At 62.5% G+C, this 54,532-nt stretch carries 57 protein-coding genes and 2 pseudogenes (1 of these 59 cut by a window edge); 26 read left to right on the forward strand and 33 right to left on the reverse strand.

Annotation, left to right across the window (positions count from 1 at the left end; all coding sequences use genetic code 11):
- The 3 genes from JYP46_RS19815 to JYP46_RS19825 form a co-directional block, all read left to right on the forward strand.
- A partial coding sequence (locus JYP46_RS19815; RefSeq protein WP_206549102.1) for a tryptophan synthase subunit alpha occupies positions 1–202 on the forward strand: 202 nt, incomplete at its 5' end.
- Positions 203–244: 42 nt separating this feature from the next.
- Positions 245–1,195, forward strand: a complete 951-nt coding sequence (gene accD, locus JYP46_RS19820; RefSeq protein WP_206546516.1) for an acetyl-CoA carboxylase, carboxyltransferase subunit beta — start codon at positions 245–247, stop codon at positions 1,193–1,195.
- Positions 1,196–1,248: 53 nt separating this feature from the next.
- A complete protein-coding gene (locus JYP46_RS19825) occupies positions 1,249–2,592 on the forward strand; it encodes a bifunctional folylpolyglutamate synthase/dihydrofolate synthase (protein ID WP_206549103.1) in 1,344 nt (447 codons plus the stop codon).
- A gap of 850 nt (positions 2,593–3,442) precedes the next feature.
- Here JYP46_RS19825 and JYP46_RS19830 read toward each other — a convergent pair.
- On the reverse strand, positions 3,443–4,210 hold the full coding sequence (locus JYP46_RS19830; RefSeq protein ID WP_113153697.1) for a sulfite exporter TauE/SafE family protein: 768 nt from the start codon (positions 4,208–4,210) through the stop codon (positions 3,443–3,445).
- An 85-nt stretch (positions 4,211–4,295) separates the two neighbouring features.
- Positions 4,296–5,270, reverse strand: coding sequence for a complex I NDUFA9 subunit family protein (locus JYP46_RS19835; protein WP_113153698.1), 975 nt, complete (start codon positions 5,268–5,270; stop codon positions 4,296–4,298).
- A gap of 244 nt (positions 5,271–5,514) precedes the next feature.
- Here JYP46_RS19835 and gyrB point away from each other — a divergent pair, with 244 nt between their 5' ends.
- From gyrB to JYP46_RS19850, 3 genes are all read left to right on the forward strand, one after another.
- Complete coding sequence (gene gyrB / locus JYP46_RS19840) at positions 5,515–7,962, forward strand: DNA topoisomerase (ATP-hydrolyzing) subunit B (RefSeq protein ID WP_113153699.1); 2,448 nt, start codon at positions 5,515–5,517, stop codon at positions 7,960–7,962.
- 169 nt (positions 7,963–8,131) lie between these two features.
- Positions 8,132–8,626 (forward strand): hypothetical protein, encoded by a 495-nt coding sequence (locus tag JYP46_RS19845; protein ID WP_206549104.1) that lies wholly within the window; start codon positions 8,132–8,134, stop codon positions 8,624–8,626.
- A 217-nt stretch (positions 8,627–8,843) separates the two neighbouring features.
- Positions 8,844–9,203: a hypothetical protein gene (locus tag JYP46_RS19850; protein WP_206549105.1), complete on the forward strand. Its 360-nt coding sequence runs from the start codon at positions 8,844–8,846 to the stop codon at positions 9,201–9,203.
- 188 nt (positions 9,204–9,391) lie between these two features.
- Here JYP46_RS19850 and lepA read toward each other — a convergent pair whose 3' ends face one another.
- Positions 9,392–11,200, reverse strand: coding sequence for a translation elongation factor 4 (lepA, locus tag JYP46_RS19855; RefSeq protein ID WP_113153702.1), 1,809 nt, complete (start codon positions 11,198–11,200; stop codon positions 9,392–9,394).
- A 140-nt stretch (positions 11,201–11,340) separates the two neighbouring features.
- Between lepA and JYP46_RS19860 the strand changes: the two genes are divergently transcribed.
- On the forward strand, positions 11,341–11,805 hold the full coding sequence (locus tag JYP46_RS19860; protein ID WP_206546522.1) for a MarR family winged helix-turn-helix transcriptional regulator: 465 nt from the start codon (positions 11,341–11,343) through the stop codon (positions 11,803–11,805).
- Positions 11,806–11,814: 9 nt separating this feature from the next.
- On the opposite strand, the gene JYP46_RS19865 is transcribed toward JYP46_RS19860, so the two are convergent.
- The 3 genes from JYP46_RS19865 to JYP46_RS19875 all read right to left on the reverse strand — a co-directional run bounded on the left by JYP46_RS19865 (position 11,815) and on the right by JYP46_RS19875 (position 14,761).
- Positions 11,815–12,609, reverse strand: a complete 795-nt coding sequence (locus JYP46_RS19865; protein ID WP_206549106.1) for a DUF2189 domain-containing protein — start codon at positions 12,607–12,609, stop codon at positions 11,815–11,817.
- 131 nt (positions 12,610–12,740) lie between these two features.
- Positions 12,741–13,949, reverse strand: coding sequence for a cation:proton antiporter (locus JYP46_RS19870; protein WP_206549107.1), 1,209 nt, complete (start codon positions 13,947–13,949; stop codon positions 12,741–12,743).
- Positions 13,949–14,761: a YiiX/YebB-like N1pC/P60 family cysteine hydrolase gene (locus JYP46_RS19875; protein WP_113153706.1), complete on the reverse strand. Its 813-nt coding sequence runs from the start codon at positions 14,759–14,761 to the stop codon at positions 13,949–13,951. The genes JYP46_RS19870 and JYP46_RS19875 overlap by 1 nt, the downstream gene beginning before the upstream one ends.
- A gap of 533 nt (positions 14,762–15,294) precedes the next feature.
- Between JYP46_RS19875 and JYP46_RS19880 the strand changes: the two genes are divergently transcribed.
- From JYP46_RS19880 to mbfA, 5 genes are all read left to right on the forward strand, one after another.
- Positions 15,295–15,999, forward strand: a complete 705-nt coding sequence (locus tag JYP46_RS19880; protein ID WP_206549108.1) for a CerR family C-terminal domain-containing protein — start codon at positions 15,295–15,297, stop codon at positions 15,997–15,999.
- Positions 15,996–16,949, forward strand: a complete 954-nt coding sequence (locus tag JYP46_RS19885; protein WP_206549109.1) for an HlyD family secretion protein — start codon at positions 15,996–15,998, stop codon at positions 16,947–16,949. Before JYP46_RS19880 ends, JYP46_RS19885 begins: the two co-directional genes overlap by 4 nt.
- Complete coding sequence (locus tag JYP46_RS19890; protein WP_206546527.1) at positions 16,946–17,863, forward strand: ABC transporter ATP-binding protein; 918 nt, start codon at positions 16,946–16,948, stop codon at positions 17,861–17,863. Before JYP46_RS19885 ends, JYP46_RS19890 begins: the two co-directional genes overlap by 4 nt.
- Complete coding sequence (locus JYP46_RS19895) at positions 17,860–18,993, forward strand: ABC transporter permease (protein ID WP_206546528.1); 1,134 nt, start codon at positions 17,860–17,862, stop codon at positions 18,991–18,993. Before JYP46_RS19890 ends, JYP46_RS19895 begins: the two co-directional genes overlap by 4 nt.
- A gap of 166 nt (positions 18,994–19,159) precedes the next feature.
- A complete protein-coding gene (gene mbfA / locus JYP46_RS19900; protein WP_113153711.1) occupies positions 19,160–20,143 on the forward strand; it encodes an iron exporter MbfA in 984 nt (327 codons plus the stop codon).
- A gap of 5 nt (positions 20,144–20,148) precedes the next feature.
- Here mbfA and JYP46_RS19905 read toward each other — a convergent pair whose 3' ends face one another.
- From JYP46_RS19905 to JYP46_RS19915, 3 genes are all read right to left on the reverse strand, one after another.
- Positions 20,149–20,511: an antibiotic biosynthesis monooxygenase family protein gene (locus JYP46_RS19905; RefSeq protein WP_206549110.1), complete on the reverse strand. Its 363-nt coding sequence runs from the start codon at positions 20,509–20,511 to the stop codon at positions 20,149–20,151.
- Complete coding sequence (locus JYP46_RS19910) at positions 20,508–20,840, reverse strand: NIPSNAP family protein (protein WP_113153712.1); 333 nt, start codon at positions 20,838–20,840, stop codon at positions 20,508–20,510. Before JYP46_RS19910 ends, JYP46_RS19905 begins: the two co-directional genes overlap by 4 nt.
- Positions 20,841–20,903: 63 nt before the next feature.
- A complete protein-coding gene (locus JYP46_RS19915; RefSeq protein WP_244974892.1) occupies positions 20,904–21,131 on the reverse strand; it encodes a DUF1127 domain-containing protein in 228 nt (75 codons plus the stop codon).
- A gap of 71 nt (positions 21,132–21,202) precedes the next feature.
- Between JYP46_RS19915 and JYP46_RS19920 the strand changes: the two genes are divergently transcribed.
- From JYP46_RS19920 to JYP46_RS22250, 3 genes are all read left to right on the forward strand, one after another.
- The gene (locus tag JYP46_RS19920) at positions 21,203–21,886 is read left to right on the forward strand and encodes an ArsR/SmtB family transcription factor (RefSeq protein ID WP_206549111.1); all 684 of its coding nucleotides are present in this window, start codon (positions 21,203–21,205) and stop codon (positions 21,884–21,886) included.
- Positions 21,887–21,985: 99 nt separating this feature from the next.
- Entirely contained in the window at positions 21,986–23,032 is a 1,047-nt protein-coding gene (locus tag JYP46_RS19925) for a M42 family metallopeptidase (RefSeq protein ID WP_206546587.1), read from the forward strand.
- Positions 23,033–23,241: 209 nt separating this feature from the next.
- A complete protein-coding gene (locus tag JYP46_RS22250) occupies positions 23,242–23,376 on the forward strand; it encodes a hypothetical protein (RefSeq protein WP_261397498.1) in 135 nt (44 codons plus the stop codon).
- Positions 23,377–23,385: 9 nt separating this feature from the next.
- Here JYP46_RS22250 and JYP46_RS19930 read toward each other — a convergent pair whose 3' ends face one another.
- From JYP46_RS19930 to dut, 4 genes are all read right to left on the reverse strand, one after another.
- Positions 23,386–23,745 (reverse strand): DUF1850 domain-containing protein, encoded by a 360-nt coding sequence (locus JYP46_RS19930; protein ID WP_206549112.1) that lies wholly within the window; start codon positions 23,743–23,745, stop codon positions 23,386–23,388.
- Positions 23,742–25,859 (reverse strand): TRAP transporter permease, encoded by a 2,118-nt coding sequence (locus JYP46_RS19935; protein WP_206549113.1) that lies wholly within the window; start codon positions 25,857–25,859, stop codon positions 23,742–23,744. The genes JYP46_RS19930 and JYP46_RS19935 overlap by 4 nt, the downstream gene beginning before the upstream one ends.
- 194 nt (positions 25,860–26,053) lie before the next feature.
- A complete protein-coding gene (locus JYP46_RS19940; protein ID WP_113156109.1) occupies positions 26,054–27,010 on the reverse strand; it encodes a TAXI family TRAP transporter solute-binding subunit in 957 nt (318 codons plus the stop codon).
- A 235-nt stretch (positions 27,011–27,245) separates the two neighbouring features.
- A complete protein-coding gene (dut, locus tag JYP46_RS19945; protein ID WP_113153716.1) occupies positions 27,246–27,731 on the reverse strand; it encodes a dUTP diphosphatase in 486 nt (161 codons plus the stop codon).
- Positions 27,732–27,934: 203 nt separating this feature from the next.
- On the opposite strand from dut, the gene JYP46_RS19950 reads away from it, so the two are divergent.
- The 7 genes and pseudogenes from JYP46_RS19950 (at position 27,935) to JYP46_RS19980 (ending at position 32,791) form a co-directional block, all read left to right on the forward strand.
- Positions 27,935–29,524, forward strand: coding sequence for a peptide chain release factor 3 (locus JYP46_RS19950; protein ID WP_206546535.1), 1,590 nt, complete (start codon positions 27,935–27,937; stop codon positions 29,522–29,524).
- Positions 29,525–29,711: 187 nt separating this feature from the next.
- Entirely contained in the window at positions 29,712–30,371 is a 660-nt protein-coding gene (locus JYP46_RS19955; protein ID WP_113153718.1) for a peroxiredoxin, read from the forward strand.
- A gap of 171 nt (positions 30,372–30,542) precedes the next feature.
- The gene (locus JYP46_RS19960) at positions 30,543–30,893 is read left to right on the forward strand and encodes an MliC family protein (protein WP_206549114.1); all 351 of its coding nucleotides are present in this window, start codon (positions 30,543–30,545) and stop codon (positions 30,891–30,893) included.
- 69 nt (positions 30,894–30,962) lie between these two features.
- The gene (locus tag JYP46_RS19965; RefSeq protein WP_113153720.1) at positions 30,963–31,319 is read left to right on the forward strand and encodes an ArsR/SmtB family transcription factor; all 357 of its coding nucleotides are present in this window, start codon (positions 30,963–30,965) and stop codon (positions 31,317–31,319) included.
- 38 nt (positions 31,320–31,357) lie between these two features.
- Positions 31,358–31,906, forward strand: coding sequence for an SRPBCC family protein (locus tag JYP46_RS19970; RefSeq protein ID WP_206549115.1), 549 nt, complete (start codon positions 31,358–31,360; stop codon positions 31,904–31,906).
- A 102-nt stretch (positions 31,907–32,008) separates the two neighbouring features.
- Positions 32,009–32,389, forward strand: a pseudogene (locus tag JYP46_RS19975) (SRPBCC family protein); the annotation flags it as partial.
- A gap of 6 nt (positions 32,390–32,395) precedes the next feature.
- Positions 32,396–32,791: a VOC family protein gene (locus tag JYP46_RS19980; protein WP_206546588.1), complete on the forward strand. Its 396-nt coding sequence runs from the start codon at positions 32,396–32,398 to the stop codon at positions 32,789–32,791.
- Positions 32,792–32,827: 36 nt separating this feature from the next.
- On the opposite strand, the gene JYP46_RS19985 is transcribed toward JYP46_RS19980, so the two are convergent.
- The 8 genes and pseudogenes from JYP46_RS19985 to ubiE form a co-directional block, all read right to left on the reverse strand.
- Complete coding sequence (locus tag JYP46_RS19985) at positions 32,828–33,745, reverse strand: pirin family protein (RefSeq protein ID WP_113153723.1); 918 nt, start codon at positions 33,743–33,745, stop codon at positions 32,828–32,830.
- Positions 33,746–33,990: 245 nt separating this feature from the next.
- On the reverse strand, positions 33,991–34,515 hold the full coding sequence (locus JYP46_RS19990) for a GNAT family N-acetyltransferase (RefSeq protein WP_206549116.1): 525 nt from the start codon (positions 34,513–34,515) through the stop codon (positions 33,991–33,993).
- The gene (gene coaBC, locus JYP46_RS19995; protein WP_206549117.1) at positions 34,512–35,756 is read right to left on the reverse strand and encodes a bifunctional phosphopantothenoylcysteine decarboxylase/phosphopantothenate--cysteine ligase CoaBC; all 1,245 of its coding nucleotides are present in this window, start codon (positions 35,754–35,756) and stop codon (positions 34,512–34,514) included. Before coaBC ends, JYP46_RS19990 begins: the two co-directional genes overlap by 4 nt.
- A gap of 14 nt (positions 35,757–35,770) precedes the next feature.
- Complete coding sequence (locus JYP46_RS20000; RefSeq protein WP_113153728.1) at positions 35,771–36,196, reverse strand: type II toxin-antitoxin system VapC family toxin; 426 nt, start codon at positions 36,194–36,196, stop codon at positions 35,771–35,773.
- Entirely contained in the window at positions 36,180–36,356 is a 177-nt protein-coding gene (locus tag JYP46_RS20005; RefSeq protein ID WP_222474305.1) for a hypothetical protein, read from the reverse strand. Before JYP46_RS20005 ends, JYP46_RS20000 begins: the two co-directional genes overlap by 17 nt.
- A gap of 15 nt (positions 36,357–36,371) precedes the next feature.
- Positions 36,372–36,437, reverse strand: a pseudogene (locus JYP46_RS22325) (FitA-like ribbon-helix-helix domain-containing protein); the annotation flags it as partial.
- 423 nt (positions 36,438–36,860) lie between these two features.
- The gene (gene ubiB, locus JYP46_RS20010) at positions 36,861–38,435 is read right to left on the reverse strand and encodes a 2-polyprenylphenol 6-hydroxylase (RefSeq protein ID WP_206549118.1); all 1,575 of its coding nucleotides are present in this window, start codon (positions 38,433–38,435) and stop codon (positions 36,861–36,863) included.
- Positions 38,436–38,445: 10 nt separating this feature from the next.
- Complete coding sequence (ubiE, locus tag JYP46_RS20015) at positions 38,446–39,222, reverse strand: bifunctional demethylmenaquinone methyltransferase/2-methoxy-6-polyprenyl-1,4-benzoquinol methylase UbiE (protein WP_113156110.1); 777 nt, start codon at positions 39,220–39,222, stop codon at positions 38,446–38,448.
- Between the two features lie 108 nt (positions 39,223–39,330).
- On the opposite strand from ubiE, the gene JYP46_RS20020 reads away from it, so the two are divergent.
- The 3 genes from JYP46_RS20020 (at position 39,331) to JYP46_RS20030 (ending at position 41,675) form a co-directional block, all read left to right on the forward strand.
- Positions 39,331–40,311, forward strand: coding sequence for an adenosine deaminase (locus tag JYP46_RS20020; protein WP_206549119.1), 981 nt, complete (start codon positions 39,331–39,333; stop codon positions 40,309–40,311).
- 70 nt (positions 40,312–40,381) lie between these two features.
- Complete coding sequence (gene upp, locus JYP46_RS20025; protein WP_206549120.1) at positions 40,382–41,011, forward strand: uracil phosphoribosyltransferase; 630 nt, start codon at positions 40,382–40,384, stop codon at positions 41,009–41,011.
- A 97-nt stretch (positions 41,012–41,108) separates the two neighbouring features.
- On the forward strand, positions 41,109–41,675 hold the full coding sequence (locus JYP46_RS20030; RefSeq protein ID WP_206546542.1) for a TIGR02281 family clan AA aspartic protease: 567 nt from the start codon (positions 41,109–41,111) through the stop codon (positions 41,673–41,675).
- Between the two features lie 8 nt (positions 41,676–41,683).
- Here JYP46_RS20030 and deoA read toward each other — a convergent pair whose 3' ends face one another.
- From deoA to JYP46_RS20065, 7 genes are read right to left on the reverse strand one after another with little or no spacing between them, the layout of a single operon-like run.
- Entirely contained in the window at positions 41,684–43,003 is a 1,320-nt protein-coding gene (gene deoA, locus JYP46_RS20035) for a thymidine phosphorylase (RefSeq protein WP_206549121.1), read from the reverse strand.
- Between the two features lie 8 nt (positions 43,004–43,011).
- Positions 43,012–43,818 carry a purine-nucleoside phosphorylase gene (locus JYP46_RS20040; protein WP_206546544.1) on the reverse strand — a complete coding sequence of 269 codons (807 nt, stop codon included), beginning with the start codon at positions 43,816–43,818 and terminating at the stop codon, positions 43,012–43,014.
- Positions 43,815–44,210 carry a cytidine deaminase gene (locus JYP46_RS20045; protein ID WP_206546545.1) on the reverse strand — a complete coding sequence of 132 codons (396 nt, stop codon included), beginning with the start codon at positions 44,208–44,210 and terminating at the stop codon, positions 43,815–43,817. Before JYP46_RS20045 ends, JYP46_RS20040 begins: the two co-directional genes overlap by 4 nt.
- Positions 44,210–45,181 carry an ABC transporter permease gene (locus tag JYP46_RS20050; RefSeq protein WP_113153737.1) on the reverse strand — a complete coding sequence of 324 codons (972 nt, stop codon included), beginning with the start codon at positions 45,179–45,181 and terminating at the stop codon, positions 44,210–44,212. The genes JYP46_RS20045 and JYP46_RS20050 overlap by 1 nt, the downstream gene beginning before the upstream one ends.
- A gap of 1 nt (position 45,182) precedes the next feature.
- Positions 45,183–46,322: an ABC transporter permease gene (locus JYP46_RS20055; RefSeq protein WP_206546546.1), complete on the reverse strand. Its 1,140-nt coding sequence runs from the start codon at positions 46,320–46,322 to the stop codon at positions 45,183–45,185.
- Complete coding sequence (locus JYP46_RS20060; protein WP_206549122.1) at positions 46,319–47,254, reverse strand: GIY-YIG nuclease family protein; 936 nt, start codon at positions 47,252–47,254, stop codon at positions 46,319–46,321. Before JYP46_RS20060 ends, JYP46_RS20055 begins: the two co-directional genes overlap by 4 nt.
- Positions 47,251–48,783 (reverse strand): ABC transporter ATP-binding protein, encoded by a 1,533-nt coding sequence (locus tag JYP46_RS20065; RefSeq protein ID WP_206546547.1) that lies wholly within the window; start codon positions 48,781–48,783, stop codon positions 47,251–47,253. The genes JYP46_RS20060 and JYP46_RS20065 overlap by 4 nt, the downstream gene beginning before the upstream one ends.
- A gap of 182 nt (positions 48,784–48,965) precedes the next feature.
- Here JYP46_RS20065 and JYP46_RS20070 point away from each other — a divergent pair, with 182 nt between their 5' ends.
- Positions 48,966–49,169: a SlyX family protein gene (locus JYP46_RS20070; protein WP_113153740.1), complete on the forward strand. Its 204-nt coding sequence runs from the start codon at positions 48,966–48,968 to the stop codon at positions 49,167–49,169.
- 46 nt (positions 49,170–49,215) lie between these two features.
- Here JYP46_RS20070 and JYP46_RS20075 read toward each other — a convergent pair whose 3' ends face one another.
- From JYP46_RS20075 to JYP46_RS20095, 5 genes are all read right to left on the reverse strand, one after another.
- Positions 49,216–49,827: a TetR/AcrR family transcriptional regulator gene (locus tag JYP46_RS20075; protein ID WP_206549123.1), complete on the reverse strand. Its 612-nt coding sequence runs from the start codon at positions 49,825–49,827 to the stop codon at positions 49,216–49,218.
- Positions 49,828–49,898: 71 nt separating this feature from the next.
- Positions 49,899–50,447, reverse strand: a complete 549-nt coding sequence (locus JYP46_RS20080; RefSeq protein WP_162742217.1) for a carboxymuconolactone decarboxylase family protein — start codon at positions 50,445–50,447, stop codon at positions 49,899–49,901.
- Positions 50,448–51,767: 1,320 nt separating this feature from the next.
- On the reverse strand, positions 51,768–53,471 hold the full coding sequence (gene rpsA, locus JYP46_RS20085; RefSeq protein WP_206549124.1) for a 30S ribosomal protein S1: 1,704 nt from the start codon (positions 53,469–53,471) through the stop codon (positions 51,768–51,770).
- 148 nt (positions 53,472–53,619) lie between these two features.
- Positions 53,620–54,270 (reverse strand): (d)CMP kinase, encoded by a 651-nt coding sequence (locus JYP46_RS20090; protein ID WP_224873408.1) that lies wholly within the window; start codon positions 54,268–54,270, stop codon positions 53,620–53,622.
- Positions 54,271–54,275: 5 nt separating this feature from the next.
- Positions 54,276–54,532: the 3' end of an SDR family oxidoreductase gene (locus JYP46_RS20095; protein ID WP_206549125.1), read on the reverse strand. It continues 448 nt past the right edge of the window; 257 of the gene's 705 nt are visible here — the last part of the coding sequence; its start codon lies off the right edge, out of view — the gene reads right to left on this strand; it ends in the stop codon at positions 54,276–54,278.

Here is a 54,532-nt window from a genome sequence, read left to right on the forward strand (position 1 = left end):
CGGGGTGAAGACGGCGCGCCAGGCGCGGGCGATTGGCGAGGTCGCGGACGGTGTTGTCGTCGGCAGCGCCATCGTTGCGACCATCGCACAGTGTTACGACGCCGATGGCAACAGGATCGCAGACCCCGCCGAGGCCGTTGCGACCCTCGTCAAAGGGCTTGCGGACGGCGTGCGGGAAGCGCGCCTTGCTGTTGCCCGATAGACGGCGCATCCTCAGTATCCAGAAGAAAAGAAGGCAAATGGAATGAACTGGATCACCAGCTATGTGAGGCCGAAGATCAACTCGATGCTCGGTCGTCGGGAAATGCCGGAGAACCTCTGGATCAAGGATCCCGAGAGTGGCGAAATGGTCTTCCACAAGGATCTGGAAGACAATCTCTGGGTCATTCCCTCCTCCGGTCATCACATGAAGATTTCCGCTCGCGAGCGGTTGAAGTCCTTCTTTGACGATGGCGAATACGCGGTTCTGGAAAATCCGAAGGTCGTGATCGACCCGCTGAAATTCCGCGATGAGCGCCGCTACACCGACCGCCTGCGTGACGCCAAGGCCAAGACCAGCATGGAAGACGCCGTGCTGAGCGGTGTTGGCCGCGTGGAAGGTCTGGAGCTGGTGGCAACCGTTCAGGACTTCGCCTTCATGGGCGGCTCGCTCGGCATGGCTGCCGGTGAAGCGATCGTACGCGCCTTCGAGACGGCTGTGGAGCGCAAGCTTCCGCTGGTGCTTTATGCTGCTTCGGGTGGCGCGCGCATGCAGGAAGGCATTCTTTCGCTGATGCAGCTTCCGCGCACCACGGTTGCGCTGGACCGGCTGAAGGAAGCGGGCCTGCCTTACATCGTCGTGCTGACCAACCCGACCACCGGCGGCGTGACGGCGTCCTACGCCATGCTGGGCGATGTTCACATCGCAGAGCCGGGCGCGCTGATCGGCTTTGCCGGCCCCCGCGTGATCGAGCAGACCATTCGCGAGAAGCTGCCGGAAGGCTTCCAGCGGGCTGAATATCTGCGCGACCACGGCATGGTCGACATGGTGGTTTCGCGTCTGGAAATGCGTGAGACCATTGCGCGGCTCCTTAAAATTCTCCTGAAGGAGAAGGTCGAGGCCAAGCCGGAAATCGTCGAAGAGGTGGTGGTTGAAGAGGCCGAGGCCGTTTCGGACGCTGCGCCCGAGGCAGAAGCCGAACAGCCCAAGGCCTGAGCCAGACTGGCTGTCGCCGGCCGAGACCCCATCCTTCTTCGGACAGGACTGCAATGACCACTCTTTCTGCCGAGCGGGAAATCGAGCGTCTGCTTTCGCTCCATCCCAAGGGCTTCGACCTGTCGCTCGAGCGCGTCACGCGCCTGCTCGAGCGGCTGGGCAACCCGCACCTCAACATGCCGCCCGTCATTCATGTGGCGGGCACCAATGGCAAGGGCTCGGCAACGGCCTTTTCGCGCGCCGTGCTGGAGGCGTCGGGGCGAGTGGTTCACGTCCACACCTCGCCGCATCTGGTCAACTGGCACGAGCGTTACCGGATCGGGGCAGAAGGCGGCGGCAGGCTTGTCGAAGACGCGGTTCTGGCCGATGCCGTGGCGCGTGTGGCGGAGGCCAATGGCGGCGAGGCGATCACCGTCTTTGAAATCCTTACGGCGGTGATGTTCGTGCTCTTTTCCGAGCATCCGGCGGATGTGGCCATTGTCGAAGTCGGTCTGGGCGGGCGTTTCGACGCCACCAATGTCATTCCCCGCCCTGCGGCCAGCCTCATCATGCCGATCTCGCTCGATCACGAGGCTTATCTGGGCGACCGGGTGGAGCTGATCGCGGCCGAGAAGGCCGGGATCATCAAACGCGGCTGTCCTGTCGTGGTCGGACAGCAGCCCTTCGACGCCGCGCGCGAAGTGCTCGTCGATACGGCTGAGCGGCTTACCTGTCCGCTGACCGTCTATGGCGAGGACTTCCTCGCTTTCGAAGAGAATGGCCGCATGATCTATCAGGACAATGACGGTCTGTTTGACATGTCATTGCCCCGGCTCACCGGACGGCATCAGATCGCCAACGCTGCCGCCGCCATCGCGGCGGTCAAGGCAGCGGGTTTCCCCGTCGATCTGCGCGCGGCGGAAACGGCCATGGAACGCGTTGTGTGGCCTGGCCGTTTGCAGCGGCTCGAGGCCGGCCCGCTGGCAGATCTGGCCCCCGAGGGCTCAGAAATCTGGATTGATGGCGGTCACAATCCCGGCGCGGGTGAGGCGATTGCCGAAGCGCTCGCGTCTGAAGAGGATCGCTCGCCGCGCCCGCTTTTCCTGATTGCCGGCATGATCAACACCAAGGATCAGACGGCATATTTCCGCGCTTTCGAGGGCATGGCCCGCCATGTCTACACGGTTCCGGTGGCGGCAAGTGATGCCGGCGTGCCGAATGCCGAACTGGCTGCCCGGGCGATGGAGGCGGGGCTTTCCGCCGAGCCGGTGCACTCGGTGGCCAATGCGCTGAAGCTCCTGCATGACACGCTTGATGCCGGTCGCGACGGCACCGAGCCGCCGCCACGCATTCTCATTTGCGGTTCGCTCTACCTGATCGGTGAGGTTCTGGCCGAGAACGGCACGCCGCCGCGTTAGTCCGGTTGGGAGAAGCCCGACATCCACGCCCGGCTCCCCCTCCCCTCCGCTGTTCCTTCCCTCCGCTCCTCCCTTCCGCTCCTTCGTCATCCTCGGACTTGATCCGAGGATCCATGCCGGAACGTCTGGGACGAACCGCAGCCTTTGAAGATCGCGCATCGTTTTCTGCGCCTGTTCCGGTGGCAGCGCCGTGGCATGGATCCTATGGTCAAGCCATAGGATGACGAAGTGGGGGAGGCATTTGGCCAACCCCGCTCAAGGTGACGCCGGTGGGGTTTGAGCGTGTTCCCCCTATGACCGGGCAGCGTCCCCGGTAACGGCAAAGACGATGCCCCATCCCGCTCCTTCGTCATCCTCGGACTTGATCCGAGGATCCATGCCGGAGCGTTTGGGGTGAACCGCAGCCTCTGAAGATCGCGCATCGTTTTCTGCGGCTGTGCCGGTGGCAGCGGCATGGCATGGATCCTATGGTCAAGCCATAGGATGACGAAGTGGGGGATGGGTATCTGCCCGATCTGCTTAAGGTGGCCCGAGTGGGGTTTGAGCATGTCCCCCTATGACTGCCAGCAGGTGAAACCTGTAACGGCAAAGACGATGCCCCACCCCGCTCCTTCGTCATCCTCGGACTTGATCCGAGGATCCATGCCGGAACGTCTGGGACGAACCGCAGCCTCTGAAGATTGCGGATCGTTTTCCGCGCCGGTGCCGGGGCGTCGCAATGGCATGGATCCTATGGTCAAGCCATAGGATGACGAAGTGGGAGAGGGATGACGAGGTGGGGTGGGCATCGCTCAAGCCTCACCGGAGAAAGGCACCGGGGCGCCACCCGGCCAGCCGAATGGAAAACCCCTTACACCATCCCCATCAGGCCGCGTCGGATGAGGTCCAGTGCGAGCAGGGTCAGGCCGATCCTGAACCAGCGCCGGAACGTCTCTTCCGGCATTTTCTCCAGAAGACGGCTGCCATAGAGGGTTCCAAGATAGCCCGAGGCGATCATCAGGGCGATGAAGGGCAGCCAGTGCCAGAAGGCGAATCCCGCAACGGCAAACACGACGACCTTCAGTGCGTGCTGCACGGTCATGCCGGCGGCGTGGGTGGCGACCAGCGCCTTGCGGTCATCGGGAATGATCTGCGCGAAGAAGGCGGACAGGAGTGGTCCCGTCGCGCCGACAAACATGGTTGCGAGCGCCAGAACGGCGCTGCCGAAGGCAAGGCCGGCATGGCCGAGGCGGGCCGCACCGGGGATCTTTGTCCAGGTAACCGCGATGACGAACACGCCCAGAACGAGCTTCAGCAGCGCGTCGGGCAGCTGCACGACGAAATACGCCCCGACGGCGGCGCCGATCAGGCTGCCGAGAATGAATGGTGCGGCGATGGAAAAGCGGATATGCGCGCGCTGGCGCCAGGCGCGCCCGGTGTTGGAGCCGAGCTGGACGGCTCCATGCACGGGGATGAGTGCTGCGACCGGAATGAAGAGGCCGAGCAGCGCCAGCATGGCCACCCCGCCGCCGACGCCGAAAGCGGCTGTCAGCGCCGAAGTGAAGAAGCTGGCGATGATAAGGAGAAGCGCCGGGAGCGCTCCCAGCGTGTCAGGCAGAAATGTCTCCCAGCCGCCCAACAACAGGTCCTAGATCACCGTGCGCCCATTCGGGCGCACAAAGGACAATCCATTTCCCTGATGGAGCATCGGAATGACCGATGCTCTAGAGGAACTGCTTGCGGGTGAACTGGCCTGCCGGGCGATAACGCCACAGATAGGTGGGCAGGATGGCTGCAAGCGAATGCTTCTGGATGCCGAGCCCGTCGAGCGTGCGGCCGGCGGCTTTCGCCTCCTCGGAAACGACATTGTCGGACTTCAGAAGCTTCACTTGGTCGAGCGTCAGCATCGGCTTGGGCAGAAGGCCGAGAATGCGGGCCTGAATGCGCGCCACGAACCAGGGCAGGGAAACGAACCAGCGTTTGCGGTAGGTGGCTTCCAGCATCTCTTCGAGGCATTCGCGGAACGAAAGAACTTCCGGGCCGCCCAGCTCATAGATCTGGCCACCTTCCAGGTCGCCGTCCACGGAGCGGGCATAGGCTTCGGCCACATCGCCCACATAGACAGGCTGGAACTTCGTCTCGCCACCGCCGATGAGCGGCAGGAAGGGCGAGAAACGCGCCAGATTGGCGAAGCGGTTGAAGAAGTCGTCTTCCGGACCGAACACGATGGACGGGCGAATGATCACCGCATCCTTCACGGTCTCCAGAACCGCCTGCTCGCCCAGCGCCTTAGTGCGGGCGTAGTCGGAGTCGGAATTCAGGTCGGCGCCGATGGCGGAGCCATGCGTCAGCTTCGCGCCGGCTGCACGGGCGGCTTCCGCGACGGCGCGCGCGCCGAAATTCTGCACGGCGTCGAAGGACTGACGGCCGGATTCATAGAGGATGCCGACCAGGTTGATCACATGGTCTGCCCCTTCAACGGCCCGGTCGATGGAGGCGCGGTTGCGCAGGTTTGCCTGCACGGCCTGCACCTGTCCCACATTGCCAAGCGGCTGCAGGTGGATCGCCGAATTGGGGTTGCGGCAGGCAACGCGCACACGATGCCCGCGCTTGGTCAGCGCCTGCACCAGATGACGGCCGACAAAGCCTGAGCCGCCAAAAATGGTGATGAGCTTAGGGTTCTGGCTGATCGTTGCCATTTGCCTCGGTCTCCGATTTCTCAGGGGCTACATAGTCGGTTTCGCGCCAAAGGCAAAGGGCGATGGGGCAACAAGATGAACATGTCGCGGCGCAAGCCGTCATCCCCAGCCCGAAATGGCCCGAAAACTTGGAAAAAAGCCATGAAACGCCTATATCTTGGTCAGTGAGCGCTGACTGATTCGCAGCGCGTTTTTCCCATGCCCTACAGGGGGTTCCCTCCGGGCTCCTGAGTGAAAGAATTTGATGAGCGACACGCCCGAAACTCTCCCAGGCGAACAGGCCGAATACGGCGCGGAATCCATCAAGGTATTGAAGGGGCTGGACGCTGTTCGCAAGCGCCCCGGCATGTATATCGGCGACACGGATGACGGCTCCGGCCTGCATCACATGGTCTATGAGGTGGTCGACAACGCCATCGATGAGGCGCTTGCCGGTCACGCCACGCTGGTGACCGTGACGCTCACCGCTGACGGCTTCGTCACCGTCACGGACAATGGCCGCGGCATTCCCACCGACATGCATGCGGAAGAGGGGGTCTCGGCGGCCGAGGTCATTATGACGCAGCTGCACGCGGGCGGTAAGTTCGACCAGAACTCCTACAAGGTTTCTGGCGGTCTGCACGGCGTGGGCGTGTCCGTGGTGAACGCGCTTTCCACCAAGCTGAAGCTAAAGATCCGCCGCAAGGGCCAGATCCACGAGATGAGCTTCTCGCATGGCGTTGCCGATGCGCCGCTGGCCGTTACGGGCGATGCGGGCAGTGAGACGGGCACGGAAGTGAGCTTCATGCCTTCGCCCGAGACCTTCACCATGACGGAGTTCAACTACGACACGCTGGAGCACCGCCTGCGCGAGCTCGCGTTCCTGAACTCCGGTGTGCGCATCCTGCTGACGGACAAGCGTCATGCCGACGAGAAGAGCCAGGAATTCCTGTTCGACGGCGGCATCGTGGAGTTTGTGAAATATCTCGACCGCGCCAAGAAGCCGCTGATCGAAGCCCCCATCGCCATTGGCGGTGAGAAGGACGGGATCACGGTGGAAGTGGCGATGTGGTGGAACGATTCCTACCACGAGAACGTCCTGTGCTTCACCAACAACATCCCGCAGCGCGATGGCGGCACGCATATGGCCGGCTTCCGTGGCGCGCTGACGCGCCAGGTGACCGGCTATGCGGACAGTTCCGGCCTGACCAAGAAGGAAAAGGTCTCGCTCACGGGCGATGACTGCCGTGAAGGCCTGACGGCCGTTCTCTCGGTCAAGGTGCCGGACCCGAAGTTCTCGTCACAGACCAAGGACAAGCTCGTGTCCTCGGAAGTGCGCCCCGTGGTGGAAAGCCTCGTCAACGAGGCGCTTGGCACATGGTTCGAAGAGCATCCGACGGAAGCCAAGACGCTGATCGGCAAGGTGGTGGAAGCGGCCTCTGCGCGTGAGGCAGCCCGCAAGGCGCGCGAGCTGACGCGCCGCAAGGGCGTGCTCGACATCACCTCGCTGCCGGGCAAACTGGCCGATTGCCAGGAACGCGATCCGGCGAAGTCCGAAATCTTCATCGTCGAGGGTGACTCCGCTGGCGGCTCGGCCAAATCCGGCCGGTCGCGCAAGAACCAGGCGATCCTGCCGCTGCGCGGCAAGATCCTCAATGTGGAGCGCGCCCGCTTCGACCGCATGCTGTCGTCCGACATGATCGGCACGCTGATCACGGCGCTCGGCACCGGCATCGGCAAGGACGAGTTCAACGCCGACAAGCTGCGCTATCACAAGATCATCATCATGACGGACGCCGACGTCGACGGCGCCCACATTCGCACGCTGCTCCTGACCTTCTTCTTCCGGCAGATGCCGGAGCTGATCGAGCGTGGAAACCTCTATATCGCCCAGCCGCCGCTCTACAAGGTGACGCGTGGCAAGTCCGTCCAGTACATCAAGGACGAAGCGGCGTTCGAGGAGTTCCTGATCAATTCCGGTCTTGAGGAAGCAACGCTCGAACTGTCCAATGGCGAAGTGCGTGGCGGGCAGGACCTCAAGCAGGTCATCGACGATGCACGCGGCGTGCGCCAGCTCATCAATGGCCTGCACACACGCTACAGCCGTTCCGTTGTCGAGCAGGCGGCCATTGCCGGTGCGCTCAATGCGGCGGTGCTGGCCGATCCGGGCAGGGCAGCCGAGGCCGCACAGAAGGTGGCCGAACGTCTGGACATGATCTCCGAAGACATCGAGCGCGGCTGGGAAGGCCGGGTGAACCCATCCAATGAGGGCGCTGGCGGTTATCTTTTCGAGCGCACCGTGCGCGGCGTGCGCGAAGTGGTGGTGCTGGATTCGGCGCTTGTTGCGTCGGCTGATGCGCGCGCCATTGATCGCTACACCGAGCGCCTGCAGGAGATTTACACCAAGTCTCCGATGCTGCGCCGCAAGGACAAGTCCGAAGTCATCAGCGGGCCGATGGCGTTGCTCGACGCCGTGTTCGCCACGGGGCGCAAGGGCCTCACCATGCAGCGCTACAAAGGGCTGGGCGAGATGAATGCCGAGCAGCTCTGGGAGACGACGCTCGACCCGGATGCGCGTTCGCTGCTTCAGGTGAAGGTGACGGACGCCACCGACGCGGATTCGCTCTTCTCGCGCCTGATGGGCGACGAGGTGGAGCCCCGCCGCGAGTTCATTCAGGACAATGCGCTTTCGGTGGCCAATCTCGACATCTGACCGCTTTGCGAGAAGAACGCTTTTGAAACGGCGCGGAGAGATCCGCGCCGTTTTTCTTTTGTGCTGCGAGGAAGCAGTCGCCGGCCCGGATCGCACTTGTCGACACGCGCGCTGTTTCGCGGGATGATCGGCCAGTCGGGGCCAGTCGGGGCCAGAATGGAGGCTGGCGATGCGAGCCTTTTCCTTCAGGAACATCATCATCGCGGCGCTGGCGCTGTGTGCGGTGCTGTTCGCGGTGGGCTGGTTCACGCGTGAGGACCCTGCCGACGCGCCCTACCTTAAAATCCTCGGCGGCGGGTTCATGTTCAACTATCGCGAGGCCGAAATCTTCTACGGTTTCACGGCACAGGTGGTGCGCCCGCTCGCCAGCGGGTCGATCATCGAAGCGACGTTCGAGGATCCGGCGGGTGGTGCGCCGCTGGTGGTTTCCGAGCGCGTGAGCACGATGACGGATCGCTACGCATTGCGCACCCCGCCCGTTCGCGGCGTTGAGGCGAAGAAGGCCTATCGCGTCGATATCCGGGTCTATGATCGCACGAAGACCACCCTGCTCTGGCAGGAAGAGCACAGCTATGCGAGCCAGATTGCCGATACGGTTGTTCCGGAAAAGCCGCTCACGATCGGTCCGGGCTATCACAGGAACCCGGAGCTTGAACGGCGATAGCGAAGTGGCCTTGGGTGCTGCCTGATTTTTTTTATGAACCTTTCTCCAGCGTGCAGCGACTGACGAATGCTGGAGCATCGGACCGAAAAGTGGAAACCGGTTTTCGGATAGTTCCGATGCTCCATCAAGAGCTTAGGTCGTCCTTGTGCGTCCGTATGGACGTACGGCGATCCGGGGCGCGAATGCTCCTTCTGAAAAACGCTACTGGAGAAACAAAATGTCCTATTCGTTCAATGCACGTCGCTTCACCATGGTCGCCGCATCGTTTGCCATGATCACTGCAACCGGTCTGCCGACGGCAGGCGTCGCCGGCCAGTTTGCACTGGCCCCGCAGATGGCTGGTCCCGCCATGAACTGCTCCATTCCCAATCATGTGGTCTGTACGATCAGCAGCGCCAAGGGGCTGAAGCTGGTGAAGATCACCGCCAACACGCCGCAGGGCAGCGTGAACCTGGTCAACAAGTCCTACAATGGCTGCCCCAAACAGGTGCAGGTTTCCTGGGACTCGGCCTACCAGATGGCCGGCAAGCAGATCGTGGAATGCAATGGCGGGGGCTTCCGGCTCAAGGCGCGTTGAAGCGCCACCCTCTGATCACCAACACCCGGACGATGCCGCCGGGTACGGGTGGCGGGGCAGCCCGCACAGGTGGCATCAAGCGTGAGACCCGCAGGCTTTCGCCAGCGGGTCTCATCGCATTTCTGGTGTCAGGCGTTTCCGCCTGACCCAGGTTCGTCCTTTGAGCGTCCTGATGGACGCACGGCGATCTAGTCGCTCATCTTCAGCGCCTGAATGAAGGCTTCCTGCGGAATCTCCACCTTGCCGAACTGGCGCATGCGCTTCTTGCCCTCTTTCTGCTTCTCGAGCAGCTTGCGCTTGCGGGTCACGTCGCCGCCGTAACACTTCGCCGTCACGTCCTTGCGCATGGCCGAAATGGTTTCGCGCGCGACCACCTTGCCGCCAATGGCGGCCTGGATCGGGATCTTGAACATGTGGCGGGGGATCAGCTCCTTGAGCTTCTCACACATGGCGCGGCCGCGCTTTTCGGCAGCCTGCCGGTGCACCAGCATGGAGAGCGCGTCGACCGGCTCTTCATTGACGAGAACCGACATCTTCACCAGATCGCCTTCGCGATATCCGATGATCTGGTAGTCGAAGCTGGCATAGCCCTTGGTGATGGATTTGAGCCGGTCATAGAAGTCGAACACGACTTCGTTGAGCGGCAGCTCGTAGGTCACCATGGCGCGCTTGCCGACATAGGAAAGGTCGGTCTGGATGCCGCGACGATCCTGGCAGAGTTTGAGGATCGGGCCGAGATAATCGTCCGGCGTCAGGATCGTCGCCTTGATCCACGGCTCCTCGATCGTGTCGATGCGCACAATGTCCGGCATGTCGGCGGGGTTGTGCAGCTCCACCTGGTCACCGGAGGTGAGGTTCATGCGGTAGACCACGGAAGGCGCGGTGGCGATCAGGTCGAGATTGAACTCGCGCTCAAGCCGCTCCTGAATGATCTCCAGATGCAGAAGGCCGAGGAAGCCGCAGCGGAAGCCGAAGCCGAGCGCCGCAGAGGTTTCCATCTCGAACGAGAACGAAGCGTCGTTGAGGCGCAGCTTGCCCATGGCGGCGCGCAGGTCTTCGAAGTCTGCGGCATCGACCGGGAACAGGCCGCAGAACACCACCGGCTGCGCCGGCTTGAAGCCCGGCAGGGGCGATGTGGTCTGGCGCTTGTCTTCGGTGATCGTATCACCGACGCGGGTGTCGGCCACTTCCTTGATCGAAGCCGTGATAAAGCCGATCTCGCCGGGGCCAAGTTCGTCCACCATCACCATCTTCGGGGTCATCACGCCAACCCGGTCCACCGGATATTTGGCGTCGGTGCCCATCATGCGGATGGTCTGGCCCTTCTTGAGCTTGCCGTCGATCACGCGCACCAGCACGATCACGCCGAGATAGGCGTCGTACCAGCTGTCGACCAGCAGCGCCTTGAGCGGGGCTTCCCGGTCGCCGCCTTCGGGGGCGGGGAGGCGGGTGACGATGGCTTCCAGAACATCGTCGATGCCCACGCCGGTCTTTGCCGAAATCGGGATCGCGTCGGAGGCGTCGAGGCCGATCACCTCTTCGATCTGCTCTTTCACGCGCTCGGTGTCGGCTGCGGGCAGATCCACTTTGTTGAGAACGGTGACGATCTCATGATCGTTGTCGATGGCCTGATAGACATTGGCCAGCGTCTGCGCTTCGACGCCCTGGCTGGCGTCGACCACGAGAAGCGAACCCTCGCACGCCGAAAGCGAACGCGAGACTTCATAGGCGAAGTCCACGTGGCCGGGCGTGTCGATCAGGTTCAGCACATAGTGCTCGCCGTTTCGCGCATCATATTCGAGGCGCACGGTCTGGGCCTTGATGGTGATGCCGCGTTCACGCTCGATGTCCATCGAGTCGAGGATCTGATCCTTCATCTCGCGATCGGCCAGCGAACCCGTCATCTGGATCAGCCGGTCGGCAAGGGTCGACTTGCCATGGTCGATATGCGCGACGATGGAAAAGTTGCGGATATGGGAAAGTGGCGTGTTCGTCATGTCGCAGGCTCTAGCAGGCGGCCTCATTTTCGACAAGCATATTGCGATGGCAGATTGCAGCGTATGCAGCGGCAGAGTGCGCTTTTCGGAAAATGAGGCCTCTTATTGTACCGACGGCGCGCCCACCATATATGCTCGGGATGAGCGATCCAGACAGACACAAACTCGGCCTCCTGATCCATGACGTCGCGCGATTGATGCGCCGGCGCTTTCAGGAGAAGGGCAACGAGTACGGACTTTCATCCGCTCAGTGGGGACTTCTGTTCCGGTTGATGAAAGAAGACGGCGTGCCGCAGGCGCGGCTGGCCGAGTTTCTGGAAGTGGAGCCGATCAGCGTTTCGCGCATGGTCGACCGCATGGCCGAGAATGGCTGGGTGGTGCGGCGCGCGGGCAGAATGGACCGGCGCGTGCGCATGATCCACATCACCCAGAAAGCGCGTGAAGCCTGCGACAGCATTCGGCAGATCAGCACGTCTGTCTATGACGAAGCGCTTCTTGATATGGCCGAGGACGAGCGCAGGGTTCTGGTTGGCGCGCTCAACAAGATGGCCGCCAATCTCTGCGCCACGGTGTCCGGGGGCAACGGGCAGACCGCCTGCCCGTAAGCGTGTCTCTCACTCCGCAACCAGTTTGCGGTAGAGATGCCATGTCGCGTGGCCGAGGATCGGCATGACCACGGCAAGGCCTGCGAAGAGCGGCAGCGATCCCACAAACAGTGCGCCTGCAACGAGCAGGCCCCAGAGTGCGATGGGCACCGGATTGGTGCTCGCCGCCCGCACGGATGTGATGATGGCGGCCACGGCGCCGCAATCGCGATCAAGCAGCATCGGAAACGCAATGGACGTGGTGATCAGCACCACCAGGGCGAAGATGAAGCCGATGGCATTGCCAAGCAGCAGAAGCATGAAGCCCGCATCTGTCGTGAACAGGGTTTCGAGGAAATGCGTCATCGATGTCGGCGGTTCGGGACCGAGCAGGCGCGTGTAAAGCCCCTGCGCGACGAGAAGCCACGCTATGAACATCGCAAAGAGCATCGCGCCGACCGCCACAATGGACGGGATGGCCGGTGATCTGCGCACGTCGAATGCATGCCGCCAGGATGTATCGAGCCCGGCTTCGCGCCGCCGGCTGATCTCATAGAGGCCGAGTGCCGCGAACGGGCCAAGCAGGGCAAAGCCCGAGACGAGCGGGAACAGGAGCGGCAGCGCATTTGCGCCCGACGCCCAGTAGATGAGAACCACACCGACCAGCGGATAGATGAGGCAGAGAAACGCATAGTGCGATGGCTTCTGCCAGAAGTCGTCGAGCCCGCGTCCAAGCGCGTCGATCACATCCGACGTGGTGATCTTTCGAACGGCCGGCAATGTGAGTGTCTTGTCGGTTCCGGCCATGACGTGAAAACCAGTCATTTTCTGACCTCCCGGATTGGCCGGGTTGCAGGCCGCAGCCCGGCGACAGCATGGCGGGGAGTATAGGCCCCGTGCTGCCTTACGGCGAGGCGCGGGCCGGTCACATCTTGCGGAGCGCGGGTTGAACGCGGTCAGTCGGTTTTCGGGAAGAACACCCGTTTGGCGAAGGGCGCGCTCGCGCCATGCAGCACGACCGACAGAAGGATGGCGAAAACCGCGATGTCGGTGATGGCGCTGGCGGCGTCGAAACCTGACTGGTCGACGACGAGGATGAGGTAGAGCACGGAGGCAAGCCCGCGCGGGCCGAACCATCCGACAAAGAGGCGCGCGCGCAGGGTCGTGTCGGTTCCCAGCATGGCGAGTAGCACGGGAACCATGCGGATAACGGTGAGGCTGAGGGCTGCGTAGATGAGACCGGGCAGAAGCGGTGTCTCGAAGGCCTGCGGCAGCAGCGCCGCACCGAACAGGAGGAAGGTGAGATTGGTGAGGATCGATCCTTCCGTCATGGCGAAATTGCTCATGCCGGCGACCGTGTGCGCGGGCAGGCGCCAGCCAAAGGCAAGGCCGGCCGAGAAGGCGGCGAGGAAGCCATTGCCGCCGGTCAGCTCCGCTGCGAGATAGGCAAGGCCCGCGAGCGTGACCATGATCGGGGTGCGCCCTGCCGGGTTGGAAAGGCGTCGCAGCAGCGCGAATTCGCTGGCGACCGCACCCAGATAGCCGACCGCCAGACCGACCAGCGGCCCGAACACCACCTGCTTGACGAAGAAGGTCGCATGCCCCGCCATGCCCTGGCCGCTGCCTGTGTCGGCCGCAAGGGCAAGTGCGATCAGAAGCAGCGGCAGGCACAGCCCGTCATTCAGCCCGCTCTCCACATCGAGCGCCTCGCGTTCCACTTCCGGCAATCCGTCATTGCCGAAAACGGGCTGCGCCAGTGCTGCATCGGTGGGGGTCAGAACGATGGCCAGAACCAGCGCGCCGAACAGGCCGAGCGTGGGGAACAGCGCCATGCCGGCCAGCGTGCCGGCAAGGATGGTGAGCGGAATGCCGATGAACAGAAGCCGCGCAGACAGAAGCGCGGTGGCGGGCTCCGCCATGACGCCGGAAATTCGGATATTGGCCGCATCGCGAAACAGGATGATCGCCAGCGTTGCCGTGGCGAGGAACTCGACAATGGAATTGCCGAGCGCGGCGGTGAGGTTGCTGTCTGCCTCGAAGAAGCCGTAGCCCAGCGCGGTGAAAAGCATCGGGCCGGAAAGGACCGAGGCTTCGAGCCTGCGTGAGACCAGTGAATAGGCGGTGAAGCAGAGGAACAGAAGCGCCAGCGCTGCGTGAAGCTCCATCAGCTGTTTCCGTTCTCTTCAGCCGTCTGGTCGTCCTTGCGTTCGGCCCAGTTGAGCGTCTTGTAGTCGAAGCCGAAAGTGAGCGTCGGCTTGACGATGGCAAAGTAGGGCGAAAGGTCGAAATCGCGTGGCGTGAACAGGCTGTGGTGGCGGATGTGCAGGATCTCGCGCCGTGAATAGGCCGACTCCGCCGAGGCATGCCCCTTGGCTTTCACCGTTTCCGGCAGGATCGGGTAGCGCACGCCCTGAAAGGCCTGGGCGATGAGCGAGGAGCAGATGGCGCGGGTGGGATCGCCCGAGCCGAGCGCGATCATGCGTCGCCGCCAGCGCACCGGAACGGGTGGCGTGGGCATGAAGTAGCGCAGCAGATCGAAGATGTTGCGCATGTCGTAGCGCAGCCCGAGCTTGCCGACCATGAAGTCAATGATGGCGTTCCGGTCATCCGGAGTGAGGCCGCTCGCCCGACAGATGCGGGTGTTGTAGGTCTTGTACTTTGAAAGCGGCGCCGCGATGCAGCCATCACCCAGAATGACCTCCACGAGGCGTGGCCGCTCGGAGCCGTCTTCCGGCTCGGGCAGCGCGTCGCCGACATAGAGCGCGGCATGGCTCCAGGTGGACTGGGTGAGATATTTGATCGCTGCCGAGATGCGCTGGTTACCCTCGATCAGAAGAATGTCACCGGGCTGCAGGGTGCGGTGCAGGGTTTCCGGGTCGGACGGGGTGTAGGGCTGATAGCCTGAGGATTCGCTCTGCAGTCGCCGCGCCAGAAACCGGCCGAGCCGGTCGAGCAGGGTGCTGGATTGTTCGCTCATGCGCTCCCGTCCGCCAATCAAGCAGCATTATCCGGTTCGCTCATGGGGCGAACCATTCGACGTTGCAGACCCTAGGGTCAGGTCCCGTTAATATGGCCACAATGGTCGGCCTGATTTGTGCGGATACGCGAAGCAAGGCCGCAGGAAGACTTCACGTCTTTCAAGGGCTTGCGACAAAGTCGCCCGTGCAAATCAGGCCGATCCGAAGGACGATCGATTGACCGGCGACCTGCCGCGTCAAACCCCTTGACCGGGGAAAGACCCCGCTCTGCGGGCTTTTCCTAGCATCTCTTGGTCTATCGATCGCCATTGCGGCCATATTAATGGGTCCTGACCCTAGAGCATCAAACCGAAAAGTGGAATCCGGTTCTCAGTTCTTCCCATGCTCCGTCAAATGTTTGGTCGTCCTTTCTCGCCGGAACAGATGCGTGGCGATCGGGTGGTGTTCTCGTGCAGGGCGGGCGTCGTGGTTTCCTCTTTCGACGGTGCAGCAACAATTTGACTTTATTCAATCGTTTGATTAAATACGATGCATGAAACAGGGCAATCATGATTTACCGGGCGCTGGTGCGCGTCTTTCTTCGGCAGAGCACACGCGGCTTTCGCTCATTCAGGCCGGGCTGAAGTTGTTTGGCGAGAAGGGCTATGACGGCACAACGACGCGGGAGATCGCGAGCGCGGCCGGGGCCAATATCGGGTCGATCTCCTACCATTTCGGCGGCAAGGAGGGGCTGCGCGCGGCCTGTGCGGATCACATCGTCGAGCTGGTCGGCGGCATCGCGGGCAGCGCTCTCGATGTGCCGTCCGAGGCGACGGGGCAGCTCGATCCGGCCGCAGCGCGCGCCATCCTGATGCGGGTTCTCGAAACCATGACGGGCTTCATCGCCGCGCGGCCCGAAGCGGGCCTGATCGTCAAATTCGTTCTTCGGGAACTGGCCCATCCCACCGTTGCGCTCGACCGCATCTATGACGGTGTTTTCGCGCCGGTGCACACACGCCTCTGCCAGGTGTGGGAAGCGGCCACCGGTCGGCCGGCGGAGAGTGACGAGACCAAGCTCACCGTTTTCACGCTGATCGGGCAACTCGTCTATTTCCGCATCGCCAGCGAGGCGGTGCAGCGGCGCATGGGGTGGAGCGATATCGGCAGCCGCGAGGCTGCAGCCATCACAGCCATCGCCAGCAGCAATCTGGAAGCCATTCTGACCGCGCAGACGCGCGACAAGGACACAAAGTCATGAGCATGCTTTGCGCAATTCCTCTTCTGGCAGGTTTCCTGTCTGGCTGCAGTGGCGAGGCCCCGCTGGCCGTCGGCTATGTGGAAGGCGATTATGTGTTGCTTGCGCCCACCGAGGTTGGTCAGCTGAGCGCGGTGCCCGTGCGGCGCGGCGCAATCGTTGAGGCGGGCGCGACCGTCGCCATGATGGATGAGACGGATGCGCGGATCGCCGTGCGTCAGGCCGAGGCGGGGCTGGCCGAAGCGGAGGCGCATCTCGCCGACCTTCAGGAGGCGAAGCGCCCGGAAGAGATCGCCGTTCTGGAAGCTGCGCTTTCGTCCGCCAATGCCGAGGCGGCGGAAGCCGGGCGCGTGCTCTCGCGCACGCAGGACCTGTTTCGCCGGGGCATTGCCGCGCAGGCCGAGCTCGACAAGGCGAAGACGGCCAAGGAGCTGGCGGACACGCGCATAGGTCAGGCCGAGGCCAATCTGGCCGTTGCCCGCCTGCCGGCCCGCGCCGAGGCGATCAAGGCCGCAGCCAAGCGCCGCGATCAGATGGAAGCGGCGCTGGAACAGGCGCAATGGCGTCTTTCCGAACGCGCCATCAAGGCCCCAGCCGGCGGCCGCATCGATGATGTGATCCGCAATGCCGGAGATGTGGCCGGCCCCTCCGCGCCGGTGGTTTCGCTGTTGCCGGATGGCGAGGTGAAGCTCAAGGTCTATGTGCCGGAAGCCGCGTTCTCCAGCGTTCAGCCGGACGCGTTGCTGGCGGTCAATTGCGATGGCTGCGCACCGGGGCTGACCGCACGCATTTCCTATATCTCGCCCGAGCCGGAGTTCACGCCGCCGGTGATCTATTCGCTCGAGACGCGGCAGAAACTCGTCTACCTCATTGAGGCGCGACCGGAGGGGGAGGCCCGCAGTCTTCAGCCGGGGCAGATCGTCGATGTGCGCCTTAAGGCAGACACGCAATGAACGCCATCGACGTCCACGGTCTCGTCAAGCGGTTCGGCGACAAGACCGTCGTGAACCAGGTGACCATGCAGGTCGCCAGAGGGGAAATCGTTGGCTTTCTCGGGCCGAACGGTTCGGGCAAGACAACGACGATCCGCATCATGTGCGGGCTTCTGACCCCGGATGAGGGAGAGGGCACGGTGCTCGGCTACGATCTGCGGAGCGAGGGGCTCAGGATCAAGCGCGAGGTCGGCTACATGACGCAGCGTTTCTCCTTCTATGAAGACCTCACCATTGCCGAGAACCTGGCCTTCGTCGCGCGGCTTTACGATCTGAAGCCGGTCGGTGCGCATGTGGATCGCACGCTGGAGGATCTGGGCCTCACCTCGCGCCGTAACCAGCTTGCCGGAACGCTTTCCGGCGGCTGGAAGCAGCGGCTGGCGCTGGCAGCCTGCATCATGCATCAGCCAAAGCTCCTGCTTCTCGATGAGCCGACAGCGGGTGTCGACCCCAAGGCGCGCCGCGAGTTCTGGGACGAGATCCACCGGCTTGCCGCCGACGGTCTGACCGTTCTCGTCTCGACCCACTACATGGACGAGGCCGAGCGCTGCCACCGCATCTCCTACATCTCCTACGGCACGCTTCTGGCCACCGGAACGGTGGCGGACGTGGTGCGGGATGCGGGGCTTGTCACCTATCTGGTGGATGGGCCGAAACTCGAACAGCTCGCCGCCGAGCTGCGGCAGCGGCCGGGCGTCGAGCAGGTTGCGCCCTTCGGCGCGAGCCTGCACGTGGTGGGCTCGGACGAAGCTGCGCTCAAGGCTGCGCTGGCCGACCTTGAAGGGCGCGACGGCGTGACCGTTTCGCGCGGCGAGACCAGTCTTGAGGATGTCTTCATCCAGTTTATGGCCAATTCGACGGACAACATGCAATGAACCGCATCTTCTCCCTTGGCCGTCTCATGGCGCTGCTCATCAAGGAGTTCATCCAGATGCGGCGCGACCGCATCACCTTCGGGATGATGCTCGGCGTTCCGCTCATGCAGCTCGTGCTGTTCGGCTATGCGATCAACAGCGATCCGAAGGCCCTGCCGGCGGCGCTCGTTTCGCTGAGCCAGGATCACTACAGCCGGGCCATGGTCTCTGCGCTGGAGAATACGGACTATTACCGCTTCGACCATGTGGTGGGCAGCGCGGAAGAGGCCGAGCATCTGATGGCGAGCGGTGAGGTGGTGTTTGTCGTCACCATCCCGTCGGACTTTGCGCGCCGGGTGGACCGGGGGCAGCGTCCGCAAATCCTCATTGAGGCCGATGCCACCGATCCATCGGTTGCCTCCGGGGCCATTTCCACGTTGGGCACGGTCGCCGCCGAGGCGCTTCTGCGCGAGCGTGGCGTGCCCGCCTCCGAGGCAAAGCCCGCCGACCGGCTCGAGGTCATCGTTCACCGCCGCTACAATCCCGAAGGGCTCTCGCAGTACAACATCGTGCCCGGTCTTCTGGGCGTCATCCTGCAGATGACCATGGTGATGATGACCTCCATCGCGCTGACGCGCGAGCGCGAACGCGGCACGATGGAAAACCTGCTCGCCATGCCCGCCAGCCCGCTGGAGATCATGCTGGGCAAGGTGCTGCCCTATCTCGTCGTGGGCGCCGTGCAGGTGGCCGTCATTCTGGGGGCGGCGAAGCTGCTGTTCGGCGTGCCCTTCGTGGGCAGCCTGTGGCTGCTTCTGGTGGCGGTGCTGATCTTCGTGCTGTCGCTGGTTCTGCTCGGTTACACGATCTCCACCGTGGCGCGCACGCAGATGCAGGCCATGCAGCTTACCTTCTTCTTCTTCCTGCCATCGCTCCTTCTCTCCGGTTTCATGTTCCCGTTTCGCGGCATGCCGGAGTGGGCGCAGTGGCTTGGCGAGATCTTCCCGCTCACTCATTTTCTGCGCGTGATCCGCGCCGTGATGCTGAAGGGAGCTGACCTGCCGGCCATCGCTTTCGAGACGGGCATTCTGGTGCTGTTTATCTTCATCTATGCCGGGTTTGCTCTGCTGCGTTTCCGCCGGACGCTCGATTGATCTGAGCTTTTGATCGAGCATCGGCTTCACCCGAAAAACGGTTCCCGTTTTTCGGTCCGATGCTCTGTGCCAAGCGAATGGTTATGACTGAATAAGCCATGAGCGTTGACGCGGGCGCACTTGGTTCTTAAATTAGAATAATTCTAAACAATGGATTGCCCGGACAATGCTCTCTCGCTTCTTAGGTTCCTCCCGCCGCTCCTTCTCATCGCTGACTGAACAGGAAATTCTCGCTCTCGCCATCTCGTCGGAAGAAGATGATGCGCGCATCTACCGCGCCTATGCGGACGGTCTGCGCGAGGACTTTCCGCATTCTGCCGCCGTGTTCGAAGAGATGGCGAAGGAAGAGGACGGACATCGCGCCGCGCTGATCGAGGCGCACCGCGCACGGTTCGGCGAGCGCATTCCGCTGATCCGTCGTGAGCATGTGCGCGGCTATTACGAGCGCAAACCCGACTGGCTGGTGCGTCCGCTGGGACTGGAGAAGGTGCGTGCGCAGGCCGAGCAGATGGAAGACCAGGCGCACCGCTTCTATGTTGAAGCGGCCAAGCGCACGGAGGATGCGGGCATCCGCAAGCTGCTTGGCGACCTTGCCGCTGCAGAAAAGGCGCATGAATCGCTGGCGCACCGGCTTTCGGAAAAACATCTGGGCGCAGACGAGCGCGCCGAGGAAGACCAGACAGAGCACAAACAGTTCGTTCTGACCTATGTCCAGCCGGGCCTTGCCGGCCTGATGGACGGCTCCGTCTCCACGCTGGCGCCCATCTTCGCCGCCGCCTTCGCCACCGGCGACACCTGGCAGACCTTCCTGGTCGGTCTCGCCGCCTCCATCGGCGCAGGCATCTCCATGGGCTTCACCGAAGTGGCGTCGGACGATGGCGTGATCTCGGGTCGCGGCTCGCCGATCAAGCGCGGCATCACCACCGGCATCATGACCACGGTGGGCGGTCTCGGCCACGCGCTGCCCTATCTGATCCCGCATTTCTGGACCGCGACGATCATCGCCTTCATCATCGTGTTCGTCGAGCTTTGGGCAATCGCCTGGATCCAGAACCGCTACATGGAAACCCCGTGGAGCCGCGCCACCTTCCAGGTGGTGCTCGGTGGCGCGCTGGTGTTTGCCGCAGGCATGCTCATAGGCAACGCCTGACCGGGCTATCCCGACCGACGGGCCGCGTCATGCATGGCTCGGCTGTCGGCGGGTGCTTCGGCCCGCTCCGTCATTCCGTAATCGCGCAGGACATGGGCGATGCGTAACCGGTAGCCGGCGAATATGCCGTTCCGCCCGGTGCGCTGCGCCTGCCTGTGTTCCTCCGTGTTGCGCCAGGCTTTCACCGCTTCCTCATCGCGCCAGAACGAGAGCGAGAGCACCCGGTTCCCGTCATTGAGGCTCTGAAACCTCTCGATGGAAATGAAGCCATCCACGCCGTCGAGCATCGGTCGCAGGTCTGCCGCGATGCCAAGATAGGCATCGCGCTTTCCTGCCGCCGGCTCCACTTCGAAGATCACCGCGATCATGGCTGCACCCATTTCGCATGGGGAGCGGAGGCAAGTTTCAGAAACATGCGGTCCTCCTTCAGGATGAAACGTTCGCGCTTTGCGAATTCATAATTCGCGCGGCCTTCGGGGCTTGCGGCAAGCCGCGCCCGGTACTCTTCGTAAGCTGCGAGACTGTCCAGATTGTAAACGCCATAGGCGGTGGTCGTGGAGCCCTCATGTGGTGCGAAATAGCCGATCAGGTCCACGCCTGCGCGCGGGATCGCCTGACCCCAGTTGCGGGAATATTCCTCGAAGGCGTCTCGCTTGAAGGGATCGATCTCGTAGCGGATGAAGCAAGTGATGGTCATGGGGGTGGTTGTCTCCTGCCGACATGCTTCGGTCGGTATCGAAGCATTTTCGGGCTTTCTGTGTCAGATGTCCCAGAAGGGTTTTGCGGATTCGCGCTGCACGTCGCGGCGGGTCAGGCCCACATCGCGCAACTGTTCGTCGGTTAGGTCTGTTAGCGTGCGCCTCTGCCGATAGCGTTCCGAGGCCAGCGCAAGGCGCGCTGCGAAACGTTGCAGCATGACGGTGATCGACAGGGGGCGGCGTGCGTCCCGCATCGAAGATGGCGTCAATGGTTTTCCATAGGGGCGCATCGCTTTCTCCCTGGTTCGACAAGGAGAGAATAGCGCTTGCTGCACACGCACACTTTGATTAGCATCGAACTATGAAAGCAGGAGCGGACCTCGCCCAGATTGCCAGCCTCGTCGGAGATCCGGCGCGCGCCAACATGCTGGCTGCGCTGATGGGCGGCACGGCTTTGACGGCCAGCGAACTGGCGGTCGAGGCCGGTGTCACCCTGCCGACGGCGAGCGCCCATCTTTCCAGGCTGACCGAGGGCGGCCTTTTGCGCATGGCGCGGCAGGGCCGCCATCGCTATTACGCGCTGTCCGATCATCAGGTGGCGGGCATGCTGGAATCCATCATGGGGGTCGCGGCGGCGCTGGGGCCGCGAAAAGTGTTGCCCGGTCCGCGCGACACGGCCATGCGCGAAGCGCGCATCTGCTACGACCATCTGGCGGGCGAGGCGGGCGTCGCCATGTTCGATGCGTTCGCCGGACGTGGTTTTCTGACCATCGATGGAGACGATGTGAGCCTGACGGAAAAGGGCGCTGGCTTCTTCTGCGATTTCGGGCTCGACATTGAGGCGATGCGCAGGAAGCGGCGGCCGATGTGTCGCTCCTGTCTGGACTGGAGCGTGCGGCGTTCGCATCTGGCAGGCAGTCTCGGCGCGGGCATGCTCGACCGCTTCATCGCGCTGAACTGGGTGCGGCGGAAAAAGGACAGCCGCATCATCCGCTTCACACCACCGGGGCGCACGGGTTTCGACAAGCTGCTGCGGGAGGCCTGAGCCAGCGCGAAACGCAGGCGTGGCCGTTTCCTTCCGCGCGGCTTTGCGCCATGGTCGCCCCTCACCAATGATTCCAACAAAGCTCTGCCGGGGACAATGATGAACACCGAACTGCTGCGCAGGCTCTGCGAAACGCCGGGCGCGCCGGGCCATGAAACGCGCGTCCGCGCGCTCATCGAAAAAGAGATCGAGGGACTGTTCGACGATGTGCGAACCGATCCGATGGGCTCGCTCCTGTGCGTGCGCAAGCCGCGCAAGAAGACCAAGGGCGATCCGCTCAAGATCATGCTTCTGTGCCACATGGACGAGATCGCCTTTCTTGTGACCCATGTGACCGAGAAGGGCTTCCTGCATCTCGATCCGGTTGGCGGCTTTGATCCGCGCAACCTGTTTTCCCGCCGTGTGCTGATCTGCACCGAGAGCGGCGACTACAAGGGCGTGATGAACCCCGCCGGCAAGCCGATCCACATTCAGAGTGCGGAAGAGCGCAAGAAGGTGCCGGAGCCGGGCGATTTCATCGTCGACATGGGGCTTGGCGAAAAGGCGCGCGATCTGGTGCAGGTCGGCGACTTCGTGGTGATGGACGAGCCTTTCCTCGAAATGGGTGACAAGTTCGTCTCCAAGGCGCTCGACAACCGCGTCGCCTGCTGGCTTGGCATCGAGGTGATCCGCGCGCTGGAGGAAGCCGGCACGAAGCATGATTGCGAGATCCATGTGGCCTTCACGGCGCAGGAAGAGGTTGGCCTGCGCGGCGCGCGCACGGCTGCCTATGCGGTCAAGCCGGACATCGGTCTCGGCATCGACACCACGCTTGCCTGCGACACGCCGGGCATTGGCGAGCATGAAGCGGTGACGAAGCAGGGGCAGGGCTTTGGCCTGCACGTGAAGGACTCGTCCTTCATTGCCGATCAGGCGCTGGTGCGTGAAGTCGAACAGCTCGCCAAGAAGAAGGCGATCCCCTACCAGCGCACCATTCTGGCCCGTGGCGGCCAGGATGGCGCGGCAGCCCAGCAGGCCGCCGCCGGTGCGCGCGCCGTGGGCATCGTGGTGGGCACGCGCTACATCCACACCGTGACCGAGATGATCGACCGCAACGACCTTCAGGCCGCACTCGACATCATCGTTGCCTATCTGGGCGAAAACTGAGACTGAAGCGCCGCCGCGCCGCGCAGAACTGTGGCGCGGCGGCCACACCGTAAAACTCGCTGAACGCGCAGCCGTTTTCTGCCTTCAAACGGGCACAAACCGGGGCGAAATCCGACCGGCATTCACAGAGCGTTCACCTTGTGAATGTAAAGCTTGAGACAGTTGTAACAGGCGGTTTTGGAGGAGCCGCCACCGGTTGGACGAGACCCATGGCACTTTTTGTACGTTGTATTGCCGCCCTTCGTGAATTCATCGCGCCGCGCTACCATCCGGAGCGCCACTATATGCGCGGACCCGGCCCTGCCTGCCAGAAGCGTGGCAGCGGTTCGGCCACGGCAGCCTGACGGCAGCGCTCACTCACAATATCTGACGATCACCGGCTTTCCGGCTGCCGCGCCCAGTTCGTGGCATTCATCTGCCGTGCACAATTGCCAGCCGGAGCCTGTTGCGCCCGACGCCGCAAGGGCAAGTTCGCTCTGTGGCGGCAGGGTCGGGCGGTAGGTCCACCAGCCATTTTCAAAGCGCGCTTCGGGCGGCGGCTCCATGCCCGCGCCCGATCCCTGAACGCGCGCCTCGACAAGTTCGAGCCCGGCAGGGCCTGCCCGCCAGTCTTCTTCCCAGCGGATCTTCTCGACCGAATGCGTCCATGACAGGGTGAAAAGCGCCGCCCCGAGGGTCAGCGCCTTTCCGCCTGCCAGAACGCATATGCTCATTCGCCGGCCCGCTTTTCCTGAGGCGCGTGCGCCATGCGGGTGCGATACCAGTGCTGACCGAGGAACAGGGCCGCAAGCGCGAAGCCGAGTTCATCGGTAACAGGAAGAGCCGCGATCAGGGTGAAGGCCGCGACCGCTGCAAGGACGCGCTCCCAGATGGCGAGTTTCGAGCGCAGGAAGCCGATCACCGCAGCCCCCCACAGCGCAATGGCCAGCAGCGCCTTGAAGACGATGTAGGCGACCGCCGGATAATAGCCCCAGGCCTCGGCCAGCGGTCCGCCATCCTGAAGCATCAGCGCCGGTGTGTAGACCGCCATGAAGGGTATCACGAAGCCGGCGGCGGCCACCTTGATCGCTTCCATGGAAATCTTGAGGCCGTTTTCCTTGGCAATGGGGCCGGCGGCGAAACAGGCAAGCGCAACAGGTGGCGTCAGATCGGCCAGAATGCCGAAATAGAACACGAACATGTGGCTGACGATCAGCGGCACGCCGAGCGCCAGAAGCGCCGGGCCGGCAATCGACGAGGTGATGATGTAGTTGGGGATGGTCGGAATGCCCATGCCCAGAATGATGCAGGTGATCATGGTGAGCACGAGCGAGAGGAACAGGCTCTTCTCACCCACCGAGACGATGAACTGGCCGAACGTGTTGGCGACGCCGGTCAGGGTCATGGTTCCGATGATGATGCCGACCACGGCACAGGCCACGCCCACCGGCAGCGCCGTCTTCGCGCCCTCGGCAAGCGAGTCGCGGCAGACGGCCAGCGTCTTGCGCCCGCCATCGACGAACAGGTTCGCGACGATCAGCACAAGGGCGGCGATCAGGATCGCCGTTATGCCGTAGCTGAAGAAGCTTGCCGCAACGAGGCCGAGACCGACCCAGAAGATGACCCGCAGCACCTGGCCGGGAAGACCGAGCGCCACCGAGCCGCCGAGGATCAGCAGAACCGTCAGCGACAGCCCGATCGTGCCGGCGAAGAGCGGCGTATAGCCGGAGAAGAGGAGGTAGACGAGCACGGCCAGCGGCAGGATGAGATACCAGCCCTTGCGCAGCGCCTTGCGGGGAGAAGGCAGCTCCGAGCGCGGCAGGCCATGCAGGCCATATTTGCCGGCTTCCAGGTGCACCATCCAGAAGGCGGAGGCGAAGTAGAGCACGGCGGGAATGATCGCCGCCTTGACCACTTCGTAATATTCGATCCCCAGTGTCTCGGCCATGATGAAGGCCACGGCGCCCATCACCGGCGGCATGATCTGCCCGCCCATGGAGGCGGTGGATTCGACACCGCCGGCAAAGGCCGCGCGGTAGCCGAAGCGCTTCATCAGCGGGATGGTGAACTGGCCGGTGGTCACCACATTGGCGACGCCCGAGCCGGAGATTGTGCCCATCAGGCCGGACGAGATGACCGACACCTTGGCCGCGCCGCCGCGCGCATGGCCCACGAGGCCGAGCGACACATCGGTGAAGAGCTTGATCATGCCGGCGCGTTCGAGGAACGAGCCGAACAGGATGAACAGGAAGATGTAGGTGGCCGACACGTAGATCGGGATGCCGTAAATGCCTTCCGTGCCATAGGCCATGTGGTCGATGACCTGGCTGAAATCATAGCCGCGATGGTTCAGCGGTGAGGGCAGGTATTGCCCGAACAGGCAGTAGGCGAGAAACGCGCCGGAGATGATCGGCAGAGCCGGGCCCATCAGCACATAGGCGGCGGCAAACACGGTGACGAGCGCAATGACGCCGAACACGATGTCGATGGGTAACGGATCGCCGGCCCGCAGGAGCAGCGGCTTGTATTCGACATACTGATAGAGCGCCACGGCCACGCCGGCGAGCGCCAGTCCCCAGGCCAGCGCCTTGATGGCCGGCGCGCTGCCGCGGGCCTGCACGACCAGCGGAAAGACCAGAAGCGTCAGAAAGCCCACATGGAACGCGCGCACCACCTGGCTCGGCAGGTTCAGCACATGGGCGGCGGTGGCGATCTGGTAGAGCGAGAAGATCACCGCGATCCAGAAAAGAAACCGCCCGATGCGGTCGGTGCCGAATTCGCCATGGGCGTGATCGTGCAGTTCTGCCTGGTCCGCGCCTGTCGTCTGGCCGGTTTCACTCTTGCTCATTGGGCGCTCCGCTTCCCCATGCTCTTGTTCGGGCCTTGCCGATTGTCCGCTCGTTGTCCGCTTGGGCGCCGCAGGGGGCGCCACAGGGGGTACCGCAGCGGCGCGAGGGCTCGGCATTCGGGCCTTCCTGTCACTCCCCGCGCCGGAGCGTGACAGGAAGGCCCCGTCGCTGGACGGGGCCTCGCCTCACTAGCCTAGAGCAGGCCCTTTTCCTTGTAGTAGCGCTCTGCGCCTGGGTGCAGCGGCAGCGGCAGGCCCTTGGGGCCATTCTCGGCGGAGATCGCCTTGGCGGCGGCATGAGCGGCCACCATGTCGTCGAGGTTCTCGAAGAGCTGCTTGGTCATCTCGTAAGCAACCTCGTCGGAGACATCCGAATGCGATACGAGAATGTTGGTGATGGCCAGCGTCGGCACATCCTCGCTCTGGCCCTCATAGGTGCCGGCGGGAATGGTTGCCGCGATGAACGGCGCGCCCAGCGTTTCGGCAACGCTGTTGGGCACCGATACGAGGGTCACCGGCAGCGACAGCGCCAGATCCTTGATGGAGGCAACGCCCAGACCGGCCGACTGCAGCGTGGCGTCGAGCTGGCGGTTCTTGATCAGCTCGACGGATTCGCCGAACGGCAGATACTCGGTCTTGCCGAGATCGTCATAGCTCATGTCCATCGCGCCGAAGATGCGCTGGGCGTTGAGCTCGGTGCCGGACTTCGGTGCGCCGACGGAAAGGCCCTTGCCCTTCAGGTCGCCGAATTCCTTGATGCCGGATTCCTGCGAAGCAACGATCTGGATGTAGTTGGGGTAGATCGCGGCGATGGCGCGCAGCTTGTCGAGCTTCTGGTTGAAGCCGGCTTCCGCGTCGCCTTCCCAGGCCGACTTCACGGAATCGCCGAGCGCGAAGGCGATCTCGCCACGGCCCTGCTGCAGCAGGTTCAGATTTTCGACCGAAGCCTTGGTCGACTGCACCTGAGTGCGCACGCCGTCGATCTTTTCGCCGTAGATCTTGGAAAGCTGGGAGCCGAGCGGATAGTAGACGCCCGAAGTGCCGCCGGTCAGCACGTTGATGAATTCCTGGGCCATGGCGCCTGCGGGCGCGAGGCCCAGCGAAAGCGCAACCGCGCCGGCTGCGAGATACTTCCTGCTTGCTGATAACATCTTGTCTCCTCCGCTGTTTAACAGTTCGGCAGGCATGGCGGCCTGCGCCATGCGTGACTGTAGACAACCGCACGCCCTTGCCAACCGGAAAGCGGCAGGCAAAGGGAAAAACGGCCTGTCAAAGCCGATAATCGGAGGGAAAAAGCGGCGCAAGCCCCAAGCCGCCGCAATAACGGCCTGAGGTCTTATACCAAAGTATAGTGTCGTTGCGGCAGCCCCAGCGGCTGCCCCATAGTCAGGCGACGCCGGTGGAGCCGAAACCGCCTGCGCCACGGGCGGTGCCGCCCACGTGGGTGCGTTCTTCAAGCCGCGCCTGGCTGACCGGCGCAATCACCAGCTGGGCGATGCGCAGGCCACGGGTGATGGCGAAATCATCCTCGCCATGGTTGATCAGCAGCACCTGAACCTCGCCGCGATAGTCGGCGTCGATGGTGCCGGGCGCGTTCAGGCAGGTGATGCCGTGCTTCAGGGCAAGGCCGGAGCGCGGGCGCACCTGTCCTTCGAAACCCTCGGGCAGTTCCAGAACGAAGCCGGTGGGCACCAGCGCGCGGCGGCCGGGCAGGAGAACGATGCGGCGGTCTTCGGGCACTGCGGCGCGCAGATCCATTCCCGCAGCGGCCTCGCTCTCATAGGCGGGCAGCGGCAGCCCTTCGCTGTGCGGCAGACGAACGATGCCGACGGTGGGGCCAATGACGGGCATGGAGGAAACGGTGTTGGACATGGTGCTTATCCTGTGCGCTGCAATCCGGGGGACGACGATCACGACTCATTCCGTCTGGCCCGTTTCGCCGGCGAATTCAACAGCTGGCCGTCAGCCAGAGCGATCTCTTCACCGCTATGTGGCTTTTGCGCGCGTCCACTTTCCGTTCGACAGGCGCAGCGCCGCTTGTTAAAAGCCCCGGGCTTCAGGAAAACCAGATACAGATGACCGACAAAATCGCCGATGCGGTGGCCCGCCGCCGCACCTTCGCAATCATTTCGCACCCGGACGCCGGTAAGACCACGCTCACCGAGAAGCTGCTTCTGTTCGGCGGCGCGATCCAGCTCGCCGGTGAGGTGAAAGCGAAGAAGAACCGCGTCCAGACCCGTTCGGACTGGATGAACATCGAGCGCGAGCGCGGCATTTCCGTCGTCACATCGGTGATGACGTTCGAGTATGGCGACCACGTTTTCAACCTGCTCGACACGCCAGGCCACGAAGACTTCGCCGACGACACCTATCGCACGCTGACAGCGGTCGACAGCGCCATCATGGTCATCGACGCGGCCAAGGGCATCGAGCCGCGCACGCTGAAGCTGTTCGAAGTGTGCCGCCTGCGCGACATCCCGATCGTCACCTTCGTCAACAAGCTCGACCGCGAAAGCCGCGATCCGTTCGAAATCCTTGACGAGATCGAGCAGAAGCTGGCGCTGGACACTGCACCCGTCACCTGGCCCATCGGCCGGGGCAAGAGCTTTGTCGGCACCTACAATCTCGCCAACGACACGATGCGCCGCTCGGATGACGATGTGGAGCCGATTGCCGTCGATGGGCCCGATTCCGACGCCGTTGCCGGTCTCCTGCCAGAAAACGAGCGCGACATGCTGGTCGAGGAGATGATGCTGGGCAAGGAAGCCTGCCGTCCCTTCGACATGCAGGCGTTCCGCGAAGGGCACCTCACACCGGTCTATTTCGGCTCGGCGCTGCGCAATTTCGGCGTGCGCGACCTGATCGAGGCGCTTGGTGCATTCGGTCCCGAACCGCGCGCACAGGAAGCGGATGCGCGCAAGGTCGAGGCGAATGAGGAGAAAATGACCTCCTTCGTCTTCAAGATTCAGGCCAACATGGACCCCAACCACCGCGACCGCATCGCGTTTGTGCGCGTGTGCTCGGGCAGGCTGCAGCGCGGCATGAAGGCCAAGCTGGTGCGCACCGGCAAGCCGATCAGCCTGTCAGCGCCGCAGTTCTTCTTCGCCAAGAGCCGCATCACCGCTGACGAGGCGTTCGCCGGCGACGTGGTGGGCATTCCCAACCACGGCACGCTGCGCATCGGCGACACGCTGACCGAGGGCGAGGAGCTTCTGTTCCGCGGCGTGCCCAATTTCGCGCCGGAAATCCTGCGCCGCGTGCGCCTTGGCGACGCCATGAAGGCCAAGAAGCTGAAGGAAGCCCTGCAGCAGATGGCCGAAGAGGGCGTCGTGCAGCTCTTCACGCCCGAAGATGGCTCGCCCGCCATTGTCGGCGTGGTCGGCGCGCTTCAGCTCGACGTTCTGAAAGAGCGTCTGAAGATCGAGTATTCGCTGCCGGTGGATTTCGAGATGGCGCGCTTCAGCGTTTGCCGCTGGATCACCTCCGACGAGGCGGGCGAAGTGGACCGTTTCATTGCCAGCCATCGCGGCGACATTGCGCGTGATCTCGACGACGATCCGGTTTTCCTCGCGCCGCATGAATTCGGTCTGAACTACGAAGCCGACCGCTGGAAGGCCGTGCGCTTCACCGCCGTGAAGGATTACCAGACCCGAAAGGCCGCCTGAGCGAAGGAATTCGCCGGGCAACACGAGTGGGGGATGTAAATTTCCCGCTCGTGCTCATTTTGGGAATGAAATTCCAAGCAACTGCGTCAATTTACACCTAGATGAGGTTCATCAACCTGTGTTTGGGTTGCTATCCTGCTGCGGCAGGAACACCCAACGCTTTATCTCACCTCAGGAGGAGAGAACGATGAGCCTTCGCATCAATGACGCGGCGCCGGATTTCAGCGCCGAGACCACCCACGGCACAATCAATTTCCATGACTGGGTCGGCGACGGCTGGGCCGTGCTCTTCAGCCACCCCAAGGATTTCACGCCCGTCTGCACGACCGAGCTCGGCACGATGGCTGGCCTCGAGGATGAGTTCAAGAAGCGCAACACCAAGATCATCGGCATCTCCGTCGATCCGGTCGAGGACCATGTGCGCTGGAAGGAAGACATCAAGAAGGCCACTGGCCAGGCCGTCGAATATCCGATGATCGGTGACAGCGACCTGAAGGTCGCCAAGCTCTATGGCATGCTGCCGGCCGATGCGGGCGACAGCTCCGACGGTCGTACGGCTGCGGACAACCAGACCGTTCGCTCGGTCTACGTTGTCGGCCCCGACAAGAAGATCAAGCTGGTGCTGACCTACCCGATGACGACGGGCCGCAATTTTGCGGAGATCCTGCGCGCCATCGATTCCATCCAGCTCACCGCCAGGCATCAGGTGGCGACGCCCGCCAACTGGCAGAATGGCGAGGACGTGATCATCACGCCGGCCGTTTCCAACGAAGAAGCCGAGAAGCGTTTTGGTTCGTTCGAGACGATCCTGCCCTATCTGCGCAAGACCAAGCAGCCGACCGGCTGATCCCTTCGCAGGACAGGTATCAAGAATATCGGCCCCGGAAGCGCTGTTGCTTCCGGGGTTTTTCTTTTTCGGCAAGTATCTGCTTCGGTAAATATCTGCGGCCATTGTCTTTAATTCGACACGCTGCCACGGTGTGATGATCTGGTTTGATAATGATTCAGGAGTTTCATCATGCGCCGTTCCATTCTTGCGCTCGTTTCCACGCTTGCACTGGGTTCGTCCGCCATTGCCGCGACGCTGGAGATCGATCTGCCCGATGTGGAGAGCGTGGAAACCACCGCAGTGACCTATGCCTGCCCGGACGGCGACATCGACGCTACCTATTACAACGCTGACGGCAATTCGCTCGCCGTCGTCACCATCGATGGCAACCCCGTCGTGATGAGCAATGTGCTCGCGGCTTCCGGCGCAAAATACGCAGGCGGCCCCTACATCTGGTGGACCAAGGGCGACAATGCGGACCTCTATGACCTGATGAAGGGCGAGGACGCAGACCCGGTTTCCTGCACCGCCAAGGACTGATCCCGGTCTCTCTCCATAAAGCTAAACCATTCGGTTGACCATTGGGCTGGCGACTGATATCTAAACCATATGGTTGAATATCAGTCGCCCCATCTGGATGCCGTTTTCCATGCCCTGTCGGACCCGACCCGGCGGGCCATGCTGCACAGGCTTTCAGCCGGAAAGCACAGCGTGTCGCAACTGGCGGAGCCGTTCGACATGTCGCTTGCCGGCGCATCCAAACATGTGAAGGTGCTGGAGGCAGCCGGCCTTGTGAGCCGGCATGTCGAAGGGCGCACCCATTATTGCCGGCTGGAGGCTGCGCGCCTCGCCGAAGCACAGGCCTGGTTCCGCTACTATGAGCGCTTCTGGAGCGACCGGCTCGATGCGCTTCAGAACATTCTGGAAGCCGAGGATCGGCAGAAACCGCCAGCAGAAAAGGGCTGAGCGCGCGCCGACGCTGTTTCCTCAGTGGGAGAGAGACGATGAAGCATGCCGATATGGATGCCTATGGCGTTGTCGAAGCGCCTAATGTGGTGCGTTTCGAACGCCTTTTGCCAGGGCCGGCCGAGCGCATCTGGGCCTATCTGACCGAGGCCGACAAGCGCTGCCAGTGGCTTGCCGGCGGCGCGATGGAAGAGCGCGTCGGCGGGGCCGCGCAACTCGTGTTCCGTCACGCCGATTTCACCGACGAAACGCCGTCGGACCAATATCGCGAGATAAACGAGAACGGCTTCGTGTCTGTAGGCCGGATACTCGAATGGGATCCGCCGCGCGTCCTCGCCATGACCTGGCCGGGTGAGGGTGAAGGTAGCGAAGTGCGTTTCGAGCTGTTCCCGGAAGGCGACAGGGTTCTTCTGGTGGTCGCGCATAGCCGCCTTGCCGGTCGTGGCGAGATGGTCAACGTGTCCGGCGGCTGGCATGCGCATCTGGCGGTGCTGGACGCGGTTCTTTCGGGCAGGCCCGTGCCGCCCTTCTGGGCGCGCATCTCCGCGCTGGAAGCCGAATACGAACAGCGTTTCTCGCAGACATAAATCACTGTTCGTCCAACGACGAGAGAAGGAAGAAACGTCATGAACATTGCCGTCATGCCGGATGTTTCCGGTCGCCCCCATGAATGCGCACTGTCCCGGTCGATGAGTGCGGATCCCGACACGCTCTATCGCGCGTGGACCGAGCAGCTCGACCGCTGGTTTGCGTCCCGCGCCTCGGTGCATATGGAGCCGCGCGTCGGGTCTCCCTTCTTCTTTGAAACAGTGCATGGTTTTGATGAGGATAAGCCCGCCGAACGCAGGCCCTGTTACGGGCGTTTCCTCAGGCTTGAGCCGGGCAGGCTGATCGAGATGAGCTGGGTCACCGGATCAAGCGGCACCGAAGGGGCGGAGACCATCGTGACGATGGAGTTCTCGAAGCGCAGCCGCGGCAGCCGCCTGAAGCTCGTGCATAAAGGGTTTCCCAGTCAGGAGAGCGCGGCGAAACACGAAGCGCTCTGGCTGCTGATCCTCGATCACCTCGACCGGTGCATGGAAGGCGTTGGCCCCGGTGAGGCTGCGCCAAGGCCGCATCTGGCCGGCGGGCGCAACATCGCCATGAAGGTGCCAGTGCATCAATATGAAGAGACCGTCCGGTTCTACCGCGATGTGCTTGGCATGGAGCAGATCGAAGAGCTTCTCCCGGCCATCGGCTTCCGCTTCGGGGCCAACCAGCTTTGGCTCGACCAGACGCCCGGCATGAGCCAGGCCGAGCTCTGGCTGGAGATCGTCACCGACGACACGAAGGCGGTTGCGGAGCTGATGGCGGCGGAGGGCATCGCCCGCTGCGACGCTATCGAACCACTGGGCGAAAACTTCGACGGTTTCTGGATATCGAGCCCGGCCCAGATCATCCATCTGGTCGATCACAAATCCGGCGCGTGGTGAGGCGGCGCGTATTGCGCCGCCTCATTGCGGGTTTCTTCAGGATTTCGCGCCTTCGCGGATGAAAGTGCCGGCATTCAGCTCGTTGAAGGCCTGCATGAGTTCCTGGCGCGTGTTCATCACGATGGGTCCGTGCCAGGCTACCGGCTCCTGGATAGGCTTGCCCGACACAAGAAGGAAGCGGATGCCGCGTTCGCCGGCCTGAACGACAACTTCATCGCCCGTGTCGAACACCACAAGCGTGCGGTCGCCGCTCATGTCGCGCAGATGCACTTCCTCGCCGGCGACTTCCTTCTCCACCAGAACACCGAACGGGCGCGACGCATCGCGGAACGTGCCGGAGCCTTCGAAGATATAGGCAAACGCGCTGCGATAGGTGTCGACCGGCAGCACCTTGCGTTTGCCCGGCGGCACCCAGACATCGAGATATTGCGGATCGGCGGCAATGCCGTCGACCGGTCCGCGCTTGCCCCAGAACTCGCCGACCACCACACGCACCCGCGTGCCGTCATCGTCGATCACTTCGGGAATTTCACCGGCTTTCACATCCTGATAGCGCGGCGTGGTCATCTTCTCGCTCGAAGGCAGGTTGGCCCAGAGCTGGAAGCCATGCATGCGCCCGGTCTTGTCGCCATGCGGCATTTCCTGATGGAGAATGCCGCTGCCCGCCGTCATCCACTGCACGTCTCCCGCGCCGAGCGAACCGGCATTGCCCAGACTGTCGGCGTGATCCACGCTGCCGGCCAGCACATAGGTGATGGTCTCGATGCCGCGATGCGGATGCCAGGGGAAGCCGGCCTGGTAGTCTTCCGGCCGCTCATTGCGGAAATCGTCGAGAAGCAGGAAGGGATCGGCCAGCTTCGGATCGGTGAAACCGAAAGCGCGGTCCAGCCGAACGCCTGCGCCCTCAATGGTGGGCTGCGCCTGCGAAATCTGCCTCACGGGACGAATGGACATGATCGTCTCTCCATCTGTTGCCAGAGCTTTGGACCGAAAAACGGAATCCGGTTTTCGGGCCATTCCAATGCCCTGTCAGTAACCTGGATCGTCCTTTGTGCGTCCGGATTGACGCACGGCGATCTTGCGCCAAACATAGAGAGTGCAGCCCCGCATGGCACCGGCGCTCACGGAAACGGGCTGTCTACAGATTGTGAACAGTCTTTCGGGAATGATGCTTCCGGCGGGAATGAGGCTTCCGGATTTCACCCGCGCCAGTAGATGATTGCCGGCCGTTCGTTGAAGTCCGTGCGCGCGCGTTCCGCAAAGCCGAGGCGCGCTGCGAGCTTCTGCGAAGGCGTGTTTTCCTCATCAATGATGCAGGTGGTCTCCATGTCCGGCTGCGCGCTGGCGCACCATTTGAACACGGCTTCCATCGCTTCGCGCGCATAGCCCTTGCCGTGCGCTTCCGGCAGGAAGACCCAGCCGGCCTCCATCGTTCCCTCGATCGAGGGCGAGAGTTCGCGCCGGCATTCCTGCACGCCCGCATCGCCGAGAAACGCGCCGGTGGACTTCTCGATGACGGCGAAATAGCCAAAACCCATCAGGTCCCACATGCCCCGGTGCATGGCCATGCGCCGCCATGCTTCTTCGCGCGACAGGGGGCGGCCCGTGGTGAAGCGTGTCGCCTCGGGCAGCGACCAGAGGCGCGCGAAAGCATCGAGATCGCTGAAGTTGTGCGCCCGCAGCGTGAGGCGTTCTGTTTCCAGAACCGGTGTCGTTGATGTCATTGAGTGGGTCCGAGACGGTCTGCGATGAGTTGCGCCAGTCGCTCCGCAACCTCTTCCTTGCTCATTTCGGGCCACTCGTCATGCCCTTCATGGCCGACGATGACGACGCTGTTGCGGGCGCCGCCCATCACGCCGCCGGGGCCGACGCCGCTGTCATGCGAGACATCATTGGCAACGATGAAGTCAGCGCCCTTCTTGTTGAGCTTGGTGCGGGCGTTCTTGAAGAGGTCCTGCGTTTCGGCGGCAAAGCCGATCACGAGCGCGGGGCGTTTCTTGTGATGTCCGATGCCGGCCAGAATGTCCGGGTTTTCGGTAAGCTCCAGAGTGGGCGCGCCCTCGCCGGGCTTCTTCTTGATCTTTTCCGAGATTTCGACGGCGGGCCGCCAGTCGGCAACAGCGGCAACGAACACGCCCGCATCCGCCGGCAGCGAAGCCTCCACGGCCTCGCGCATCTGGCGGGCCGTTTCCACATGGGTGGTCGTCACGCCGTGCGGGTCGGGAATGGAGACCGGTCCGGAAACGAGGTGCACCGATGCGCCCAGCCGGGCGAGCGCGGCGGCAATGGTGTGCCCCTGCTTGCCCGAAGAGCGGTTGGCGATGTAGCGCACCGGATCGATGATTTCGTGCGTCGGGCCGGAGGTGACGATCACCTTGCGCCCGGCGAGCGGCTTTTCGTGATTGCCGATCAGCGCTTCAACCGCAGCAACGATCTCCATCGGCTCGGCCATGCGGCCCTCGCCGGCTTCCCCGCTTTCAGCCATCTCGCCCCGGTTGGGGCCGACGAAGCTGACGCCGTCCTCTCGCAGTGTCGCCAGGTTGCGCTGCGTGGCCGGATGCTCCCACATGCGCGGGTTCATGGCGGGCGCCATGAGAACCGGCTTGTCGGTTGCGATGAGAACCGTGGACGCGAGGTCGTTGGCATGGCCATTGGCAAGCTTCGCCATCAGGTCGGCCGTGCCCGGCGCAACGACCAGAAGGTCAGCCTCACGCGACAGGCGGATGTGCCCGACATCATGCTCGTCCTGCCGGTCGAACAGCTCGGTGAACACATGGTCTGCGGAAAGCGCGCCGACGGAGAGCGGCGTGATGAATTCCTGTGCGGCTTTCGTCATCACACAGCGCACGCTCGCCCCGCGTTCGCGCAGGCGGCGGATCAGGTCGAGGCATTTATAGGCTGCGATGCCGCCCCCGATGATAAGCAGGATACGGGCTTTGGTAAGCGTCTGCTGCGGGGCTGTCATGGATGAAGGCTCTCTCAGGACGGCTTTATTGCGGGCTCTATATCCGTATGGACGAAATCCGAACCTTTGAAAAGGAGTGGCAGGTTAGCGGTTCTGGCCAGCGCGTAAGCAAAGCAGTCGCCGATGTTCAGCGCTGCCGGGTGGCCGGTCGCCTGACCGTAAATCGCATAGGCCTTACGGGCGATGGTCAGCTGCCGCTCATCGAAATCGATGGTTTCGGGGGAAAGCGCGCCAAGAAGCGTGTTGAGCCGTTCGGTGCCATCGATCAGCGATATGTGCTTGGCGACATACTGCGCTTCAAACGTCGTGGTGCTGCTGATGAGGATCTGCTCTGCGTCCTGAAGCGCCTGGCGGAACGTGTCCGCGTCGGGATCGTCGTTCAGAACGGCGATAAGGGCCGACGTATCGACCACGAATTTGGGCTCACAACGTACGGCCATTCCAGATCTCGTCGCTGATTGCCTTGAGGTCGAATTCTCCAATCGGGCGCATGGAGACCGTGTTGAGCGTTTCTGCGCGCCGCGCCTTGCTCTGATGCTGGGCCGGGTCGTCTGCCAGCTGCACGCTGCGGGCCAGAATGCGTCTGACCTCTTCTTCCATCGAGACGTCATTTTCGGCTGCGCGTCTGCGTAGCGCGCGCCGAACTTTCTCATCGACATTTCGTATCGTTAGTGTCGCCATCGATAAGTCCAAAAAATGAGCCGGCAAATCTGAATGCACAGATTTGAAAAACGCAGACTTGAAAGCAATGACTGCATTTTTGTCTTTGACTGCGTTTGCCGGGTTTTTGACAGCATTGCTGTCATTCTTGCCGGTTTGCGCCCCGCGCGGTCTCGATTGCCTGGAAGGTGCCCCCTTCGCTCGTGCAGCGTATTATGATTCTCTTACTCTATAGATTGTGGGGATGTCATTGCCGGCAATGCATTATTCACACTTCTTCGCACGCGGAAACGCGAGGCGAATCTGTGGCTTAGGTGATGTTTGCTAGCAATGCTGTCATTGCAGGCGCAATGCGTCGTTGCAGGATTAGCCAGCTATCCTGCGCTGCAATGTTCCGAATGTGAGGAAGGATGGCGCAAATGCGCCATCAGCATGGATCGGGGATCAGGAAATCTGCCAGGCGATGACCGCGAGGGCTGCGGCGATTACCCAGAGCGCAACGCGCCCACCACGGGAATGGCGCGCCTCGGCCTTGCCGATGGCTTCCGCCGTTTCCGGATCGAAGCGCAGGCCCTTCTGCGCCATCGTGTCGATTTCGCGTGAGAGCCGCTCCGTGCGTGCGGCGAGATCCGGCGCCTGACGAACGAGCGAGACGAGAGCGCCGACGCCTTCGCGGGCGTCGTTCAGCATGCCGCGCGGCCCGAGATTGCCGGCAATCCAGTCGGAAACGACCGGTTCGGCCGCTTTCCACATGTTGAAATGCGGATCGAGCGTGCGCGCAACGCCTTCCACCACGACCATGGTCTTCTGCAGGAGCAGCAGTTCGGGCCGTGTCTGCATGTCGAACAGCTCGGTCACTTCAAAGAGAAGCGTCAGAAGCCGCGCCATGGAGATGGTTTCGGCCGACTGGCCGTGGATCGGTTCGCCAATGGCGCGCAGCGCCTGTGCGAAGGCCGCCACATCGTGGTGCCCCGGCACATATCCTGCCTCGAAATGCACTTCCGCCACCCTGCGGAAATCGCGGGTGATGAAACCGTACAGGATCTCGGCGAGGAAGTGCCGTTCCTTGCGGCCGATACGCCCCGTAATGCCGAAATCCACCGCGACGATGGTTCCATCGTCTTCAACGAACAGGTTTCCCGGATGCATGTCGGCGTGAAAGAAGCCGTCGCGCAGCGTGTGGCGCAGGAAGGACTGAATGAGCGTCTGCGCCAGCGCTTCGAGATCGTGACCCGCGTCGCGCAGGGCCTCGATGTTCGACATCTTGGTGCCGTCGACCCATTCCAGCGTCACCACATCGCGGCCGGTGCGCTGCCAGTCGACATTGGGCACCCGGAAGCCGGGATCGTTCAGCGTGTTCTCGTGGATCTCGGAAATGGCCGCCGCCTCAAGGCGCAGATCCATCTCGATCCTGGTCACCTGCGCCAGCGTTTCGGCCACTTTGACCGGCTTCAGGCGACGGGTGGACGGGATGAAGCGTTCCTGCAGATGGGCTGCGAGGAAATAGCTTTCCAGATCGTTCTGGAAGCGCCGGCGCACGCCGGGGCGGATCACCTTCACCGCAACGCGCTTGAGGCCCGTGTCGGTGGCGACGCGCGCCTCATGCACCTGCGCGATCGAGGCCGCTGCCACCGGGCCGTCGAACTCCGCGTAAAGCGCCTCGACCGGCTGGCCGAGCGAGCCTTCGATGGCCGCGCGCGCCTGCGCCTCGGGAAACGTGTTCATGCGATCCTGAAGGCTGGCGAGATCATGCGCCATCTCATGGCCCACAACATCCGGCCGCGTCGCCAGAAACTGCCCGAGTTTCACATAGGACGGCCCGAGCCGGTTCACGGCCTGGGCAAGGCGTTCGGGCCGGTCGCGCCGCTTGGAGCGACGCCGCGACAAGACTTTGGCCACCTTCCAGCCGAACAGCGGCATGCCTTCCAGCTGGTCGCCGGGCATGGCCGCCACAACGCCCTCACGAACAAGAATCCAGCCCGCGCGGGCCAGCCGAAGATATGCGCCGACAGTGCTCATTTTTACGCCGTCAAATCTTCCAGCCGGAGTGCAGGGTGGCGATGCCGCCGGAGTAATTGCGCCAGGTCACGCGGGAGAAGCCCGCATTGGTGATCATCGCGCCGAAATTCTGCTGGTTGGGGAATTTGCGGATGGATTCGATGAGATAGCGATAGGGCTCGCCATCGCCGGTTACGGCCTGGCCGATACGCGGAATGGCGTGGAACGACCAGTTCTCATAGACCTTGTCGAGGATCGGCATGTCCACCTCGGAAAATTCGAGGCAGAGAAAGCGTCCGCCGGGCCGGAGCACGCGGAAGGCTTCGGAAAGCGCGCGGTCGATATGCGGCACGTTGCGAATGCCGAAGGCAATCGTGTAGGCGTCGAAACTGTTGTCCTCGAAGGGCAGCTCCTCGGCGTTCGCCTCAACGAAAGTCAGATTGTCGGCGATGCCCTTCTTTTCGGCGCGCTCACGGCCGACTTCGAGCATCGAGCCATTGATGTCCAGAACGGTGACGTCAGCCATCCGGCGCGAGGCCTCGACGATGCGGAACGCGATGTCGCCCGTGCCGCCGGCCACGTCCAGTGCGCGATAGCCCGGTCGCTTGGAAGGCGCGAGCCAGGAGATCATGGCGTCTTTCCAGACCCGGTGCAGACCCGCCGACATAAGGTCGTTCATCACGTCATACCGTTTGGCGACGCGGTGGAATACCGTGTTGACCAGGCCCTGCTTTTCGGTTTCGTCTACCGTGCGAAAACCATAGGCCGTCTCCATGCCGCCTTCGGCGGTGGTGCGCTGATCGGACATCTTCACCCTTTCGAAATCGCCGGGACCATAGCCCATTGCCGTTCGCGGCGCTATTGTCAAAACCGCGATGAACAGCCGCGCCAGCGGACTGGTTAAAATGGAGCACACATGGTCGCAAAAGCCGAGCTTCACTGCCATATCGAGGGCGCCGCTTCCCCCGATCTCGTCCTTGCCCAGGCGCGCAAATACGGCGTCGATACGTCGAATTTCCTGCGCGACGGGGCCTATCACTGGTATGATTTCACCAGCTTTCTCGCCGCTTATGACGAGGCCGCCAGCCTGTTTCGAACCGAAGATGACTATGCGCTTCTCGCCGAGGATTATCTGACCAGCCTGGCGAAAGACGGCGCGATCTATTCGGAGATATTCATCTCGCCCGATCATGCAGAACGCGCCGGGCTTTCGCGCATGGCCTACACCAATGCGCTTGGCGAGGGCATAGAGCGTGCGCGCGCCGCAACCGGCATAGAGGGGCGCATCATCGTGACCGGCGTGCGCCATTTCGGGGCAGTGTCGGTGGAAGATGCAGCGCGCTTCGCGGTTGCCTGCGAGCATCCGCTTGTCACCGGTTTCGGCATGGCGGGCGAAGAGCGTTTCGGCAATGTGCGCGACTATGAGGCCGCCTTCGACATTGCACGCGAGGCGGGGCTCGGCATCACGGTCCATGCAGGCGAGCTGGCCGGCTGGGAGAGCGTCGAGGCGGCGCTGAACCATCTGCGCCCCACACGCATCGGTCATGGCGTGCGCGCCATCGAGAACCCGGATCTGGTGCGCCGTCTGGTGGATGAGGGGGTGGTGCTGGAGGTCTGCCCGGTTTCAAACATCGTGCTGAAGGTCTTTCCCGACTACGCCAGCCATCCTCTGCCGCAATTGATGGCCGCCGGCTGTCGCGTGACGCTCAACTCCGATGACCCGCCACATTTCCACACGTCGCTCGCGCATGAATATGCGGTGGCGAAGGCGCATTTCGGGCTCGATGACACGGCGCTTCGCGGCATCACGCAAACGGCCATCGAAGCCGCGTTTGTCGATGAGGCCACCCGCACGCGCCTGCTTGCAGCGCTGGGCCATAAAACTGTGGCTCAGTGAGCCTTATGGTATCCTGCGCGGCCACGTGCCGTTAATATCGACAGGATTTCAAGCATTCGGGGAACAGCACATGCAGGGCGTGACCGTCGTCGACCATCCGCTTGTCCAGCACAAGCTCACCATCATGCGCGACAAGGAGACTTCGACCGCCAGCTTCAGGCGTCTGCTGCGCGAAATTTCGCTGCTGCTCTGCTATGAGGTCACGCGCGATCTGGAGCTGACGACACGGCGCATCGAAACGCCGCTTCAGCCGATCGACTCGCCCACGCTCGAAGGCAAGAAGCTCGTCTTCGCCTCGGTTCTGCGCGCCGGCAACGGCCTGCTGGACGGCATGCTGGATCTCGTTCCCGCCGCACGCGTGGCGCATGTGGGCATGTATCGCGACCACGAAACGCTTGAGGCGGTCGAGTATTTCTTCAAGGCTCCGAGCAATCTGGGCGACCGCCTGGTGATTGTCGTTGACCCGATGCTGGCCACGGCCAACTCCGCCATCGCCGCCGTCGACAAGCTCAAGGAGCGCGGCGCGACCAATCTGCGCTTCCTCTGCCTTCTGGCGGCGCCCGAAGGCGTCGAGAACTTCCGCAAGTCGCATCCTGACGTGCCGGTCTACACCGCGTCCATCGATGAATGCCTGAACGAGAAGGGCTACATCGTGCCGGGTCTGGGCGATGCCGGCGACCGGATGTACGGAACGAAATAACGCTCGTTTAACCAAGCGGCGCGGTTGTCCGCGCCGTTAAAAAAATGGTTGCCGTTGCGGCATAGGGTCTTCCCGATTGAAGGGGTGGAAGGCGCATATGGTTCGCAAGGTGGTCATGCTCGGTATCGTTATCGGAGCTGCGGGGGCAATCCCCGCGCTTTACCAGAGCAATCCGGATTTCTATCGGAGCCTTCTTGGCAGCGCGCTTGAAGAGACGCCTGTGGAGGAGGTTCAGCAGGTCGCGATGGTTCGCGCGCCCGCGCCGGAGCGCGGCAAGACCTCCGTGCTTCTCGGCAAGCGGGTCAGCATCGCGGCCGACAGGTCCGGCCATTTCGTCGGACGCTTCAAGCTCAATGGCCGTCACACGAAGGCCATGATCGATACGGGCGCGACCTATGTGGCGATCAACAGGAGCACCGCGCGCCGGATCGGCCTGAATCTCACCGCGAGCGATTTCAAATATGAAGTCAGCACGGCCAATGGCAAGGCCAGCGCTGCTGCCGCCGTTATCGAAAACCTTCAGATCGGCCGCATCTATATCGAGAATGTCGAAGCGCTGGTGCTTGAGGATCGTGCGCTCGACAGTGTCCTCATCGGCATGAGCTTCCTAGAGCGTCTCGCGCGCTACAGGGTTGAAGATCGCGCGCTGATTCTGGAGCAGTAGGGCAGTTTTCAGGCTTCCGCTGTCACCCGGCGCAGGATGGTTTTCTTCGTGCGCGGTTTCGCATCCACGACCGAATAGGCTTTCAGAACCGCCCTGCGCGCCCGTTCCGCGTCGTCGTCGGATGCGGCATGCACCATGCAGACCGGCTCTCCGCGCTTCAACTCCGCGCCCACGGGCAGAAGCTCCGTCAGGCCGACCGAGTGGTCGATGGCGTCTTCGGGCGTGCGTCGTCCGCCGCCCAGTTCGATCACGCAGATGCCCACGGCGCGTGAGTCGATTGCGCCGACAAAACCGTCCTCTTCCGCGAGCACGGGCTTGATCACCTTCGCCTTCGGCAGGTGCCTGTCGGCAGCCTCGACAAAGTCCGCCGGCCCGCCGAGCGTGTATACCATCTTGCCGAACAGTTCCGCTGCCCGTCCGCTTTCCAGCGCGTCATGCGCCCAATCGAAGGCCTCGCGCGTGGTGGCTGCCACGCCGGAGGAAAGAAGCATCTCGCCGGCGAGCGCCAGCGTCACGTCGAGAAGCCGCCGGTCCTGCTTCCTGCCCGTCAGAAAATCGACGGCGTTGGCCACTTCCACCGCATTGCCGGCAGCGGAGGCAAGCGGCTGGTTCATGTCGGTCACAAGCGCGGTGGCCGGAAGCCCGGCCTCGCCCGCGACACGCACCAGATTGTCAGCCAGTTTGCGCGCCGCACGGGCGTCATCCATGAACGCGCCATTGCCCGATTTCACATCCAGCACCAGCGACGAAAGGCCGGCTGCCAGTTTCTTGGAAAGGATCGACGCTGTGATGAGCGGGATCGATTCCACCGTGCCGGTCACATCGCGCACGGCATAGAAGCGTTTGTCGGCGGGAGCGAGATCGGCGGTCTGGCCGATGATCGCGCAACCCACATCGCGCACGGTTCTGGCGAACAGCTTTTCATCCGGTTGGCTCGTATAGCCGGGAATGGAATCCATCTTGTCGAGCGTGCCGCCCGTATGGCCAAGCCCGCGTCCGGAGATCATCGGCACAAAAGCACCGCAGGCCGCCACGATGGGGGCGAGCATCAGCGAGACATTGTCTCCCACCCCGCCGGTGGAGTGTTTGTCGGTCACCGGGCCGGGCAGGTCCGACCAGTCGAGAACACTGCCGGAATCGCGCATGGCGATGGTCAGCGCAGCGCCTTCCTCAGCCGTCATGCCGTTCAGGAAAATTGCCATGGCCAGCGCCGCGATCTGCCCTTCGCTCCACGTGCCATGGGTAAGCCCGTGAGCGAAATCTGCGATCTCTTCACCGGTGAGCGCCTGACGGTCGCGCTTCCTGCGGATGATCTCCTGCGGCAGCATGGGTAACCTCAGCCTGTTGGCAGGCCGTCGGCGCAGAGCTGGCCGAGAACCGTTGCGAGACGCTGGCCGCCAATGGGAGCCATGTCCTTGGTTTCCTGATGCGACAGCTCGCCCGCGCTCATGCCCGCACCCAGATTGGTGATGACCGAGCAGGCCGCGACCCGAAGGCCGAAATAGCGCGCGAGGATCACTTCCGGCACGGTCGACATGCCCACCGCGTCCGCACCCAGCGTGCGCGCCATGCGAATTTCCGCCGGCGTTTCGAAGGACGGGCCGGAGAACCACATGTAGACGCCCTTGTGCAGCGCGACGCCGCTCTTTTCAGCGGCGGCTGCGAGGCTGGCGCGCAGGCCCGCATCATAAGCCTCGCTCATGCCGACGAAGCGCCGGTCGCTGCCCTCGCCGATCAGCGGGTTCATGCCGGAGAAATTGATGTGGTCCTCGATCAGCATCACCGAGCCGGGTGGCATGTCCTGCCTCAGCGATCCCGCCGCATTGGTCAGGATCATCTGGGTGATGCCGATGCCCCACAGGGTTTCCAGCGCCGGGCGCATGGCCGCCGCATCGCCATGTTCATAATAGTGCGCGCGGCCGGCAAGCATCAGCACGGGCGTGCCTGAAAGCCGTCCGGCGACAATCTCGCCCGCATGGCCGGTCACGCCGCTTTGCGGAAAGCCGGGTAATTCGGAATAGGAAATCCGCACCGGGTTCTCGACGTCGTTCACAAGACCGCCAAGCCCGGAGCCAAGCACCAGCGCAAGCTGCGGGGCGAGGCCGTTCAGCCGTTCGGTGAGAAGGTCCACCGCTTCTTTCATTTGCCATCCTCGAAGCTGAAGCCGCGCGGGAACACGGCCGAGAAGGGAACCGTTTCAAGCACCCCGTTGGTGTCGCAGAGATGCAGGCAGGCATCGTCGGTGACGAACTCCGCCAGCCGCTGGCGGCAACCGCCGCAGGGCATTATCTTCGGCATCTTCTCCGCCACCACGGCGATCTCCGTCACGCGCCCGCCGCCCGCCATGACGAGATGGCCAAGCGCGGTGGTCTCTGCGCACCAGCCTTCCGGGTAAGACGCGTTCTCGATGTTGCAGCCTGCGTGGATTGCGCCGGCCTCGGTCTTCACCGCAGCCCCCACGGGAAAGCGCGAATAGGGGGCGTAGGCGTTCTGCATCGCCGCGCTGGCGGCTGCAAACAGGTCTTCGGCGCTCATCACCGCTCCTTCACATAGGGCACGCCGCCGGCGCGCGGGGGAATGGCCTTGCCGATGAAGCCGGCCAGAAGCACCACGGTCAGAATGTAGGGCAGGGCCTGCATGAACTGCACCGGCACCTGACCGATGAGGGGCAGGGGCGTGCCCTGAATGCGGATCGCGAAGGCGTCGAGAAAGCCGAACAGAAGGCAGGCGAACATCACCGGCACAGGCTTCCACTTGGCGAAGATCAGCGCGGCGAGCGCGATAAAGCCGCGTCCTGCCGTCATGTCTTTCACGAAGCCGGCATTCTGCGCCATGGAGAGATAGGCGCCGGCCATGCCGGTGAGAATGCCGGTGCAGATCACGGCCCGGTAGCGCAGCCACGAAACGGAGATGCCCGCCGTGTCGACCGCAGCCGGGTTTTCGCCCACCGCGCGCAGCCGGAGGCCGAAGCGGGTGCGGAACAAAACCCACCAGGTGAAGGGCACCAGAAGAAAGGCCGCATAGGTCAGAAGCGAGTGGCCGGAAATCAGCTCGGAATAGACGTCGCCGAGGATCGGGACGTCGCGTACGGCTTCGGCAAAGGGTAACTCGATCGCGCCGAAACGCGCCTCGCCCGGCAGCGATGGCGTGCGCCCGCCCTGCCGGAACCAGGCCTGCCCCAGAATGATTGTGGAGCCGGCGGCGATGAAGTTGATGGCGACGCCCGAAACGATCTGGTTGCCGCGATGGGTGATGGAGGCAAAGCCATGCACCAGCGCGAGGAAGATGGAAATGAGCATCGCCGCGCCGAGACCGGCCCAGGCGGATCCGGTGACGGCGGCGGCCGCGCCGGCCGCGAATGCGCCTGCCAGCATCTTGCCTTCAAGGCCGATGTCGAAGACGCCCGAGCGCTCCGAATAAAGCCCGGCAAGTGCGGCCAGCAGAAGCGGTACCGAAAGCCGCACGGTGGAATCGAGAACGAGGATCAGGGCGTGAAAGAAGTCCATGTCAGCTACCCTCTCCCTGCTGCGCCTCAAGGCCCGTCGAACGCGAGCCAAGGCTTGCGAAAAGGGCCTGAATGGACGGTCTGAACATATGCTCCAGCGCACCGGCAAACAGGATCACGAGGCCCTGGATGATGACGATCATGTCGCGTGAGATGTTGGGCATCTCGAAGGCGAGTTCCGCACCGCCCTGATAGAGCATGCCGAACAGGATCGCCGCCGGCACGATGCCGGCCGGATGCGACCGGCCCATCAACGCCACCGCGATGCCGACGAAACCGGCCCCGGTAACGAAGTCGATCTGCAGCCGGTTCTGGTCGCCCATCACCGGGTTGAGCGCCATCATGCCGGCAAGCGCGCCGGAGATGAGCATGGTGATGATGATGATTTTCGTTTCGCTCACACCGGCATAGCGGGCCGCCTTGGGGCTGTAGCCGCGCATGCGGATCTCGTAGCCGAGCCGCGTGCGCCAGATCAGCACCCAGACGAAGAACGCCGCCGCCAGCGCCAGCAGGAACGACAGGTTGAAGGGCGCGGAGCGGATGGTGAAGCCCATGGCCTCGAGCATCCAGTTGAGCTTGGGCAGCTGCCCGCCTTCAAGGAAGTTGCGGGTCTGCGGGGCCTGCGCGCCGGCCGGCTTCAGCACGTTCACCAGCAGATAGACCATCAGGCTGGCGGCGATGAAGTTGAACATGATCGTCGTGATGACGATGTGCGAGCCGCGCTTTGCCTGGAAATAGGCGGGAATGAAGGCCCACGCCGCGCCGAACAGCGCCGCGCCGACAATGGCCAGCGGAAACACGAGCCACCAGGGCAGAATACTGTCGAAGGCGAGGCAGACAACGGCCACGCCGAGCCCGCCCACATAGGCCTGTCCCTCGCCGCCGATGTTGAACAGGCTGCAATGAAAGGCCACCGCCACCGCAAGGCCGGTGAAGATGAAGCTCGTCGCGTAATAGAGCGTGTAGGCGATGTTCTGGCCGCGTCCGAGCGCGCCATCCACCAGGATGACCGCAGCACGGATCGGGTTTTCGCCAACCAGCATCACCACCAGGCCGGCCACCAGAAAGGCCACGGCGAGGTTGATCAGCGGGATCAGCCCGTAATCGGCCCAGGCGGGCAGTTTCGCATAGGGCGCGCTCATTCCGCCGCCTCCTTCGAGATCTCGTTTGAAGTTGTACGAGAGTCAAGCCAGGCACCCAGAGGCATACCTGTGGTGGAATGTTTCCATTCCTTAGGCCCGCTGGACTGTCTATTCAGAATTACAGCAGCAGCCGCACTTGAGCTGTTAAAGAGCGTGTCCTCTTGAAATTTGAGGAACTCACCTTTGTCAGTTCGTTTTAAAACACCCTGATCTATAAGCGATTTTCTAAGGGGAGCGTAATTGTTCGTTTGATATCGTTCATCTGATATAGCGCTTGATCCAGAAAGGACGATGAACTCGTTATCTCTTATCACTGCATGTGCTTTGACGCCGGATTTATGCTTTATAATTAGAATATCTTCTGAGTCGTCAAAACTGTTGGCTTTTTGCTTGATTTTCTCGCTTATCGCGCCTCTAAAAATGTTGATGTCTAGAACTGGCAGTATCAGTTTAACCTGATCAAGGAAGTTTTCCATGTCGGCTTGATCTGCTTCACCGAGGCCACCAGCCAGTTCATTTGGCGAGATCTGATTGTCCAGATGAGCACGCTTTCCGTCACTCGCTAGTTGGATCATCTTCGATTCAAGAGCAAGAAAGTGCCCAGCGGTGAAATTTGAGTCTGATGTCGTGATAATTGCGACTGTATCCGTCCAGTCTTTGTTTTTCAGTTGGGTGCGCAGGCGGTCGGAAAGTGTTGATGCCTGTCCGACATAAGCGCGCACTCCCATCGGGTGACTGAGATCCTCACCTTGCAGGATATAGCAGCCAGGTCTTTGGGCTTCTTCGCGGTCGAATAGCTCAGCAATTCTGATGTTCTTTGCGAGAATTACTGACCCTGTCCAGTTGGGTATGCTCGCAACGATCAGCCCGTTCGCCGACCCGTCAACTAGGAACAATCTTATGGATTGTCCCCGTTTTGCGCGCGCGCTCATTCCGCCGCCTCCTTTTCCTCGACGCCGGCCATGAGCAGGCCAAGTTCGCTTTCGCTTGCTTCGGGTCCGCGCTCGCCGACGACACGGCCGGCGAACATCACCAGAATGCGGTCGGACAGCGAGCGGATTTCATCCAGCTCCACAGAGACCAGAAGAACGGCCTTGCCCTGGTCGCGCATGTCGATCAGCCGTTTGTGGATGAACTCGATCGCGCCCACATCCACGCCGCGCGTCGGCTGGCCGACGATCAGCACTTTCGGGTCCTGTTCGATCTCGCGGGCCAGCACGATCTTCTGCTGGTTGCCGCCGGAGAAATTGGCCGTCTTCAGCCGGCAGTCCGGCGGGCGGATATCGTATTTCTCGATCTTCTCGCGCGCATCGGCGCGGATCGCCTCAATGTTGAGGAAAGGGCCGTTCAGATATTTTGCCTGCCGGTGATAGCCCAGCATGGCGTTTTCGTTCTCCTCGAAAGGCAGCACGAGACCGACATGGTGGCGGTCTTCCGGCACATGGGCCATGCCGCGTTCGCGCAGGTCGGCGGGGTCGGCCGCACCCGTCAGGTCCACTGGTTCGCCATCCAGCGTCACCGTTCCCGAAACCGCCTTCTGCACGCCGGTGATGGCGTCGAGAAGCTGCGACTGGCCGTTGCCGGCCACGCCCGCAATGCCGACGATCTCGCCCGCGCGCACATCCAGCGACAGGTTGTCGACCATGGTGACGCCGCGCGAATCCTTGACCGTCAGTCCCTTGACCGAAAGAAGAACGTCACCCGGCGTCGCCTCGCCCTTTTCCACCTGCAGCAGAACGCGCCGGCCCACCATGAGCTCGGCCAGTTCTTCCACATTGGTCTCGGAGGTCTTGCGAGTGGCCACCATCGTGCCCTGGCGCATGACCGACACATTGTCGGTGATGGCCATGATCTCGCGCAGCTTGTGCGTGATGAGGATGATGGTCTTTCCCTCATCCTTTAGCTGCTCCAGAATGCGGAACAGATGGTCCGCCTCGGCAGGCGTCAGAACGCCGGTCGGCTCGTCGAGGATCAGAATGTCAGCGCCGCGATAAAGCGCCTTCAGGATCTCCACGCGCTGCTGCAGGCCCACCGGCAGATCTTCAATGATCGCATCGGGGTCCACTTCCAGCCCGTAGTCGCGCTCCAGCCGCTCCAGCTCCGAACGGGCCTTGGCGATGGAGGTGTTGAGCAGCGCTTCGCCCTCGGCCCCCAGAATGACGTTTTCCAGAACGGAGAAATTCTCCACAAGCATGAAGTGCTGATGCACCATGCCGATGCCCAGCGCGATGGCGTCGCTCGGCGTGTTGATGGTCGCCTTCCTGCCGGCGACATCAATGCGCCCCCTGTCGGCCTGGTAGAAGCCGTAGAGGATCGACATCAGTGTCGATTTGCCGGCCCCATTCTCGCCAATGATGCCATGGATCGTTCCGGCGGTGATCTTCAGATCGATGTTGCGGTTTGCGTGAACCGCCCCAAAGCTCTTGCTGATGCCCTTGAGCTCGATTGCCGTGTCAGCCATCGGCGACCCACTTCCCCGTTTTTATCAATTGGTCAAATGCAGTATCACGGCGTTCCGCCACCTGCCAACCGCGCGCTGCGCGGCAGCAACGAAACGTCCCTTGGGGCACTCTCGACAAATCGGGCCTTGCTTGTCAATTTCCCGGCGCGAGAATGCACCGAAACCGCAGAAAGAAGCGTGCCATGACGGAAGACCGGATCACCCAGCTCGAAATCCTGGCCGCCGAGCAGGAAAAGACCATCGAAGAGCTTTCGACGGAACTCACCCGCCAGTGGCGCGAGATGGAGGCGCTGAAGAAAAAACTCCAGCGCCTGTCCGAGCGTTTCATGGAACTGGAAGAGCAGACGGCGGGCGACGTGCCGGTGACGAAGCCGCCGCACTGGTGAGGGGGGGGGTAACCCTTGCCATTTTCACGGGCTGTTCCATGCGGGTTTACGCTTCCGGTGTCACCAGCGCCTCGAAAGCCCGGCGCATCTCGGTGCGGGCGGCGTGTTCGGATATTTGCCCGTCGAGCAGCGCGCGCGCCAGTTCTTCCACGGCCCCGAACAGCGCGATCATCCGGGCCTGCGCGGGCATGTCGCCTGCCGGAAAGCAGGGGGCGAGAAGCCGTGTCAGCATATCGCAGAAAGCGGTGCGGATTTCCGTGCCGATCATGCCGTGCTCGGGGTAGGAGCGCAGGGCGGCGATGGTCGCTTCGTAAACCCGCCCGTGCCGTGTGATGCAGGCGATATAGCTGTCGGCGAACATGTTTGCAGCATCGCGGGGCGTGGGCGGGCGGTGGGCCATGCCGGCTTCGAGATCGGCAAAGAGCCGCTGATCATAGCGCCGATAGAGCGCGAGCAGCAGCCCCATGCGCGTGCCGAACTGGCTATAGGTGACAGGTTTGGTGACGCCTGCGGCCTCGGCCAGCGTCTGGAGCGTCAGCGCATCGGAACCCCTGGTGTCCAGAATGTCCGCCGCAAGGTCGAGAAGGAGGTTGCGGCGGTCTTCGCGTTTGAGGCGCTTGCGCGGGGTGGCGCTATCCTGATTTTGCTGGCCTGACATGGCTTGCCTTATAGACAATCGCGATCATGCGGGCCAGCGGGCGGCGCGGTGACCGCCCGCTGGTCTGCATGTCAGTCGCGGTTCTGGAGCGGCACTTTCGGGAAGTCGATTTTCGGCTGCACGATGTTGTTGACCCAGTTGCTGAAGCTGTTCATCGCTGTCCACGCGCAGATCTGAATCAGCTTTTTCTCCGAAATGCCGGCCTGCGCGGCGCGTTCGAAATCATGCGTTTCCAGATTGCCGCGCTGTGCAATCAGGCGGAGCGCCAGGTCGATGACCGCCTGTTCGCAGGCGTCATCCGCCTCGCCGCGCTGTGCGGCGACGCATTCCTCGGCGCTCATGCCGGCTTTCTTGCCCGAGAAAGTGTGTCCGCTGACGCAGTAATGGCAGCCATTGCTGTTGGCCACGGCGAGCGAGATCATCTCGCGCTCGCGGACGGACAGATGGCTGGCTGCCTCCACGGCTTCCTGAAAGGCCAGATAGCCATTGAGCGTCGCGCCATCGATGCCGAGCGCGCCGAAGAAGTTCGGCACCATGCCGTACTGGGCTTTGAAGCCTTCGAGGGTCGGGGTGGCGGCTTCATCGGCCGTTTCGATGGTGACCGGGGTCATTTTCAGCATGGGGTTCTCCATGGGGGATTTGGGAATGGGGGGATTTGGGAATGGGGAGGAATTGGGTTGAAGTTCAACGCGCGGGCGCTTGAACCTGCGTTGGGTTCGTATGTGTAAGACCGGAAGAGAGACGGTGCGTGTAAGCCTGGCCGTCAATCCGCGATCTATCCCATCGCGGGAGGGCAATGGGTGCAGCGGGGGCGGGCGGGTGCTGTGGCCCGCGTGTGCCGGTCAGCGGCTTGGTTTACGAACTGCATGATCCTGTCCACGGTTTGCGGCGTGCCGCGTGTTGTGCAGTCGCTATATACTTATGGTAACTTAATTTGCAAGAGCCCTGTAGGGATGGCGAAGTCCGCATGGCGGCTGCCCTGAGAGACGGCAACGAGAGGCCCGTCGAAGAGCCTTCGGCGGGACACGCCAGCCAGTGGCGCGTGATGGAGGCGCCTTAGATGGGCTCGAACGCTTTGAACGCCTCTGGGAACAATTCATGGAACTGGATGAGAAAACGGCCGGCGACGCGCCGCCACAATGATGAGGGCTTTTCGCTTTTACGCGGTAGCCACAAAGGTGGCGGTCAGTCCGGGCGCCCTGTGCAGCCCGGATTCCAGGGAAGGGCGTTCGGCGGTGCTCAGGCCGGGGCCATCCGCTCGCAAGCCCGTCGAGGACCTGCATGAATGGCGCAGGGAGGTTATCGGGCGTTTCCTGGTATTATGGCCGGTTCACGGCTTCTATTTATAAGTAAAGAATTTCATTTTCTCTTGAAGGTGGGATAAGTGCGTTATCACAAGGGCGTTTGACACGCCTAGAACGATGGGCAGAATGCACTTATCCTGCAGCGCTTCGTAGATTATAAAATTTGCAACGGCAATTGTAATCAATGCGAAGGCAAACTGAATCGCTTTTATCATAATTTTCTCTCTTGAATAAAAACTATATTGCCATTCGTCGGCGATCCCGTTGATTTGCATAGAAGAAGGCGTCGCCAGATGGCGAAGGCTGTATCAAATGCAGCTCCGGCGGCGTCTGAGGCGCAGGAGTAGGTTGCGTTTGTGGTTGTGGCGTTATGAGGTTTCGGATGCCAAAGGTAAGAAGCTAAGCATATTTTTCATAATAGATTTGAAAAATTCTAATTTTTACTAGGTAATTAGCAGCGCTCTTTAAAATAATGCGAATTTCCATTTGGTCAACTTGGTATTTCGAATAAATAGATTACGTTATGTTCTGTATTTGATTTTGAGGAAACCTGCTTCATCTCAAAAGACAGGCATTAAAAAACCCCGCCGGAGCGATCCGGCGGGGTCTTTGTTTTCAGGCCTGATCGGCTGACGATTACTCGTCGCCGCCCTGCTTCTTCAGGGCTGCGCCCAGAATGTCGCCGAGCGAAGCGCCGGAGTCGGTGGAACCGAACTGTGCGACAGCTTCCTTCTCTTCGGCGATTTCCAGCGCCTTGATCGAGACGTTGATGCGACGGGTCTTCTTGTCGAAGACGGTGACGCGGGCGTCCACCTTCTGGCCGACGGAGAAGCGCTCGGGGCGCTGCTCTGCACGGTCACGCGACAGGTCGGAGCGCTTGATGAAGCTCTCGACGTCGTGATCGACCAGCAGAACCTCGAGGCCGCCGTCTTTCACGCCGGTCACTTCACAGGTCACAACCGCGCCCTTGCGCAGTTCGCCGGAAGCAGCGGCTTCGCCGATGGAGTCATGACCAAGCTGCTTGATGCCGAGAGAGATGCGCTCCTTGTCGACGTCCACGTCGAGAACCTGCGCCTTCACCACGTCGCCGCGGTTGTACTCTTCGATCACCTGCTCGCCCGGACGGTTCCAGTCGAGATCGGAAAGGTGGACCATGCCGTCCACGTCGCCGTCCAGGCCGATGAACAGACCGAACTCGGTCTTGTTCTTGACCTCGCCCTCGACAACGGAGCCGACGGTGTGGTTGCGGGCGAATGCCTCCCACGGGTTCTCGAGCGTCTGCTTGAGGCCCAGCGAGATGCGGCGCTTCACCGGATCCACTTCCAGCACGACAACTTCGACTTCCTGCGTGGTGGAAAGGATCTTGCCCGGATGAACGTTCTTTTTCGTCCAGGACATTTCCGAAACGTGGATCAGGCCTTCGATGCCCGGCTCCAGCTCCACAAACGCACCGTAGTCGGTGATGTTGGTGACGCGACCCAGAACCTTCTTGCCAAGCGGGTACTTGCCGCCGATGCCGTCCCACGGATCGGCTTCGAGCTGCTTCATGCCCAGCGAGATGCGGTGGGTTTCCTGGTTGATGCGGATGATCTGCACCTTGACCGTCTGACCGATGTTGAGGATCTCGGTCGGATGGTTGACACGACGCCATGCCATGTCGGTGACGTGCAGCAGGCCGTCGATGCCGCCCAGGTCAACGAACGCACCGTAGTCGGTGATGTTCTTGACCACGCCTTCGACCACCTGACCCTCTTCGAGGTTCTGGACGATCTCGGAGCGCTGCTCGGCGCGGCTCTCTTCGAGAACCGTGCGGCGGGACACGACGATGTTGCCGCGGCGCTTGTCCATCTTGAGGATTTCGAAGGGCTGCGGGGTGTGCATCAGCGGGGTGACGTCGCGGATCGGACGAATGTCGACCTGCGAACGCGGCAGGAAGGCCACGGCGCCGTCCAGATCGACGGTGAAGCCGCCCTTGACCTGGTTGAAGATGAAGCCCTCGACGCGCTCGCCGGCGTTGAACTTCGCTTCCAGCTTGACCCAGCTTTCCTCGCGGCGTGCTTTCTCGCGGCTCAGCATTGCCTCGCCAAGCGCGTTCTCGATGCGCTCGACATAGACTTCAACTTCGTCGCCGACCTTGAGGTCCGATTCCTTGCCCTTCGTGCCGAATTCCTTCAGCGGGACACGGCCCTCGACCTTGAGGCCGACATCGACGATCGCCATGTCTTTTTCGATGGCGGTGACGATGCCCTTTACGACGGAGCCTTCAGCGGCGTCGCGTTCGTTGAAGGATTCTTCGAGAAGGCTCGCGAAATCATCGCGAGACGGATTGAATTCTGACATTGATGCTCCTGAAACGCCCTGTTTTTCAAAACGGGGCAAAGCGCCGGTGGTTCGTGTTGCGTTTGTCCAGCCACGCATCCGAGCGGATCGCTCTATGGCCGCCTGAGCGGCAGATCCGGCGCAAAGAATGCGTGGCAGACGATTTTTCTCAGTCTTCTTTTCGAGCCGCCAGCCTGGCATCCACCAGTTTGCAGGCAGCCTGAAACGCCGTCTCTATATCCATTTCGCTCGTATCGAGCAAGTGCGCATCGTTCGCGGGCCTCAGCGGACTGTCCTCGCGACCCATGTCGCGGGCGTCCCGCCGCTCGATATCGGCCAGGATCCGGGCATAGTCGGCAGTGCCACCGCCGGCCTCGATTTCACGCCAGCGTCGGGTGGCGCGCACCTCGGGGCTCGCGATCACATAGAGCTTCACATCGGCTTCAGGGCACACCACCGTGCCGATGTCGCGGCCGTCGAGCACCGCGCCGGGCGGGGTTGCGGCGAAGGCGCGCTGCTTGTCCACCAGCGCCGTGCGCACCGGCGTCATCACAGCCACTTTCGAAGCGGCCTCGCCAATGCCGTGGGCGGAAAGCACTGCCCGGTCGAGCGCGCCCAGATCGAGCGCGCGCGCCGCGCGTTCGGCAATCGCAATATCGTCCAGCGGTTCGCCCGCGTCGATCAGCGCCTTGGCCACACCGCGATAGGTGAGGCCGGTGTCGAGATGGTGCAGGCCATACTGGCTGGCCAGCCGGCGTGCGAGCGTGCCCTTGCCGGAAGCGGCAGGGCCGTCAATGGCGATGGTGAACTTGTCTGGCATTCCCGTCATACCGAGCGCGTTATGCCTCCGTCGATGCGTATGTTCTGGCCGGTGATGTATCCCGACTTCTCGCCGGCCAGGAAGGCGATGAGTTCGGCAACTTCCTCTGCGGAGCCGTAGCGGCCCATGGGGATGCGCGCGCGGCGCTCTTCCTTTTCGGGCAGCGAGTCGATGAAACCCGGCAGCACGTTGTTCATGCGCAGATTGTCTTCGGCATATTTGTCGCAAAAGAGCTTGGTGAAGGCCGCCAGCCCGGCCCGGA

Origin of the sequence: Nitratireductor aquimarinus (assembly GCF_017255295.1) — a bacterium.
In the GTDB taxonomy this organism is placed as follows: Bacteria; Pseudomonadota; Alphaproteobacteria; order Rhizobiales; family Rhizobiaceae; genus Nitratireductor; species Nitratireductor aquimarinus.

Excerpts from the sequence above, each read along its gene's own strand:
- accD (WP_206546516.1), top strand. The coding sequence starts at position 245 with ATGAACTGGATCACCAGCTATGTGAGGCCGAAGATCAACTCGATGCTC.
- JYP46_RS19825 (WP_206549103.1), top strand. The coding sequence starts at position 1,249 with ATGACCACTCTTTCTGCCGAGCGGGAAATCGAGCGTCTGCTTTCGCTC.
- JYP46_RS19835 (WP_113153698.1), bottom strand. The coding sequence starts at position 5,270 with ATGGCAACGATCAGCCAGAACCCTAAGCTCATCACCATTTTTGGCGGC.
- gyrB (WP_113153699.1), top strand. The coding sequence starts at position 5,515 with ATGAGCGACACGCCCGAAACTCTCCCAGGCGAACAGGCCGAATACGGC.
- JYP46_RS19845 (WP_206549104.1), top strand. The coding sequence starts at position 8,132 with ATGCGAGCCTTTTCCTTCAGGAACATCATCATCGCGGCGCTGGCGCTG.
- JYP46_RS19850 (WP_206549105.1), top strand. The coding sequence starts at position 8,844 with ATGTCCTATTCGTTCAATGCACGTCGCTTCACCATGGTCGCCGCATCG.
- lepA (WP_113153702.1), bottom strand. The coding sequence starts at position 11,200 with ATGACGAACACGCCACTTTCCCATATCCGCAACTTTTCCATCGTCGCG.
- JYP46_RS19860 (WP_206546522.1), top strand. The coding sequence starts at position 11,341 with ATGAGCGATCCAGACAGACACAAACTCGGCCTCCTGATCCATGACGTC.
- JYP46_RS19865 (WP_206549106.1), bottom strand. The coding sequence starts at position 12,609 with ATGACTGGTTTTCACGTCATGGCCGGAACCGACAAGACACTCACATTG.
- JYP46_RS19870 (WP_206549107.1), bottom strand. The coding sequence starts at position 13,949 with ATGGAGCTTCACGCAGCGCTGGCGCTTCTGTTCCTCTGCTTCACCGCC.
- JYP46_RS19875 (WP_113153706.1), bottom strand. The coding sequence starts at position 14,761 with ATGAGCGAACAATCCAGCACCCTGCTCGACCGGCTCGGCCGGTTTCTG.
- JYP46_RS19880 (WP_206549108.1), top strand. The coding sequence starts at position 15,295 with ATGAAACAGGGCAATCATGATTTACCGGGCGCTGGTGCGCGTCTTTCT.
- JYP46_RS19885 (WP_206549109.1), top strand. The coding sequence starts at position 15,996 with ATGAGCATGCTTTGCGCAATTCCTCTTCTGGCAGGTTTCCTGTCTGGC.
- JYP46_RS19890 (WP_206546527.1), top strand. The coding sequence starts at position 16,946 with ATGAACGCCATCGACGTCCACGGTCTCGTCAAGCGGTTCGGCGACAAG.
- JYP46_RS19895 (WP_206546528.1), top strand. The coding sequence starts at position 17,860 with ATGAACCGCATCTTCTCCCTTGGCCGTCTCATGGCGCTGCTCATCAAG.
- mbfA (WP_113153711.1), top strand. The coding sequence starts at position 19,160 with ATGCTCTCTCGCTTCTTAGGTTCCTCCCGCCGCTCCTTCTCATCGCTG.
- JYP46_RS19905 (WP_206549110.1), bottom strand. The coding sequence starts at position 20,511 with ATGATCGCGGTGATCTTCGAAGTGGAGCCGGCGGCAGGAAAGCGCGAT.
- JYP46_RS19910 (WP_113153712.1), bottom strand. The coding sequence starts at position 20,840 with ATGACCATCACTTGCTTCATCCGCTACGAGATCGATCCCTTCAAGCGA.
- JYP46_RS19915 (WP_244974892.1), bottom strand. The coding sequence starts at position 21,131 with ATGCGCCCCTATGGAAAACCATTGACGCCATCTTCGATGCGGGACGCA.
- JYP46_RS19920 (WP_206549111.1), top strand. The coding sequence starts at position 21,203 with ATGAAAGCAGGAGCGGACCTCGCCCAGATTGCCAGCCTCGTCGGAGAT.
- JYP46_RS19925 (WP_206546587.1), top strand. The coding sequence starts at position 21,986 with ATGAACACCGAACTGCTGCGCAGGCTCTGCGAAACGCCGGGCGCGCCG.
- JYP46_RS22250 (WP_261397498.1), top strand. The coding sequence starts at position 23,242 with ATGGCACTTTTTGTACGTTGTATTGCCGCCCTTCGTGAATTCATCGCG.
- JYP46_RS19930 (WP_206549112.1), bottom strand. The coding sequence starts at position 23,745 with ATGAGCATATGCGTTCTGGCAGGCGGAAAGGCGCTGACCCTCGGGGCG.
- JYP46_RS19935 (WP_206549113.1), bottom strand. The coding sequence starts at position 25,859 with ATGAGCAAGAGTGAAACCGGCCAGACGACAGGCGCGGACCAGGCAGAA.
- JYP46_RS19940 (WP_113156109.1), bottom strand. The coding sequence starts at position 27,010 with ATGTTATCAGCAAGCAGGAAGTATCTCGCAGCCGGCGCGGTTGCGCTT.
- dut (WP_113153716.1), bottom strand. The coding sequence starts at position 27,731 with ATGTCCAACACCGTTTCCTCCATGCCCGTCATTGGCCCCACCGTCGGC.
- JYP46_RS19950 (WP_206546535.1), top strand. The coding sequence starts at position 27,935 with ATGACCGACAAAATCGCCGATGCGGTGGCCCGCCGCCGCACCTTCGCA.
- JYP46_RS19955 (WP_113153718.1), top strand. The coding sequence starts at position 29,712 with ATGAGCCTTCGCATCAATGACGCGGCGCCGGATTTCAGCGCCGAGACC.
- JYP46_RS19960 (WP_206549114.1), top strand. The coding sequence starts at position 30,543 with ATGCGCCGTTCCATTCTTGCGCTCGTTTCCACGCTTGCACTGGGTTCG.
- JYP46_RS19965 (WP_113153720.1), top strand. The coding sequence starts at position 30,963 with ATGGTTGAATATCAGTCGCCCCATCTGGATGCCGTTTTCCATGCCCTG.
- JYP46_RS19970 (WP_206549115.1), top strand. The coding sequence starts at position 31,358 with ATGAAGCATGCCGATATGGATGCCTATGGCGTTGTCGAAGCGCCTAAT.
- JYP46_RS19980 (WP_206546588.1), top strand. The coding sequence starts at position 32,396 with ATGGAAGGCGTTGGCCCCGGTGAGGCTGCGCCAAGGCCGCATCTGGCC.
- JYP46_RS19985 (WP_113153723.1), bottom strand. The coding sequence starts at position 33,745 with ATGTCCATTCGTCCCGTGAGGCAGATTTCGCAGGCGCAGCCCACCATT.
- JYP46_RS19990 (WP_206549116.1), bottom strand. The coding sequence starts at position 34,515 with ATGACATCAACGACACCGGTTCTGGAAACAGAACGCCTCACGCTGCGG.
- coaBC (WP_206549117.1), bottom strand. The coding sequence starts at position 35,756 with ATGACAGCCCCGCAGCAGACGCTTACCAAAGCCCGTATCCTGCTTATC.
- JYP46_RS20000 (WP_113153728.1), bottom strand. The coding sequence starts at position 36,196 with ATGGCCGTACGTTGTGAGCCCAAATTCGTGGTCGATACGTCGGCCCTT.
- JYP46_RS20005 (WP_222474305.1), bottom strand. The coding sequence starts at position 36,356 with ATGGAAGAAGAGGTCAGACGCATTCTGGCCCGCAGCGTGCAGCTGGCA.
- ubiB (WP_206549118.1), bottom strand. The coding sequence starts at position 38,435 with ATGAGCACTGTCGGCGCATATCTTCGGCTGGCCCGCGCGGGCTGGATT.
- ubiE (WP_113156110.1), bottom strand. The coding sequence starts at position 39,222 with ATGTCCGATCAGCGCACCACCGCCGAAGGCGGCATGGAGACGGCCTAT.
- JYP46_RS20020 (WP_206549119.1), top strand. The coding sequence starts at position 39,331 with ATGGTCGCAAAAGCCGAGCTTCACTGCCATATCGAGGGCGCCGCTTCC.
- upp (WP_206549120.1), top strand. The coding sequence starts at position 40,382 with ATGCAGGGCGTGACCGTCGTCGACCATCCGCTTGTCCAGCACAAGCTC.
- JYP46_RS20030 (WP_206546542.1), top strand. The coding sequence starts at position 41,109 with ATGGTTCGCAAGGTGGTCATGCTCGGTATCGTTATCGGAGCTGCGGGG.
- deoA (WP_206549121.1), bottom strand. The coding sequence starts at position 43,003 with ATGCTGCCGCAGGAGATCATCCGCAGGAAGCGCGACCGTCAGGCGCTC.
- JYP46_RS20040 (WP_206546544.1), bottom strand. The coding sequence starts at position 43,818 with ATGAAAGAAGCGGTGGACCTTCTCACCGAACGGCTGAACGGCCTCGCC.
- JYP46_RS20045 (WP_206546545.1), bottom strand. The coding sequence starts at position 44,210 with ATGAGCGCCGAAGACCTGTTTGCAGCCGCCAGCGCGGCGATGCAGAAC.
- JYP46_RS20050 (WP_113153737.1), bottom strand. The coding sequence starts at position 45,181 with ATGGACTTCTTTCACGCCCTGATCCTCGTTCTCGATTCCACCGTGCGG.
- JYP46_RS20055 (WP_206546546.1), bottom strand. The coding sequence starts at position 46,322 with ATGAGCGCGCCCTATGCGAAACTGCCCGCCTGGGCCGATTACGGGCTG.
- JYP46_RS20060 (WP_206549122.1), bottom strand. The coding sequence starts at position 47,254 with ATGAGCGCGCGCGCAAAACGGGGACAATCCATAAGATTGTTCCTAGTT.
- JYP46_RS20065 (WP_206546547.1), bottom strand. The coding sequence starts at position 48,783 with ATGGCTGACACGGCAATCGAGCTCAAGGGCATCAGCAAGAGCTTTGGG.
- JYP46_RS20070 (WP_113153740.1), top strand. The coding sequence starts at position 48,966 with ATGACGGAAGACCGGATCACCCAGCTCGAAATCCTGGCCGCCGAGCAG.
- JYP46_RS20075 (WP_206549123.1), bottom strand. The coding sequence starts at position 49,827 with ATGTCAGGCCAGCAAAATCAGGATAGCGCCACCCCGCGCAAGCGCCTC.
- JYP46_RS20080 (WP_162742217.1), bottom strand. The coding sequence starts at position 50,447 with ATGCTGAAAATGACCCCGGTCACCATCGAAACGGCCGATGAAGCCGCC.
- rpsA (WP_206549124.1), bottom strand. The coding sequence starts at position 53,471 with ATGTCAGAATTCAATCCGTCTCGCGATGATTTCGCGAGCCTTCTCGAA.
- JYP46_RS20090 (WP_224873408.1), bottom strand. The coding sequence starts at position 54,270 with ATGCCAGACAAGTTCACCATCGCCATTGACGGCCCTGCCGCTTCCGGC.